Raw genomic sequence first — 44,611 nt, forward strand, 5'->3', positions numbered from 1 at the left:
TTCCATGTGATGAATCTGATGTTCATGGAAGTTACGGAGCGGGAAGGAGGTCTTGTTTTTCGATTCCTTCGCTTCAAAATCAATATACTTTCCCCGGTATACGCCGTTGTAATCTGTCGTGGAAGCGAGTTTAAAATAAGCTTCTTTTATGACCGCTGCCGAACGTTTTGGATATTCAACATTGACAATCTGAACAGGGGTCGGTTTTTTATGGATGACGGCTCTGCCGGTTTCCAGATAATACTCATTGCTTTTATTCAAGTCTTCTTCCAGGGTCATGCCTCTGTTGCCGTAGGAAATGGTGCTTTGGGCTTTAGAAACGCCATGCGGCAGGGTAGGCTCCTGCTTTTTTCCATTCGGATAATTGATGGGTGCCATCATTTCACATCCTTATAATGAATACATAAGAAAAACTATGCGAGCGGCAAGTGCTGGCATAGCTTTTTAGAGATAGGCCGTATTTGTTTAATCGATCGCAAGAATGGACTGCAGTTCCTCCTGCTTGAAGCCCATCACAACTTCCTGGGAACCGTCCTTTATAATCACGGTAACAGGAGTCGCACTTGCTCCAAAACCGATGACTTCATTCATATATTGGGGATTCTTCCGGATATCTCTTTCCTCGAATGAAATGTTATTTGATTTTAGCCATTCTTTCTCTGCAAAGCATGGCGGGCAGGTTTCCTGTGTATAGATGATCACCTTTTGCTCCATGTTCATGCCTCCAAACCTTATGTTTATCTTCTTATTTTACCGTTTTTCTATAGAGCTTACAAATATTTTAGGCAGCGCTGTAGAACGATAAGGATAAAAGGAGGGGAAAAGTTGAGCCAGGAACAAAAATGGATAGAATCAGAGCTGACCCGAGAGATTCAGCTAAAAACAGAAAAAGGGAACCGAGATAATATTTCACGTACCGTATTTTATCAGCAGTTTTATGAAAAACACCCAGAGATCAAATGGTCTTTTCTGGCTTCCATCGTATCAAGAAATGCTGGTTACAACATGTGTGACCTTGAGGGGGAATGGATGAGGAGATCCATTCCCCAAAAATACCGCCATCTGCTTTTTTTTACGTATGAGCGGGCGAACTGGCTGATTTTCTCGGATGCCTATCCGCAGCTCCTTCTTTATGAAAAAAGCAAAGAGGCCGGCCGTCCGTTGTTCTCACTGCTTCCGATGCTCAATGTTTCTAAGTATATGCAGAGAGAGTGGCTTCGGTTTTGGTCTGTGGGAGACGAAGAGAGGCTATGGACATCGTTGATCATCAATGAACAGCATCTGATCCAGCGCCCGGTCATCGATCATCCTGTTTATCGCCGGAGAGTTTTTCTTTCCATGCCGTATCGGCTCCAGAATTGGCTCCATTTCAGTACAGTTTTGTTACCGACATTAGAGGGAGATGTGTTCGGCTTTTCTGTACACGGTTTCCGTACGATTAAAAATCGCATTCTGCTCGGAAGAAGGCTTGCATGGCTGCTGTTTCAATCTCCCTACCAGACATTGTTTTTTGATTTTGCACAGATGACTCCCCATACAGGCTCACGCCACGATTATGAACAGTACGTCTATCCGAACCGCGAAAGGCTGCCGCAGCTGCTCCGGCTGATCTATCCGCTCGTTGATCACGGCCGGCCGTCCCTGCCGGACTGGAGTAAACGAGTAAAGAACATAGATACCTATTATCGAGAATTTTCAATTCCTCGGCAAATCAACCTGACGGAGTGGTACCACAAAAAAGAGCTGGAGCTGCAGATCGGGATCCTATTGGGAGAACTGCTGTTTAAAGATAGGAATTTGAAATAAAAAAAGGTGATCTGGCTTCCGCTGTTAAAGCGGGCAGGATCACCTTTTTTGCTTTTATTAAGGATTGATAGCCGAAAGTCTGAACGAGTGGTTCAGCCTTTTAATCCAGCTTCAACGGCCAGACTCTCGAGTCGCTTCGCTCTTGAGCAGAAAACAAAATGCGTTTTATGCTCAAGAACTCCAGCGCTTGCGGGGTCTGTACGGCCGTTTCAGCATTTCGTATTATGTAGCCGGATAGTTGGGGCCTTCCAGCTTTTTGTCGCCGTGTCCTGTTTCTTTTTCCTGTTCAGGTGCGTTTGTCATTTTTTCCTGCTCCTGCTCCAGGCTGTTTTCGTGTTTTTCCATAATCGTTCACCTCCTGATTGTAGTGTTAGGCAGGAGGACCTGTTTCATACGGAGTGAACAGTGTCGAAAGGAGGATATTTTTAAGGAATATCACTTTCTTTGCCGAATCGCTTCTAGTTTTGTCACCTATGAAGGGAATCAAAAAAAGGTACGGAATTACTACCATATAAGAAAACGGGGAGGGAATTAGAAATGGAAATGGTGTTTAAAACAAAAACGGTTTCGGAAGAACTTGGTGTCAACCCCACTACCATTCAGCGCTGGGTCAAACATTTCAATCTTACTTGCCAAAAAAATGACCATGGTCATTATCTGTTCTCTGAGCAAGACATAGAAGATTTGCGTGAGATAAAAAAGCAGCTGGACGCCGGGCTTCTCATGAACGATATCCAGATCGCAGCTCAGGTGAAATCTCCAGTGGCTCCGGTGAAGGCCGAGAGGTTTGATGAACGGTTCGAGAGTCTGATGGCACAGATCGAAAAGCTGGAAAAAAAGATCGAAGAAAAGGCAGACGACGTATTGTCCTATCAAGTTCTTCAGCATGCTACAGAGATGGATGACATGATGAAGCGTCTGATCAAAATTGAAGAGAAGATTGAAGATATCGAAGTGAAGCTGCTGAAGATGCCGCAGGGCACAGAAGAGACCGCTGGATATAAAAAACCCCGGAGGAATTGGCTCGTCAGTCTTTTTACCCTTTAACTTTAATGAACCTCGTGCATTCTATTCTTTATTTTGGTAGGATAGAAGAGTCAGGGGTGAATTATGGATCGCTTAAATCAATTAACAAGAGAGCTTTTAGATGCCAATCGGGAAGCTTTTGATCAATATATCGAAAAAACAAAAAAAGAAGGCTATGAAGTAGACTTTTATGGAGAGGTCAAGCCTTTTACCGACCGGATCCGCGCGATGGCGGAAGAGTGGAAGAACCTTTCCTTGCCATGGGTAGCGGCTAACCAGCCCAAATATATTCACGTTAACCAGATTAATGACACGTTTGATAACTTACAGTTTATTGCGGTATTTGCATTTCAGCCGGATACGAGGGAGAAACGGTTCACCGAGATGGTCAAATCCATCGATTACGTCCTGAGTACCATGCTGGATCGGCTGCATTCGTAAAAGACGGAAAACTAAGCCGTCTTTTTTATTTTGTCTGTTTCAAAAAAGAGAAAGAGTAGCGTACGGAGATGTATGAAGGTAAAATGAATGTATTCATCCAGAGCCAAATATAATTTCACGTACCGTATTTTAAGACTATAAAACAAAGAAGGTACTTACATGATTGATCCCACGATCTATGAAAATTTAAAAATTATACTGGAAGGGATGGTCTATGACCTTGATTTTGACGGGCGCTTAAAGGTTACGAACCGCCGTGATCTGGTCGATCTTGCATCTCTCAGCAGAAAATACAATTTAGAAGTATTTATAAAAGAAAAAACAGGACAGGGAATAAAGGTAAAAATTGAACTTGCAGCAGGTTTAGAAGACCTTGCAGATGAAATAATGGAAAGAGAGACAGCGAATACTGGATGCCGGTTTTCTGTGACCTATTATTTAACGGTGCAGGATATTGAAGCAGAGTGTTCAGAGCTCGGTGAAACCTTAAGAAGGATATGGAAGCCTTACGGTGAAGTCTCTCAAAGGGTTTCATATATCTATGGGTTGCCAAGAGGCAGCTACCATAATGAAATTTTAATAAACATAGACAGCAAATTGCATGAAGAAAACAGCGAACAGCTGGAGGATTACTTGGAACGCATGATGGCTTCATGTAAACAAATTTTTCATAAAGGGGAAAATAAATGAGTATGACTACACAATTAAAGGAGTTGCATCCTTTCCTGCAAGAGAACTGGGAAAATGCGGCGTTTGAAACACTTACTCCAGTACAGGAGCAGATGCTGCCGAGTATGCTTGGAAGAAAAGACTTAATCGTTGAATCTCCGACTGGAACAGGCAAGACACTGGCTTACTGTCTGCCGGTATTGCAAAACATAGACAGCAGTTCATCTTCTTTACAGGCAGTGGTCATTGCGCCAACAAAAGAATTGGTCATGCAGATTCATACCGTTTTTCAGGAATATGCTCAAGGAAGCAGAATCTCAGGAACAACACTGATCGGCGGAGTAAACGTACAGCGGCAGATCGATAAGCTAAAGAAGAAGCCACAGTACATCATCGGGACACCGGGAAGGATTCTTGAGCTTTACAAAAATAAAAAGCTCAAGCTTCATGAGGTGAAGACGATTGTAGTGGATGAAGCAGATGTCGTTTATGATATGGAATTAATGGACGAGGTTCAGAATATTGTTAAAGGGACGATGAAAGACCGCCAGCTTGTTTTTGTGTCAGCGACCATTTCAAAAAAATCAGAAGAGCTCGCAAAGGAATGGATGAATGAGCCTCTTTTCATAAAGGTTGAAAGGGATTCATCTGCCGCAAAAAAAGTACAGAATCTTTACCTGATTTCTGAAAGACGTGATAAAATAGATAATCTCAGGCGCATTATTCGACACCATTCGAACATGAAGGCTATCGTGTTTTTTGGTGATAGCATGCATCTTGAAGAGATTGCTGCAAAAATGGCTTACAGAGGTATAACCGTAGGGGTGATCTCTGGACAAGCGTCCAAACAAGAGCGGCAAAAAGTGATGAGAGAATTCCGTGCAAGTGATCATGCATTGCTTCTTTCAACAGATCTAGCTGCGCGCGGACTGGATATTAGCGGACTTACACACGTCATACATTTTGACCTAGCAGATTCAGAAAAACAATACATTCACCGTTCAGGAAGAACAGGCAGGATGGGCCAAGAGGGAACCATCATTTCTCTAGTGACCGAAAGAGAAGAGAACGTGCTCGTAAAATGGGCGAAGAAGATGAACACCCACCCTCAAAAAATGGTCTTTAAAAGAGATCAGCTCGTCCCGCAGTCGCATAGTACACAGCAAAAAACGGACAAAAAAAGGCCGCCCAAAAAGTCAGCACCACAGCGAACTCATAATTTTACAAAAAAGAAGGGGAAATAATTGCTGGAGAATGAAAAACTAATTTATAAAATCAATAAAATGGTGGAACGTTTTAACTTATCAGTTGATGTTCAGATCGAGGCCAAATATCCACTCGACCGAAATATCGGCGGGAAATATAATGCCGGAGATCATTCGATAACATTGTATCTGGAAGAAATTCAATCTCAGTGTCAGTGGATGTTTCCTGAACAGGATGTCATGCTGGAGTATGCCCTGGTCATCTTTGCTCATGAAGCGGGCCATGCTACAGATCCCTATTTGCAAAAGCTAGTGGAACTGTACGATGATACAGAAGATGAACTGAAAAAAAGAAAGATTGAACTGATAGTTGAAGTTCAGGCCTGGAAGATTGCGAAGGCCCTCGTCAGGGATGTGCCAGATGGACTCTTCAACAAAATAAAAAGGATTTCCTTGGAACATCATTATAAAGCGGTTTCTGTTCGCATGGATGATGCGGGTGTCGCTTAAAGCTCATATATAAAAGGTCCAGTGCTGATCAAACAGTACTGGACTTTTTTTGTGAGAATCTAACGTTTTTTATCGAATGAACATTTGGACCCAGGCACCATTGTAGTACCCGACGCCAATCTGGCTATACTTGCTGCTTAAAATGTTTTCACGGTGACCTGTACTGTTCATCCAGTCCTGCATCACCTGCTGGGGAGAACGTTGCCCTTCAGCGATGTTCTCACCGGCGGCTGTATATGAGATGCCGAATGTTTTCATCATGTCAAAAGGCGAGCCGTAAGTTGGTGAGGTGTGGGAGAAATAATTCCGTTCCACCATATCTTTTGCTTTGATCTGGGCGACATTGCTTAGTTTCTGGCTGAGAGTAAGCGGAGTGAGCCCTTGTTTGTTTCGTTCCTGGTTAACGAGGCTGGCCACTTCTTTGGCGTTAGCGCTTACATTAACATGCTGGCTTGGAGCCGACTGGCTGACAGTCTGACTTTCTGTTTTGTTGCTTGCTGGAAGCTCAATCGTTTGCCCGGGATATAGCAAGCTGGGATTCTTGACTTGCGGATTTTCCAGAATCAAAGATTGGATGCTTTGTCCATATTTTTTTGAGATGGTATAGAGAGTGTCTCCGAAGCGGACGGTATATAATGCTGAATGATCAGGAATATAAATGACTTGTCCAGGATAGATCATCGTTTGGTGCAATAGATTCATATTCATTATAGTTTTAACGCTTGTCTGATGGGTTTGAGCAATTTTATAGATGGAGTCTCCCGGCTTTGCAGTATATGGACTTGCTGCAAAAGCGGCAGTCGTCATACTCAGAAAAGCGGTAAGACTTAATGCGGCCGTTTTAAAAAACATAGTTCCTCCTTATTAAATGATTCTCACAATTCAAATATTCACACATCCAGTAAATGAAAACAACTGGGAATCAAAGGGAAATCGTTTTCATGATACAATCTGCCTTTTTGCAGTAAAATTTGTTATGATAGTTGAGTTGAAACTAAGCTAATGGAGTGAAAATTAATGAGTTACCAAGTGTTGCTGTTTTATAAATACATCACGATTCAAGATCCAGAGCAATTCGCTGCTGAGCATCTTGAATTCTGTAAATCGATAGGATTAATGGGAAGGATCCTTGTCGCAAATGAAGGGATCAACGGAACGGTATCTGGAACGACCGATCAAACGGGCTTATATATAGAGCATATGAAAAATGACAGCCGGTTTCACGATATCGTATTTAAGATCGAGCACTCTGAAACCCACGCATTTAAAAAGATGAAAGTTAAATTGAAAAGAGAGATTGTAAACCTAAACTTGGATGACGATGTTAACCCGAATGAGCTGACAGGCTATCATCTTGCGCCAAAAGATTTTTATGCAGCAATGCAGCAGGAGGATGTGGTTATACTCGATGCCAGAAACACCTATGAATATGACCTTGGTCATTTTAAAGGCGCCATCCGGCCTGATGTTGAAACGTTCAGAGATTTGCCAGACTGGATCAGGCGAAATTTCAGCCAGTACAAGGACAAGAAAGTGCTGACGTACTGTACGGGAGGCATACGGTGTGAAAAGTTTTCGGGCTTCTTATTAAAAGAAGGGTTTCAGGATGTCTCCCAATTAGAGGGCGGAATCATTTCCTATGGCTATGATGAAGAAGTGAAGGGAGACCTTTGGGACGGAAAATGCTATGTCTTTGATGAGCGCATATCAGTACCGGTCAACAGAGCAGGAACAGAAAAGGTAGTAGGCACATGCTATCATTGCGGCAAGCCCGAGGAACGCTATGTGAAGTGCGGCAATCCGGAATGCAACAAACACCTGCTCATGTGTGAAGAATGTGAGCACGAGCATAAGCGGGCATGCAGCACTCATTGCCGGGACCATAAGGACAACCGCTATGTAAAAGAAAACCGTTCGATTGAAGCCTAATTGAGTACCGGGTACCCTTTAATTTAGAGAGGGTACTTTTTTTTATACTGGAAGGCGTTTTCAATAGGTGTATAATATAGGCAGAGACATCAAGAAAGGTGTGTATTCAATGATTGATGTGGAATTCCCGGAAAATAAGCTTGAACTTCTGCCAGCTGTCTTCATCTTCATCATTTTTGTGATTCTGGCGTGGATGACGGTTAAATTTCTTAAACAGTTACATACAAAGGAACTGAAAAAAGCTGAAGCAGTAGAAGCTAGAATGAAAGAATTTGAACTTCAAAATAAGCATTAGTACGCATTAAAAACAGGCAGCCTGCCGGCTGCCTGTTTTTAATGCGTATTTACATGTTTTATTCAGCTGCCATATTCACAAGTTTTTTAGAAAGGCTTAGGAGTATAAGACCAAGGAAGATGGTAACTCCCCCGATGATCATGAATACTTCAAAGTATCCTAATGATTCTGTAGTAGAAGCCAATTGTCCGGCAAGGATGTTGGCAAAACCTGATCCAGCAAGCCAGACACCCATCATAAGGGAAGCCAATTTAACTGGAGCGAGTTTACTGGTCATGGACAAACCAACCGGCTGTAAGCAAAGCTCACCGATCGTATGGAGGAAATAAGTCAATACCATGAAGATCATGTTTGCTTTAACTGCTGAAGAATCGCCGGTTCCTGTTTGAATAAGAGCAGGAACAAGAACAGCAAAACCAGCACCAAGCAGCATCATACCAATTGCCATTTTCGTAGGAGTTGGCAGGTCTCCGCGTTTTGATTTTGATAATTTAACCCATAAGATAGAGATGATTGGAGCAAAGATTACGATAAACAATGGGTTAAGTGACTGGAACCAAGAAGTCGGAACCGTCCATCCAAATACTGAGCGGTCAATGAACTTGTCCGTATAAAGGGTTAACGAGCTTCCGGCTTGTTCAAAACCTGCCATGAAGAAGATAACAAAGAACGTCAGAATTACGATAACTTTCACTCTGTTTTTCTCTACTTTAGTAAGAGGTTTCTTTTTCACATTATCGCTGACAGTATTTTGAGCAGCTCCAACCGGCTTTTTGCCGATGTCGCCTAAGAATTTGTTTCCAAGAAAGTTGAATAGGAGCTGGCCGATAATCATTCCGATGGCCGCCGCTAAGAATCCAAATTTAAATCCGAAATGCTCAACACCATTAACTGTTGTTTTAAAGAAATCTTCAGCAAGAAATCCAACAATGAGTGGAGAGAAGAATGCACCAATGTTGATTCCCATATAGAAAATAGTGAACGCAGCATCTTTACGGGCATCTTTTTTAGAGTATAGATCACCAACAAGCGTAGAAATGTTTGGTTTAAAGAAGCCGTTTCCGATGATCAACAATGCAAGTCCAGCGAAGAATGCAGGTTTACTCTGATTGGCAAACAATACAAGGTTACCAAGCGCCATTGTGACACCGCCTATGGTAATCGCAAGTCTTTTGCCCAGGAATCGGTCTGTTATATATCCGCCTATCATTGGTGTGAAGTATACAGCACCGGTGAAGAATCCATAAATACTCATGGCCACGCTATCACTCATGCCTAGACCGCCGCTGATCAGCGATTTAGTCAAGTAAAGGACCAGAATGGCTCTCATGCCATAATAGCTGAACCTCTCCCACATTTCAGTGAAGAAGAGCAAGTATAATCCAGGTGGATGTTTCTTTTTTGTATGGAGCTGAATGTCCTGCTCCACTTTTACAGTTGCTTCCATCATGATGCCTCCAATTTGTTTAATCTATAAATATTTTAATTTACTAAATATTTAGTAGTCAATAACAATTAAATGGAAAAGCTATTATAATTCAATTGTGAAAATAATGAATATTTTCACAAAAAAGCGCTTTCCTTGATATCACTAAGGATTACGGCCTATGAAAAAATAACCAAGTGTGAAAAAGAAGGAGAAATTTTTTATGAAAATTGTCGTGATAGCTGACACCCATATGCCCAAAAAGTCCAAAAAGCTGCCTGAAAGGCTCCTGTGTGACCTGGAAACTGCCGACCTCATTATCCATGCTGGCGACTGGCATACGTTAGATTTATACAATGAGCTGCAATCCTATGCACCTGTCAAAGGAGTGACAGGAAATGTGGATGGACTGGAAATGAAAGAACTTCTAAGTGAGAAACTCATCCTTGAAATCAATGGATACAAAATAGGCATCGTTCATGGACATGGAAAGAAACAGACGACTGAGAAAAGAGCGATCACTGCTTTTCAGGATGAAAAAGTGGACTGCATCATTTTTGGCCACTCTCATATTCCTAAGAACTATATGTTCAATGAGATTCTTATGTTCAACCCAGGTTCACCAACTGATAAACGTAGAGAAAAATATTTTTCTCACGGCATCCTTACAATTGATCAGGAACTAAAAGCTAAGCATATCTTTTATAAAGATAAAATTTAACATCGTTAACTAATAAGCAGTTTATTCCTATTCTCGCCGAAATTCAAATATTGGGATTGAACGCCTAGAACTGAACCATAAAACCTTAAAATAGTTCCGATCATATAAAAAAGCCAACATTAAATGTTGGCACCTTTTCCGCTCAAGAGGGTTAACGGAAAAGCCTTAACATTAGTAGGGATTAAGAGAATTCGATAGTCTCTAAATAAAATGTTTGAATTTTTAATATACAGGTGTTGATAGCTGCCTGAAAATTTGTTAGTATAAAACAAATTAAAAGGCTATGTGTAACTGGCGAAACGCGGATAACCGCGAGGGAGCACATAGTGTCGCAGCCGTTCGCCTGGGCAGAGGTAAGGAGATTTTTTCCCTTACCTCTTTTCTGTTTATTTGAGGAAGTATAGGGTAATTCGTAAGTTTCCTGCTTTACTTTTGGTAATTTGATTAAAGAGGAAACCATCATAAAAAAGAGGAGAGAACAAAATGACGACAATCACGTTAGAAAAAGGAAAAACCATCAAAACCTTAAATAATATAGCGGAAAGCGGTCTGAAGGTATTCAACAAAGGTAACTATATTATAGACAACGACAGTGACAATCCTGAAGCGATCGTTGTTCGCAGCTTTAACATGCACTCTTTAACATTTGGAGATGAACTCAAAGCCATTGCGCGGGCTGGGGCGGGAGTTAATAATATTCCGGTTGAACTATGTACTGAGCAAGGAATTGTTGTTTTTAACACTCCTGGAGCTAATGCGAACGCGGTAAAAGAAATGGTACTGACATCATTAATGGCTTCATCCAGGAACCTTTTTGCCGGTGTAGAATGGACAAAGACTTTGGAAGGTGAAGGTGAACAAATACCAAAACTTGTAGAAGCAGGAAAGAAACAATTTCTTGGAAAAGAAATCAAGGGAAAAACGTTGGGTGTAATAGGTTTAGGTGCAATCGGTGCACTTGTAGCGAATGATGCGCTTGATTTAGACATGGATGTAATTGGGTTTGATCCGTTCATCTCCGTGGATACAGCCTGGAACCTGTCCCGCAATGTACAGCGCGCGATGACGCTTGAACAGTTATTTGCCGAATCAGATTATCTTACAGTACATGTTCCTTTAACGCCTGATACAAAAGAGATGTTTAATCAGAAAGCGTTCAATGTTATGAAACCGGGAGTCCATATATTAAATTTCTCTCGCGGAGAGCTTGTGAACGAAAAGGATATGGAAATCGCACTCGAAAATGGAATCGTCGGCCAATATATTACTGACTTTCCGAATGAAAATGTGCTGAAAATGAAAAATACTGTTCCGGTCCCACACCTTGGAGCTTCCACGAAAGAATCAGAGGAAAATTGTGCCATTATGGCGACCCGCCAGGTGAAGGAATTTTTAGAAACCGGAAACATCAGAAACTCCGTAAACTTTCCAAACGCTTCCCTTCCTTATACAGGAAAGCTGCGAGTGGCAGCTTTCCACGAAAACGTACCGAATATGGTGGGCCAGATCACACTGGCTGTATCAAGCTATAATTTGAACATCGCTGACATGGTTAACAGAAGCCGAGGAGGATACGCCTATACGATGATTGACATTGACAATAAGGTAAACGGCGAGGTAATCCCTGGTTTAGAAGATAAGATCAAAGAAATTGACGGCATCATTACAACGCGTGTGATCTAATAACAAATAAAATTGTAAAGAAAGCCTCAATTCCTTTAAGGAATTGAGGCTTTCTTTATATAGGTTCGCTATGAGCTTTATGAGAAGCCAATAAATAACGGTGCGTAAAAAATTCGAGGATTCCCAGAAAGACACTTGTTAAAAGAGCGCCAAACCAAGTAACAGAAGCTTCCCATTGAAAGTTTGAGGCATAATAGAGAATGATACAGGATACCGCCACATCAATGAATACACTGATCCAAAGAGCTCCTTTGCGAAGGACAAAGTATTCGACTGCGACTCCAAGAATTGCAAGCGTCATTCCCACCACAATGATTTGCCAATAACTCTCGAAATGTACACCTGGAAAGAAAAAAGCAGCGACGAATAAAACAATGGGAATCGTAATAAGTTTTATGATCAAACTGGTCATATTTAACCTCCTGTCTGCTGATATTGTAACCACGATCTTTTGTCTCAATTCAGCAAAAATGAAGCATACTAAACATCAGCTGAAAAAAGACAGGAGTGGAGGACATGCCAGAACTTCCAGAGATGGAGAATTACAGGATGGCGTTATCCCGCCAGTTGAAAGCAAAGCCAATTACACAGGTGGAGATCAACCGTAAAAAATCCATTAATAAAAAATCGGAGATCTTTGCAGCAGAATTGCAGGGAGCGGTGGTTACTGATATAAGAAGGCGGGCTAAGTATCTGATTTTTCAATTGAGCACCGGGAACGCACTGCTGCTCCATCTCATGCTCGGCGGGTGGATGTATATTGGAAATGATCAAGATAACCCTGATCGAACAAAGCAAGTCATTTTATCCTTCGGCGATAAAAGGCTTTATTTTATTGGGTTACGGTTAGGTTATCTTCATTTGCTGAAGTGGATTGAACTTAAAGAAAAATTGGAAGAGCTGGGTCCAGAGCCTCTTAATCCCGATTTTACCCTTGAAACGTTACAGGAACGCCTAGGTACGAAGAGAGGGACATTGAAATCCATCTTGATTGATCAAAAATTTATGGCAGGAATTGGTAATTGTTATTCAGACGAAATATGCTGGCAGGCCAGACTGCAGCCGGAAAGAAAAGCCAGCGAACTTAATGCAGACCAAGTTATTGAACTGTATCAAGCGATTGGGCCGGTTTTGCAAAATGGAATTCAATTTGGAGGATATATGGAAAATCCGCTGTATGCTGGCGATTCGAAAACAGGAGGATATAACAACCATTTGCTTGTCTATGAACGGGAGCATCAACCGTGTCTCCGATGCGGAACAGAAATCAGGAAAATGGAAATTTCTTCGCGAAAATCGTTCTTCTGCCCTAACTGTCAGGTTTAGAATCAAGGCAATCCTTAAAATATTGAGAATTAGAAGTGTACGACTGAGAGGCAGAGATGTCTCTTTTTTATTTCTTTTCTGAAGGCGGTTCAATTACACCCCCTCATAAATCAACAACATTGACTAACAGAACTTTTATTAGATATATCAAATAATATATTGACATATATCAGGTATATCAATTAAGTTAATAGTGTAACCAATTTACTGAAAATTCAGAAAGGAGATTTTTTTTAGCTTTTATTGAAAGCACTGTTATCTTTACCTCTAAGATCCTACATACGAATATTTTTAAAAATTAGAGGAGGGTGTTGAAAATGAAAGTAAAAAGCTACAAAAAGCTGGCCGCAATTTCGGTTATTACTGGGAGTGTTCTTTTTAGCTCGGCTTGTTCAGATGCCAATTCTACTTCGGGGAATAAAAAGTCGGGAGACAGCAACACGATTAGCATTACGTTCCGAGATGGGGGAGGAACGAACAAAGGACTGACCGATTGGCTAAACAATGACATTATTCCAGAGTTTAAAAAAGAGCATCCAAAAGCGAATATCAAGCTCTCTCCAATCAGCGCATCGGAAGGCGATTATTTTGCCAAAGTTGCTCTAATGCTCAAGTCTGATCAGTCAGCGCCAGATATCGTCACGGAAGATACTTTTATGGTGAATTCGGATGCGAGTGCGGGCTATCTTGAACCGCTGGACGATAAGCTGAAAGGCTGGGATGAGTGGAATCAATATATCGACAATGTTAAGAATGGTGTTAAAGCCCAGGACGGCAAAACGTATGGTGTCCCTTTTAATACAGATTCGCGAGGCCTGTGGTACAACAAAGAACTTTTTAAGAAAGCAGGGCTGCCGGTACCATGGGAACCAAAATCATGGGAAGATATCTTAACGGCTGCTAGAACCATTAAGAAGAAAGATCCAGGTGTTATTCCATTGTGGATGAACTCTGGCAAAGCCACGGGTGAAGGCACTTCCATGCAAACGTTCGAGATGCTGCTGTATGGTACAAAAGATCCGTTATACGATGAGGACAAGGGAAAATGGATCGTGAATAGTCAGGGACTGCTTGATACGTATACATTCATCGATACCATTTATAAAGAAAAACTGGGTCCAAACTTGTCACAAGTACTAAACGGCCAGGGAGGCACCATTGCCTATACTCAATTGATGCCAAAAGGAAAGCTTGCGATAGGTTTAGACGGGATATGGCAGGCAGGAAACTACCGAAAAGACGGACCTGCACCATGGCCGGATGCATTTAAAACACTGGGTTATGCAGCCATGCCAACCCAAAATGGTGAAGAGCCTGGACAAACCTCAATGTCAGGAGGATGGGCGTTTTCCATTCCAAAAAAATCAGATAACAAAGATCTATCTTGGGAATTTATTAAATTCATTTCTACTAAAGAAAATAATCTCAAATTATTGTTAAAAGAAAACAACCTTTCTCCGCGGAAAGACGTATCAAAAGAATCGGAATACTTAAATCTGCCGATGTTTAAAGAGGCTTCTGAATTTCTGGAACATACCCATTTCAGACCGTCTGTCGATAAGTATCCTTCTGTTTCCACAGTTATCCAATCTACGGTGGAAGATGTGGTTACCGGAAAATCATCGCCAAAACAGGCAGTTGAAAACTATCAGAAAAATGTAACACGTGTTGTAGGCAAAGACAAAGTGATCGAAAGGTAACGTCTTTTTATGAAAAGGAGTGTTTTCTTTGGATGCAAACCCTGTGGTTTCTCCTTCAACATCTGTTGGAAGAACATCATCACCTCATAAAAGCAACCATAAAAAGTTAGTAACATCGCTTCTTTTTTTACTTCCTTCCTGGATCCTGCTGCTCATCTTTTTTATCGGGCCGATCCTTTTAACCTTTTATTTTGCCTTCACCAACCTGTCTCTGACAGGGAGTGAGGCGCAAGCGACCCAATTCGTGGGCTTCAGTAACTTTGTGAACATGTTTCAGGATCCTAACTTTCGGATCAGCGTGATCAAAACGATTGTGTATTTATTGTTCTCAGCCATCATGGGCCAGCAAGTTCTTGGATTTATTCTGGCACTGCTCATGAAAGAGAAAAATCCGACATTCCGCCGGGTGATAGGTATTATAGTAATTGCCGGCTGGGTGACTCCTGAAATTGTCGTGGCTTTCTGCTGGGTAGCGTTTCTAAATGACAGCGGGACGTTAAACATGATTCTGCAGCAAATTGGTTTGAAACCGGTTGCCTGGCTTTTTACCTTTCCGATGACGAGTGTGATCATCGCTAACATTTGGCACGGCACCGCGTTTTCCATGCTTGTTTTTCAGGCCGCACTGGATGATGTGCCAAAAAGTATTGAAGAGGCAGCGGTCGTGGATGGTGCTTCACGGTTCCAGGTTCTTTATAAGATCGTCCTGCCGATGATCAAAGGCTCTGTTGTTACAAACATGATCCTAGTTACGCTTCAAACCTTAGGCGTATTCACATTAATTTATGCAATGACGGGCGGAGGGCCGGGCACATCAACACAAACATTGCCGATCTTTATGTACAATCAAGCCTTTGTCAACTATCAGCTTGGTTACGGTACTGCCATTTCACTTATTCTTTTATTAATCGGTGTGCTGGTAAGCCTTCTGTATTTAAAATCGATGAAAGTCAAAGTTTAGGAGGGAGATCGATGAAAAGAAAATTCATAAAGCTGGAAAGAACGTTGCCATACGTCATTTTAACGGTCATAGGTGTTCTGTTTCTCCTTCCGCTTCTTTGGGTGCTTATCGCATCCGTCGATCCCAATGCCAACTCCTCCATTAAGGTTCCAACTGCCTTTACGGTGGATAATTTTAAAAGCATCCTAACCGATCCGGTAAACATTCGGGCCTTTATCATTGGATTGCTTCTTTCTTTGGGGCAAGGCCTGCTCGTGGTGCTGGTGGCAGGGCTGGCTGCTTATCCACTTTCTCGTTATCAGATGAAATATAAAAAGCATTTTATGTTTACGATTCTCTTTATGACTTCGCTGCCGATTACGGCTGTTATGGTGCCAGTATATCAGTTGTTTATTTATATGAAACTTCAAGACTCGCTATGGGGGACGATGTTCTTTTTAACAGCGGCCGGACTCCCTTATGCAATCTGGATGCTGAAAAACTTCATGGATGCCGTTCCACTGGAGCTTGAGGAATCCGCTTGGATTGATGGTGCCTCGGTATGGCAGGGACTGAAAAGAATTGTCGCGCCATTGATGATTCCAGGTATCTGTACGGTCGGCATTTTTACCTTTTCAGGCAGCTGGGGCAATTTCTTTGTACCGTATATTCTCATTCAGTCTCCAGAGAAGCTTCCTGCTTCAGTTACCATTTATCAGTTTTTTGGTAACTTTGGAATGGTAGAGTACGGTAAACTCGCCGCATTTTCCATTCTGTATACCTTCCCGGCGATTGTTTTGTACATCTTTTCGCAGCGCTTTATGTCTCAAGGCTTCAGCCTGGGCGGGGCTTCCAAAGGGTGAATGTGAGTGGAAGCAGGCCGGCTCGAAGAAGGAGTTAACTGTTAGAATTGTCAGACCTTTCAGGTATAATCAATATGTATACACTGTTTTCCAGATATAGTATGCATATTTCTGTTTTTGGAGTGGTAACATGGAACCTTTATACAAGCAAGTTTATCAATCAATCAAAAAAAATATTATCAATGGCCAGTATGCAGCAGGAGATCGGGTACCTTCTGAAAAAGAACTATCAGACTCCTTTCAAGTTAGCCGTATAACCAGCAAGAAGGCGTTGGAGTTACTAGTCAGTGAAGGCCTCGTGTTTCGCCAGCGCGGAAAAGGGACCTTCGTGTCTGAAGATTCAACAGACAACCCAGAAAATGACGTAAAAGAAACCAACAAGTTTTTAGTCGGATTGATTGTGCCTGACTTGGATGACAGTTATGTTTCAAAAGTGGTTGCCAGTATTGAAGAAGCAGCCAATCATCGCTGTTTCGTGATATTAAAGCGTACAAATGGATCAATCGATAAAGAGGCAGATGCTATCAGACAGCTGATCGACTTTGGAGTAGACGGGTTAATCCTTTATCCTGCACACGCTGAACATTATGGATCTGAGATTCTTAAAATGGTGATCACAGAATATCCGTTTGTGCTGATTGACCGAACCTTTAAGGGAGTGGCCGCGGCGTTCGTTTCGACTGACAATATTAAGGCTGCTCAACAGGGAATAAACTATTTGTTCGAATTGGGACATGAATACGTCGGTGTTCTGGGACCAGCCACTGCAGAAACGACGACCGTCGTAGACCGTTTTAACGGTATACTGCGCGCGTATGAAGAAAAGAACCGAATCGTTAACCGGCAGTTATGGTGTTCTGATCTGAAAAAATCTTTGCCTTCCTCTATCAGCAAAGATATTAAACCAGAACATGATGTCGAGATCATCAAGAAACACCTTCAAAAGCACCCAGAGATCACAGCTATATTTGCCCTGGAATACAACATTGCGGTTCTTGCCAAACGTGCAGCCGAAGAGTTGGGTCTTCGTGTTCCTGGAAATCTCTCAATCTTATGTTTTGATGCGTACGACAACAATTTAAGCGGCTGGGAGTTTACTCACCTTCGCCAAAACGAAAAAGAGATGGGAAGGCTTGCTCTTAACCGATTGCTGGAGATGATGAACGGCAGTTCTTCTATTAAAAAAGAATTTTTGGACGTGGAATTAATAGAAGGAGATTCTACCCGTCCACTCCATTGAAAACCTTTTCAAAAATTTAAGAATTTCATGATAAAGAGGAGGAGTGATGAAAAGTGGTTTCCGTAGCGTTATTAAGCAAATGGCATGTTCATGCTGATGATTATGCGAGAGAGGCAAAAAGCAATCCATCCCTTTCTATTCAACGAGTTTGGGATGAAGATCCTTCGAGGGGAGAAAAATGGGCCCAAGAACTGGGAGTACGTTTTGAAAAAGAACTTGAAGCAGTGCTGCAAGACCCTGGAATTGATGCGGTTATCGTCAACACACCCACGAATTTGCACAAAGAAGTGATCATGGCAGCCGTCGCACACAAAAAACATGTTTTTACAGAGAAGGTCCTTGCGTTAACAACAGCTGACTGTGAAGAAATCTATGAGGCTGTGGCAAAAGCAGGTGTTAAGTTAACCGTCTCCTTGCCGAGGCTGACAACCAATTACTATTTGTATGCACAGCACGCGTTAGATCAGGGGTGGCTAGGGGAGCTGACATCGATTCGCTGCCGGCTGGCACATAATGGTGCTGTTCCTGAGAGCGGCAATGTAAATGGCTGGCTTCCTCCACATTTTTATAACAAAGAACAATGCGGAGGTGGAGCGTTAATCGACCTTGGCGCCCATCCCATCTATTTAACCAACCGGCTGGCAGGGCCTGCAAAAGCGGTAACGTCTATTTTTCAACAAAGTAATGAAAGAAATGTGGAGGAGAGTGCGATGGTCCTTGTCGAATATGAATCAGGTGCGCTCGGAACGGTGGAAACCGGATTTTTATCGTATGGAAGTCCTTTTCAGTTAGAGGTTTACGGTACAAAAGGAGCCTTACTGATTGAAGAAAACGAAATTCGTCTAACTAGCAGACAGCTTGATCAAGAGGGCTGGGCCACACCACAGCAGTTGCCCGAAGCACTTCCGATGCCGATGGAACAATGGGCGGAGTCCATACTGAATGGAGGAGAAACGACGATTACGAAAGAAGATGTTTGCAGTCTTACCTTAATCAACGAAGCAGCAGCACGATCAAACGCTGAAGGAAGAAAGGTTTCAATTTCTGAAGTAAAAGAAGTTCTCTTAAATCAATAATCAAGGAGGAAGCTATCGTGTCTAAGAAAATACGGATCGGAATTATTGGATGCGGCGGAATCGCCAACGGAAAGCATATGCCAAGCCTTTCAAAGATTGACGAAGCAGAATTGGTTGCCTTTTGTGACCTGGAAGAAGAAAAAGCAAGAAAAGCGGCTCAGGAGTTTGGAACCGAGGATGCCAAAGTGTATCTCGATTACAAAGAACTTCTTGAGGATGAACGCGTTGACGTCGTTCATGTTTGTACACCGAACCATTCCCATGCAGAAATCACGATCGATTCTCTTGAAGCAGACAAACATGTAATGTGCGAAAAACCAATGGCCAAAACAGCAGCTGATGCCCGCCGAATGGTCGAGGCCGCCAAACGAACAGGGAAAAAACTGACCATCGGCTATCAATATCGCTTCCGTGCAGACAGCTGGCATTTACATAAGCTGTGTGAGCGCGGAGATTTTGGAGATATCTATTATGCGAAAGCACACGCGGTCCGCCGTCGTGCTGTACCAACATGGGGCGTGTTCCTGGATGAAGAAAAGCAGGGTGGGGGGTCACTGATCGATATCGGTACACATTCACTCGATATGACCCTATGGATGATGAACAATTACGAACCGAAGGCAGTACTCGGAACGACCTATCACAAACTCGGCAAAAAGAAAGACGCAGCAAATGCCTGGGGTTCCTGGGATCCTGAAAAGTTTACCGTAGAAGATTCAGCCTTTGGCATGATCACCATGAAAAACGGAGCAACCATCTCGCTGGAAACGAGCTGGGCACTGAATACCTTACAGACAGGTGAAGCCATGTGTACCCTATGTGGAACAGAAGGCGGAGCCGACATGATGGACGGACTAAGGATAAACGGAGAAGACTTCGGCAAGCTATACACGAATGAGGTTCAGGTTGATGGAAAAGGAGTCGCATTTTATGATGCGGATGAAGAAAGCGATGCCGAGCATGAAGCAAGACTGTGGATCGACGCTATTCTGAACGACAAGGAGCCGGTAGTTAAACCGGAACAGGCTTTGGTGGTTACGGAGATTCTTGAAGCAATCTACGAATCTGCCAAATCTGGCAAGGCGGTTTATTTCGACGAAGAAGAGAAAGATCTAGACAAGTCTGTCAAAACAAATAAAATACTTCAATAAATTATACCGAAAAAGGCTGCAGGGGTATCTGCAGCTTTTTTGGCGGTATCAAAGGAGATTGAACGGATGGGTGCAATGCTTACCGGCCAGTTACTCTATTTACGTTCTTCTTTCTCTGTATTCCGATCATCCTTCATTAATGTCTTCATATCAATTTTGAGCATCCGATCCCTTGGATAGGTCCCGGTATACCGATATTTGTTCGCTCCTGATTCAAAGGAGACATAGAGGTCACTTTTTACTAGCACTGCTCCTTCATTCATGGGAATCGCGGTGATACTTTCTATCGGTTTGGCGGTTTGTCCATCAAGGAACCAAAGTGGGACTTGCTTTTCCCCGATCGTAACGTATTGATTAGGCTCCTCTTTTAGCGGATCTTCGTATCGATAGAGAACACTATCGTTTGCCCGTCCATAGGAAGTAACTAAAGAGATCCCCTTCTTTTGAACAATGGCGCCCTGAACCTTTCCGATGGTGGAAAAGACATAATCCGGAGTTGCAGGTTCATTCGATGTTTGATTCCATTGTTCACTTGTCAGCATGTCTGTACTTGGTGTGAGCTTATAACCGACCATCCAGGCATATTGCATTTCTCCGGCACGGTTCACCTGGTGGTGTGCTGGATCCGTCGGGTAGCTGCTTGGCTCATAAAATTCACCAACCCATAGAATTTTTTTATCATCGTCATAGACATCATAAGCCGCTTCTACGGGAACAGGAATCTGGTTCGTGAACGTAAGCTCATCATTATTTTGCGCCGCAACGATATCACTGATATTTAACGTATAGAGAAATTGTTCGGAAGAGATCCAAACATGGTCCATGCTTACGGTAACGCCTCCCGCGTGGCCGGTGTATGGTGTGCCGTCTTGGTTATACAATACAATGGATTTCACCAGTTTTTCAGTTGTGGCATCAATCACGGATAGCGTTCCGGGCCTTCCATTATCCAAATAATTAATGGTAAATAACCAATCTTTTTTCTTGTAATAACCGAGTCCTTGCGGGACAAGATCCTGTACTAATCCAGGGATGATCGGGCCATCCTTGCTGATATCCCACAGTGTTTGATATTTTGGGTTTCTGTCATTGGATGATCTTTCTACCTGTGTAATGAGCTGATGTCCGGGTCTAACCGTTAGGGGGGCTGATTTCGCCGATTCATTTCCTGAAGTATCAACGGCAGTCATTTGCACGGTATAATCAAGATTGCCAATCAGCGAAGATATCGTAAATTCATGCTTGGATGGAGAGACGAAAAACTCTAAATTTCCATTCTTGTATATATTATAGCGATAGAGGTCGGAATCCGGATTTGAATCCCAGATTAGCTGCACTTCACCGTTTCCTGCCTCTCCTTTGATATTGGCAGGAATGGAAGGTGCCGCATCGTCTTGTTTTGGTCTTGGAGGAGCTTGTGCCGATTCGACCCAGCCAGGTGTCGGATTTTGATTGCCGGATAACGTTTTCATCGTGATGCTTCCATTGGTTGGATAACCGAACATAATGGACTTATTTGCGGCTACTTGGTCACCGGTGTAATTCGCTTTAACGACTTCCTTTCCGCTCGGATCAAAAACGGATACCGTCTGGTTTTTGCTATTCACCAGGCCGCCAACATCTTCTATTCTTTGCAAGTGATCTTTCTCAATGTATTTACTAGAATAAGACGAAAAATAAAAGTGATTGAAGCCTTCCAATGTCATCGGCTGAGTTTCCTGCCTTCTCGTCCAGAACAGCATCGTATCCCACGGGCCGATTTTGGCTGCGTTATCAATTGTCTTGTTCCAGCCTCCTGTTTGAATGTGATAGTCTTGCAGATTGATCTCCAGATTGCTGTTATTATAGATTTCGATATACTCAAACGCATCATAACCCGCATAGTTATCCGTATCTGGAATGACCTCTGTAATCAATAGATTGGGTACTGCATTTTCAGCAGCATTTGCTTTAAACGCATGCAGTCCCCAATCATTTCCCATTGCCAGAACAAGCGTTGCAACATAGATGAGCCACTTCCTATACTTCAAACCTTTCATTCTTTCCCCTCCCCGGTCATATTTTGTTGATCCTATTCTTTCCAGATAACATTTAGAGAGGATAAACACACAAAAAAACCCCATGACATAGCATGTGCGGCAATAAATGCCGTACGAATGCATGTTCACAGGGTTCTCCGTATCTCTACCCGAAACACTAACTAGTTTAAGTTATCTGATTATTTTTAATTATACATAAATTAGAAGAGATAGCAACATAAACCGGGACGATCCAGAATAGTTTATATTAACCTGCTAAATGGTTCATCAATATTTTCAGTCGGTCATCTATAGTACATGATCAAAAGCTGTTTTCGTAAGCTCTGTTGGTTGATTTCCGTTACAGGATGCTCGCTTTCCGCGGGGCGTGTGCTGAGCCCGTCGGCGCTAGCGCCTTCATGGTCTCACTTGTCACGCTCGTCCCGCAGGACAAGGAAGGCTTCGTCAGCGGTGCATCGCACGAAGAAAATGTGTAGTTCATTTTCGAGGAGTCTCGCACCTTGCACTACAATCAACTTGTCAATGAAGTTTCTTTACAACAATGTTCCCAAAGCAACAATCTTTTAGAAAAGAGCATTTCCAAATAATAGTTGACAGACTCATTTGAATATTGTATAAATTGTTTAGCAAATAAAAAAATAATGCATTGTGTAGATTTATGGCCGGAGATGAAGAGAAGCCATAGTCATTAAAAACATGTTACATGTTTTTTTGACTATGGCTTTTATTTTTCTTCTTCTATAATTTTACATAATGAAAAAGGGAAGGGGTCAGATTATGAGTTTTGAGCATTTGGATTCTCCTAAATTAAAGCGCTTTCAAAGAAAAGTCACCCTCTTATCAGCTGCCGGTACTTTTCTTGATGGCTTTGATTTAACGGTTATTGCTGTTGCCATGCCGTTAATTTTAAGCCAGTGGGAAATTACTCCCGGGATTCAGGCTTTGATCACATCTTCGGCTGTTATTGGTTCATTGATCGGTGCGTTGTGGCTTGGTAACTTAACCGATAAATTCGGCCGAAAAGCGATGTATGTTGTTGATTTAATGGCTTTTGTTGTGTTTGCCGCCTTAACCGCATTCGCACAGGCTCCATGGGAGCTCATTTTATTCCGTTTCTTGTTAGGAATTGGAATCGGTGCAGACTATCCGATTTCTGCTACACTTGTATCGGAATTCAGTTCAACCAAAAGCCGGGGAAAACATAGTACATCTCTGGGGGCCATGTGGTTTGTAGGCGCTGTTACGGCCTATCTCGTCGGGATCTTGTTAGTGCCGGCGGGGCCGAGTGCCTGGAGATACATGCTTCTGGTAGGAGCTGTTTTTGCATTAATCGTTTTCTTTTTTAGAGTCACCCTTCCGGAATCTCCTAGATGGCTGGCTTCAAGAGGACGGGAGAAAGAAGCAGAGGAAATCATGCTGAAAATCACAGGGCAAAAAGTCATCATTCCAGCGGATTCTACTCCGAAAACAAAAGTCAGCCATTTATTTTCAAAGACTCTTTTTAAACGTACGTTCTTTGTTTGCGGATTTTGGTTCTGCTATGCTGTCGCCTATTATGGAATTTCCATGTATACACCAACGATATTAAAACCCTTTACCAATGGTTCACAAATGATGGTTTATATGGGATCCGGAACGGTTAGTTTATTAGGTTTATTGGGAGCCATTGTCGGAATGAATCTTGTAGAAAGGATTGGAAGAAGGCCTCTTATTATTACTTCGTTCATCGGTTTATCGATAGCACTGATTATTCTGGCTCTTAATCCAAGTCCTACGTTTGCATTTCTGGTCATTCTGTTCAGTTTGGCTGTGCTGTTTGCCAATATGGGTGGAGGAATCCTTAACTTTGTCTATCCGACAGAATTATTCCCAACAAGTATCCGAGCGAGTGCTTCCGGTTTGGCCACGGGATTCAGCCGAATTGGTTCCATTATGGGGATATTGGTATTTCCTAATTTGATTGCGGCGTGGGGAAGCAGCAAAGCCCTCTGGTTCTTTGCCGTTATCAGTTTATTAGGCTTAATTGTATCGGTATTATTAGCCCCTGAAACTAAAGGCAAAAAATTAGAAGAACTGAATAACGACCGAACCTCTAATTTTAATTCAACAAACGGAGAAAATCATGGAAAAATGGCTTAATAGCTGGTCCTTGGGGCTAAATGCAAATGTAAATGACTTTACCAGGATTAAAAAAGCAGGGTTCGAAGGCATTGAAATACTGGCAGAACAGAACAATGCTCATCACTATTTAAAGTTTGCCAGTGATTTAGGTTTTAAAGTTGGATTGCATTTGCCTTTCCACGATCTCAATCTGGCTACTCCTGATTCGATTGTATACGAAAGAACATTTAATGTTTTATCACAATGGCTGGCAAAGCTTGCTGAATATGGAGGGAAGCATGCGACCTTCCATGGAGGATATGCCTGGTTTTCTGAAGAACGAAATGAGTCCTTAATAAGGGTAAAAGAGCGAATTTTAAAGCTAAATGAAGTCGCCATGCAGCATGGGGTAGAATTACTGTTGGAAAACCTCATTCCGGATAAATTAAACTATTGCCATCAAATTGCTTCTAATGTAGAAGAATGGATCGATTTAATCACTGCTGCAAATGTAAAGGCGTGCTTGGATATCGGCCATTTGGATTTGATGGGGGATGCTTTGGAAACAACGATTGATCAGCTGGCTGGATCATTAGGCGGCATCCATTTATCAGAGAATGATGGGAAATCGGATCTTCATCTGCTTCCTGGGGAGGGAAATCATTTCACGGAGGGGCTGGAGGGCTTTTTAGAGAAGCAATTCTTTGATGGACCGGTTATCTATGAAATTAATCCGTATCAATACTCGATCCAGGATATTATCAATCATGTATCAAACGTTAATTCTATCGTACGATAACAGACATCTCTGAAACTTACAACTGAATAACAGCGGGAAGAGAATAAGAGAAACCCCTAGCTATTTTAGCCTTTGCTTATAAGGCTTCTATAGCTGGGGGTTTTATTCATTTTAGTGCAGTTTAAATGGAGGTATTCATATGGCAAAAGGTTTTATATTTGATTTGGATGGAACCGTATATGTAGAAAACCAGATGATTGAGGGGGGGAAGGAAGCGATAGAATATTTGCGGAATGGCGGGCACAAGGTCGTCTTTTTCACGAATAAATCCATCTCGACGCGTCATGACTATGTAAAGAAGCTGAAGGGACTGGGAATCGAGGCGTCAATAGATGAAGTTATCAACTCCAATTACATTACAGCCAAGTTTTTAAAACAACATATGAATCGCAGCGATGCTGTTTATGTCATCGGGGAGGACGCTTTATTCGAAGAGTTGATCCATGAAGGAATAAGAATTACAGAGGATCCTGACCAAGCTACCTATGTCGTTTTAGGCTGGGATCGCCAATTTAATTATCAAAAACTGAACTATGCCTACCAAGCATGGGCGAAAAACGGGGCGGTGATTCTGGCAACCAACCCGGATCGCACGTGTCCGGTTGTGGATGGTGAGATTCCTGATTGTGGATCCATTATTGGGGCAATGGAAGGAACGATTGGCAAGCCCATTGATTATATCATGGGGAAACCTTCGAAATTCGCGGCGGATATTGTCATAAGGGATGTTTTACATTTAAAGCCTGAAGAATGCTATATCATCGGAGACCGTTTAGAGACGGATATTCGAATGGGAAATGATAATGGGATCCAAACCGTGCTCGTGCTGTCTGGAATTACAACAAAAGAAATGGTAAAGGATTCTGTACTAAAACCTTCCTATATCCTTCAAAGCATTAAAGATATCCACCAGTTGCCATTGCACCGCTCTTTGCCAATAACGAGTCATTAGGATAAGGAGGTCGATAGGATTGAAGGAATTGGCAGCAAACTTTGATGCAGAGATGCTGGTGAAACTATTCATTTCTGCCATATTGGGGCTGGCTATCGGTTTAGAAAGACAATTAAAGAGGAAACCATTGGGGCTAAAAACAAGCTTGGTTATATCTATTATTAGCTGTCTGTTAACCATTGTTTCCATACAATCTTCCTATTCCTTTCCGTCATCTGCTCTCGTAAAAATACAAATGGATCCGCTTCGATTAGCGGCGCAGATTGTTTCGGGAATTGGGTTTTTAGGAGCGGGAGTGATTTTAAGAAAAGAGGACGATACCATCACGGGTTTAACGACGGCTGCCATGATATGGGGAGCGGCTGGGATTGGTATCGCAACCGGTGCGGGTTTTTTTATCGAAGCTGTTGCAGGTGTCATCCTGCTTATGATAAGTGTTGAGATTCTTCCTCTTTTTATTAATAAACTCGGTTTTTGGCGAAAGATTCAAGCAAAAGAAATCTCCCTTAAACTTAACTTGAAATACAGGGATGAAATGGGTGAGGTGATTGCTGAAGTACAGAAGCAAGGGCTTAGAATCGACCATGTTCATATCCAGGATATGGAAGATCATTCACTTCTTCTGGAGTTAAAAGTAGCGGTATTAAACAAAAATACCATTTATGACATTTACAGAGGCATAACAGAGATTAACAAAGTTCATCGGACAGATATCAGCGGTTAATCAGGCACATAAAAAGGGAACAATTCTCTCTAGTTCCCATTTTGTGTGCTTTTTAGATATCAAAATTCCATAGGGAGGAATCTCCGGTAGACATGGCCAGAGCACCCGCTTCCAGTCCTTTGATGATATCTTCTTTTGAACTGATTAAGCCTCCCGCAATGATGGGCAGGTTAACTTGTCTTGTCAGATGATCGATCACGTTTGGCATAAGTCCTGGCAGCACCTCAATGGCATCCGGATGATACGTCTCGCATATGCTGATTCCCTTTGAAATGGCACTATGGTCAATAAGAAACATTCGTTGAATGACCATTAACCCTTCTTCTTTGGCAAATTTAATCAAGGTGCTTTTTGTTGTAATGATGCCTAAGGGCTTCCATTTTTGAGCAATATATTTTATGGCGCTCTTCGTATTGGAAAGGCCTTCTATAAAATCGATATGAATAAAGATACTCTTTTGAGCTTCTTTTAATCGATCAAGATATTCTGTTATATTCAACAAGTTTCCTGTTAAGAGAAATACAATATTTGCATTGCTTGTTATCGCTTTTTCGATTTCTTCTTCATTTTTAATAGCAGCAATGACTTGTGACTGAACGAGATCTACGATATTCATACGGTGCAACTCCTTAGCCAAGGTTTGAAATTTTGTTAAAATATAGGGTTTTATCAGGTATTCTATATCTGAAATCATTTCTCCTTCCGACAAAGGCAGAGTGAACTATTTTTTCACTCAGTTACGATGATCGTATTCAATTTAAATATAACGATCCTGTTGCGTATGTTCACCAACCTGCATAACCTGATGAGATAAAGTGATCAAAGAGGTGATCAGTTTGAAACGCGACGATTGTTTTAGACCATTTATCAGTCCCAATCCAATTACTTCATTTAATCCCGTTCAAATCTCCCCCAAAATTGACAAAAGATCATTCATTAGTCCTTTCTCCAGTGTAATTGGTGATGTAGTCATAAGAAAAAATGTTTATGTAGCACCTAATGTTAGTATACGTGCAGATGAAGGGACCCCATTTTATATAGGGTCCAATACAAATCTCAGGATGGAGTCATTTTACATGGTTTATTAAATAAACTCATATCTGTAGGTGGAAAGGGGTATTCCATCTTCATAAGCAAGGAAGTCACCATTGCTCATGGAGCTCTCGTTCATGGCCAAGCCGACGGTTTTCGTCTGCGAAAAATTCAGCTGTCGTCAGCCGACCACCGATCTAGAACAAGTTTTACAAAATCTTTAATAATAGGAACAGCAAGCCTGCGGGTTTGCTGTTTTTTTGTTGTGTGGTGCCTGGCACCGCGAGCAGTTCGATAATAAAAGTGTGCGTTTCGATAATAAAATTAGAATTTCGATAATATATCTGGATTTTCGATAATAAAAAATTTTTTTCGATAATAAAGCCTGCGTACAGCTCCTAAAAGATAAAATCAAAGTCCATTCCCCCCTAAATTTTAAACTTTCTTTCTTCTTAAGCCGTTTTAAGCAGGTAATTAGAGGTATTTATACTCTTACAGACTCTTTCATCTGATTTTGAAAGGGATTTTAAGTTGATTTGTCTATTTTCCCTGTTCCGTCGCAACAATTTACATACACCAATCCCCGCTAAATGAGATATTAGTTTTCTTACGAACGTTTATTCGATAAAATAGAGGATGAGGTGACGATATGGAAATGAAAAAAACGATGCAGGAGCTGCTTGCATTATTAAGAACGGAGCGTTCCATTAATGAACAGATTGTTCACTGGGAAATAATAGAAGAAAAAGAAGCGGTGACAGGGCAAATACCTGAAACACTTCATCCACATATAAAACAAGCGTTACAAAACAGGGGAGTAACTTCACTATATTCCCACCAGCTGACCGCCTTTCAAACTGCACAGAGCGGCAAGAGTTTTGTCGCGGTCACGCCGACAGCTTCGGGGAAAACCTTATGCTATAATTTGCCGGTCCTGCAAGAAATCGCGGGGAACCCGGACAGCAGAGCCTTGTACTTATTTCCGACCAAAGCGCTCGCACAGGATCAAAAGGCTGAGATCAACGAGTTTATTGATGCGATCGGTCTTGATATCAAGAGCTATACGTATGATGGCGATACACCGGCCAACATCCGGCAGGTGGTAAGAAAAGCCGGAAATGTCGTTATGACAAATCCGGACATGCTTCATTCAGCGATTCTGCCTCATCATACGAAGTGGGTCTCACTGTTTGAGAACCTGAAGTATATCGTCATCGACGAGCTCCATACATACAGAGGGGTTTTTGGCAGCCATGTCGCAAATGTCATCCGCCGTTTGAAGAGAATTTGCTCATTCTATGGAAGCGATCCGATCTTCATCTGTACTTCAGCTACGATTGCCAATCCGAAAGAACTTGCGGAAAATCTCACGGGAACAGGAATGGAACTCATCAACAACAACGGCGCGCCGAGCGGTAAGAAACACTTCATCTTCTATAACCCGCCGATTGTGAACAAGCCGCTGAATGTTCGGAAATCAGCCACACTGGAGGCGAGAGATCTTGCAGGCCAGTTTCTTAAAAACAAGATCCAAACGATCGTTTTTGCCAGAAGCCGCGTGAGAGTGGAAATTCTGCTGACGTACCTTCAGGAACTAGCCAAAAAGGAATTCGGCATGAAGTCCATTCAAGGGTATCGAGGCGGCTATCTTCCGACCCAGCGGAGGGCCATCGAGAAGGGCTTGCGAAACGGGGAGATCATGGGTGTCGTCAGTACAAACGCCCTTGAGCTTGGTGTCGATATCGGACAGCTCCACGCTTGTATTTTAACAGGGTATCCCGGGTCGATCGCCAGTGCGTGGCAGCAGGCAGGAAGAGCGGGCCGCCGTCAGGATGAATCTGTCGTGATCATGGTCGCTAGCTCCAGTCCGATGGATCAGTATATCATTCAGCAGCCGGAATACTTTTTTGACCGGTCGCCTGAATCTGCCCGTATCAACCCGGAAAATCTGATCATCCTTGTGGATCATGTCAAATGTGCGGCATATGAGCTTCCCTTTAAAGAAGGGGATGCATTTGGGGGAGTAGAGATTGAAGAGATACTTGAGTTTTTAACGGAAGAACAAGTCCTTCATCATCAGGGAAAACGATACTTCTGGATGAACGATTCCTTTCCGGCCCACAACATTTCGTTACGGTCCGCCTCTCAGGAAAATGTGGTGATCGTGGATCAAAGTGATGTAGCAAACGTAAGAATCATCGGGGAGATGGACCGTTTCAGCTCAATGACTCTTTTGCATGAAGAAGCCATTTATCTTCATCAGGGTGTTCAATATCAGGTTGAAAAACTGGATTATGAAGAAAAGAAAGCATTCGTCCGGGAAGTAGATGTTGATTATTTTACAGATGCCAATCTTGCCGTTTCCTTAAAAGTGCTCGAAATCGACAAGAATACGAAGCTGAAAGATCAGGAGAGAGCATTTGGGGAAGTAACCGTGAATGCGATGGCTACCATTTTTAAGAAAATAAAATTTGAAACCCATGAGAATATCGGATCTGGCCCCATCCATCTTCCGGAAGAGGAGCTTCACACGTCAGCTACCTGGCTTGAATTTGAGCGGGATCAGCTTCAAAATATACGTGAAAGCTCCATCGAACAGGGGCTGATCGGGATTGCAAATGTGTTCCGGCATGTAGCTCCTCTTTTTGTTATGTGCGATCCGAGCGATCTGCATGTTGTTCCGCAGATCAAAGCGGTTCATTCCGGAAAGCCGACTATTTTCCTTTATGACCGGTATCCAGGCGGAATCGGGTTGAGTGAGAATGTATATAAGATATGGGATACGGTGATACACGAAGCTCACCAGGTTATCCAAACATGCCCTTGTGAAGCAGGATGCCCTTCTTGTACGGGAACAATGCTTGAAGGGGAAAATGCGAAAGTTCTGGCACTGAAGCTGCTGGATGCAGTCAGGAGAGATGAAAATGTCGATGCAGTCGAAACTGAATCGTTTTAAGAAGCACCTCGTCTCTGAGAAGAAGGAAGCCCGGACGAGCATCCAGACGCCGCCTTCTCAGCCAGTCATTCAGCATCATGAAGCTTGGAACAGTTTTCAAACGACGCCTTATTTTTATGAAGAAGAGTATTGCCTCGTCAGGGAAGTCAGCTATCCATTGGATCAGCGCTGGGGAAATTATTCATTCGAAGAACTGGAAGAAGTGATGGAAGACTGGAGGAAGGCTGGTGCCGTTCATCCGCTATCTTCTCATGACCTATATCCATCCGATCTTGTTTTCTTTGATACGGAAACGACTGGACTAAGCGGTGGAGCAGGAAATACCATCTTTCTCCTCGGCTACAGCCAAGTGGAAGAAGATCAGGTAAAAGTGAAACAATTTTTCCTTCCAGGCCCTGGATCGGAAATTGCGATGTACCATCTTTTTTTAACTCAAATCAAGGAACTGAAAAACTTGGTTACGTACAATGGGAAATCCTTTGACTGGCCTCAAGTTAAAACGAGACATACACTGATTCGGGATTTTGTACCTTCTCTGCCGGCGTTTGGACATTTTGATCTTCTCCATGGATCCAGAAGGCTTTGGAAACAGAGCCTTGAATCCGTAAGGCTCTCTGTTGTTGAAAAGGAGATCCTCGGTGTGAAGCGGGAGCATGACACTCCAGGTTATCTGGCGCCCATGCTCTATTTTCAATATTTAAAAGAAAACGATCCCGAACTTGTAAAAGGGGTCATGACCCATAATGAATGGGATGTTTTATCGCTGATTTCCCTCTATATCCATATCTCCAAACTCCTGCAGGGCGGATCTGCAGTGACGAGCATTGAACAGTATGAATCGGCAAGGTGGTACGAATCTGCCGGCCAGTTTGGCATTGCTCTGCAAAAATATACGGAGATGATGAACGGGGAAGGAAGCCAAAGTAAAATGGCCAAAAAGGCAGCAGCGGCTCTTTATAAAAAAACAAAGCAAGATCATCTGGCAGTTCCGCTCTGGCAGGAACTTTGCACCAATGGTTCGCTGGGAAATGATGAAGAACCGTATGTCGAATTGGCGAAATGGCATGAACATCAGGGAAAAGACTATGAAAAAGCGCTCTATTATGCAGAAGCTGCGTACGGGATCTGGAAGAGCAAAAAGAGGTTGTTAAAACGGACGGAACAGAAAGAAAAAGCCGCTTTTGACAACAGAATTCAGAGATTAAGAAAAAAATGTGAAAACTCCTAAAAAAATATAAATTTTGGCCGATAAATGTATTTAAATTTGGACACTTTTTGTGTAGAATAAAAAAAGAGATTTTTCATAGGAAAATAATAATTATTCCCCAGGCAAGCGCAAAATGTGCGCCGCTTTGACGATAATCGCTAAAACGTTACACGTGATGTAGAAATTTGGGGAATCGGCCATTTTCCTGTAAAAATATGCTAGTATATTAAGCGATGGAGAGATGGATCCGTGAGGCAATGGGTAGTATTTGCATTTTTTCTTGTTTTGGGACTGACGTTTTTTATTGCAAATGAATTTAGTCATGTTACGTGAGGGAACTGATCATTTTGATTGGTTCCTTTTTTCAAAGTAAATGAAGTGCTGGGAGAGAAGTTCATGGTGAAAAACTTGCTGATAACTGGATATAAATCCCATGAACTCGGGATTTTTAAAGAGAAAGATCCGGGGGTACACTATATAAAAAAAGCCATTGAGAAACAACTGACAGTGCTCTTGGAAGAAGGACTGGAATGGGTGATCATCAGCGGCCAGCCGGGTGTTGAAATATGGGCGGGGGAAGTCGCTGTTGAGCTTCGTGATCAAAGATTTCCGGATCTCAAACTTGCAGTGCTTACCCCATTCCTGGATCAGGAAGCGAATTGGAACGAAGCCCGGCAGGAGCAGTATCATGAACTGCTGGCGCAGGCGGATTTTGTAGAATCGATCTCCAATAAACCGTACTTCAGTCCGAAGCAGCTGGCCGCAAAAAATGGGTTTCTTGTGCAGAAAACCGATGGGATGCTCATTTTATATGATGAAGATACTCCGGGAACACCGCGTTTTTATCTTGAACCTGCCAGACGGAGGCAAGAAAAAGATCCGGCATACGAAGTACTATATATCACACCGTCTGACCTTGAACTGATCTATCAGGATGAACAGGACGCCAAAGGGGAATTTTGGGAATGATTTTGGATAGAAATTGACTTTTTCTATTGAATTTGAAAAAATATAGGCTAGATTTAATAAAAAGTCATCATGTATAAATAAAGAACGGTGTATTTGTTTGAATTATGCTGCGAACGCAGGAAAAATGAAGTTAAACATTGAGGTGAGCCCGATGAATGGAGAAAAACGATTGAATCTGACTGCAAAAGAAATTCTCGAAAAAGATTTTAAACAGGGTTTTCGAGGTTATGATCAAGATGAAGTAGATAAATTTCTTGATTTGATCATAAAAGACTATGAGAACTTCCAAAAGGAATTTGACAAAGTCATTCAGGAAAACAACAGGCTTCGCAAAGAAGTGCAAAATACATCTGAACAGACAAGAAGAGTTCCAACATCATCCATGAACATTAATTCCGACATTCTTCAGCGTCTGTCAAATCTGGAAAAGCACGTATTTGGAAGCAAACTTTACGATTGATTCAGTAATTATTATCCATTTGATTTTTAAACAGCTTCCTGCTATACTAAATTTTGCTTTGACAATTTAAAACTAATAACGTTCGGGTAATCGCGGCATCTTTTTAAAGATGTTGAGGAAAGTCCATGCTCGCACGGTCTGCGATGGCCGTAGTGTTCGTGCCTGGCGAAAAGATAAGCCAGGGTATTCTGGTTTCGACTGGATTAACGGCAGGGAACTCACCTAAGTCTTCGGATATGGTGACACTACCTTTAAAGTGCCACAGTGACGTAGTCTTTCCGGAAACGGCAAGAGTGGAACGCGGTAAACCCCACGAGCGAGAAACCCAAATTATGGTAGGGGAGTTTTCTGAGCGGAATTGAACGCGAAGAAGAACAGATGACTATTCGTCTGGAGATAGATGATTACCACCGGAGTACGAGGCGGAAGCCGAATGCAGTACGATGGAACAGAACATGGCTTACAGAACGTTATTAGTGACACTTGAGAATGTAAGAGGGCCCTAGTGGCCTTTTTTCTTTTTACATAAACAATTTTGGGTATATTAAGACTGGAAAAACAACCATGAGGAGATCTCTAATGAATCTGACTTATATTGCTACCGCAGCCATGGGCCTGGAATCCATTGTTGCACAGGAAATCCGTGACCTTGGGTTTGAGGACGTAAAAGTTGAAAACGGCAAGATTATTTTTAAAGGAGACGAGTCTGCCCTCTGCCGCTCCAATCTATGGCTGAGGACCGCAGACCGTGTTAAGCTTCTTGTCGGAGAATTTAAAGCGGAAACATTCGATGAACTGTTTGAACAGACGAAAGCGTTGCCTTGGTCTGATTTTATCCCTGAGGATGGAGAATTTCCTGTTATCGGAAAGTCCGTTAAATCAAAATTATTCAGTGTTTCTGACTGTCAGGCCATCGTTAAAAAAGCTGTAGTCGATCAAATGAAGAATGCTTATCAAAGAGAAACATGGTTTCCGGAAGATGGCGCTCTTTATCGAATTGAAGTCGCACTATTAAAAGACGTGGCTACTCTTACGATTGATACGAGCGGGACGGGCCTCCATAAACGGGGTTACCGAGCCCTTCACAGTGAAGCGCCGCTAAAAGAGACAATGGCTTCAGCTCTCATCAAATTAACGAACTGGACGCCGGACAAGCCGTTTGTAGACCCATTCTGCGGATCAGGAACCATCCCGATCGAGGCAGCCATGATCGGGCAGAATGTGGCGCCAGGGCTTAATCGAGAATTTGCTTCTGAAAATTGGAATTGGATTGATAAAAAAGTATGGTATCGTGCGGTTGAAGAAGCGCATGATCTCGCCAAGTATGATACACCGCTTGATATTCAAGGATCGGATATCGACCATAAAATGATCGACCTCTCGATCAATAACGCTGAAGAAGCTGGGTTTGGCGATTTCATTACGTTTAAACAGATGCAGGTCAGAGATTTTACGACAAGAAAAGAGTGCGGATATGTGATCAGCAACCCGCCTTATGGGGAACGTCTGGGTGAGAAGGAAGAAGTGAAACAGCTTTATAGAGACATGGGTGAGGTCTTCCGTCCACTTGAAACTTGGTCGGTTTATGTCATTACCTCCAATGAGCAGTTTGAGCAGCTCTATGGCAAAGCAGCTACGAAAAAGAGAAAATTATATAATGGGCATATTAAGACCGATTATTACCAGTACTTCGGAAAAAGACCACCCCGCAGCTAACAGAAACGATCTCCTTCAGGGAGATCTTTTTTGTTGGATGAGTAATGCTTAACACAGGAACCGGCCATACTGTAATCAGAGGTGATGGGCATTGGAACAGAATGCGGAATATATCCTGCAGCTGAAGCAAGCGTATGAAACGATAAAAGGATTAAAAGAACAATACGGTGATCAATATCATCAGGCTTTTATAGAAGCTGATCATGCATTAAAACAGGCGTTATCTTACGAATTTGGCATCAGAGGAGAACATGGAACCTCCTCATTTTTAGAACGTTTACATTAATTATGTTTCCAAGACAGCCTTGAAAAGGCATAGGTGTGATGTCTGGCTCCAGCGCCCAGGGCTGAAAACGAATTTCAGTTTTCAGCTTAAGTCCTCGGTGGGCGAATTGATAAATCACAATTCGTCTTAGGTCCACTCTTACCCCACAACACAGGTGCTTTTGCTTTTCTTTCTTGCAGGAGTTTTATGTTTTCTGCCGAATGGTTAGATGTATGGTTAATTTACTTAAGTTTAGAGAGGAAGAACATAATGTCACAGACCTTGCAATCGGTAGAAAAGGAATTTCTTAATTACGTAAAAAAAATGACGCATATGAATGAAGCCATTGGTTTGATGTACTGGGATCTGCGTACAGGTGCGCCCAAAAAAGGAGTCAGCCAGCGTTCTGAAGTCATAGGTACGCTTTCTGCGGATGTATTTGCTATGTCCACATCAGATGAAATGAAAAAATACATAGAAGAACTTTCTGTAAGCTCCGTTTATGATTCGCTCTCGGAAGTAACAAAAAAAACGCTGGATGAGGTCAAAAAAGATTATGGCCGCAATACAAAAATTCCCGCAGATGAGTTTAAGGAATATGTGATTCTGCAGTCAAAAGCAGAAAGCATTTGGGAAGAAGCGAGGGCCAAGTCTGATTTTGCTATGTTCCAGCCTTATTTGGAAAAGCTTGTTGAATTTAATAAACGCTTTATCGGATATTGGGGCTATGAAGGCAATAAGTACAATACCCTTTTGGATATGTATGAGCCTGGTGTCACTGTAGAAATTTTGGATGAGACGTTTGCTAAACTGCGCGACCGCATCGTTCCGCTCTTGCAGAAGGTGACCAAAGCTGGGAAGCCTGAGACGTCTTTCTTGTTTGAGGCATTCCCTAAAGAGAAACAAAAGGAATTCAGTCTTCACGTCCTAAAAGAGATGGGATACGATTTTGAATCAGGACGTCTGGATGAAACGGTCCATCCGTTTGCTATTGGATTGAACCCTGGAGATGTCCGTGTAACGACCCGCTATGTGGAAAAAGATTTCCGTACAGCGATTTTTGGTACGATTCATGAAGGCGGACATGCCCTATATGAGCAAAACCTATCAGAAGCACTCGTAGGAACACCGCTCAGCACGGGTACATCCATGGGTATCCATGAGTCACAGTCGCTGTTCTGGGAAAACTTCGTTGGCCGCCATCAAGGGTTCTGGAATCATCATTATGCTTCGCTCAAGCAATATGCAGGAAGCCAGTTCGATAATGTAAATCTGGAGAGTTTTTATAAAGCGATAAATGTAGTAGAACCTTCACTGATTCGTATTGAAGCAGATGAGATGACTTATCCTCTTCATGTCATTGTTCGGTATGAGATTGAAAAAGGTTTATTTAACGATGAAATTGAAGTGAAAGATCTTCCTCGTATCTGGAATGAAAAAATGCAGGAATATCTCGGAGTGAAGCCCGAGAATGACAGTGAGGGTGTCCTTCAGGATGTTCATTGGTCAGGAGGCAGCTTTGGCTATTTCCCTTCTTACGCATTGGGCTATATCTATGCAGCACAATTAAAAGAAGCCCTAATCCGTGATCTCCCTGACTTTGATCAGCTTGTTGAAAAAGGGGATCTTAAACCAGTTCAGGAGTGGCTGAGCAAAAATATCCACCAATACGGGAAAATGAAAAAACCGATGGAAATCCTTCAAGATGTTACAGGTGAGGGCTTAAATCCTGACTATTTGATCCGATATTTTGAAGAGAAGTATTCCTCGATCTATCAGCTGAATTAGTCTTAAAACGTGCCAGCCCCATAACGGCTGGCATTTTCATGTGTTTGAAAATCGGATTTTAGGTTCATATATAGAGTATTAGTCGAAATCTTAAGGGGGAAACGGTATGCATTTTAAAAATCCGGCTGATCATGAAATCAGGGATATTCTCACATCAAAAAAGAGGATCGCTGTTGTAGGCCTTTCGGACAATCCCATGAAAACTTCTTACATGGTATCTTCGGTCATGCAGGATGCCGGCTATGAAATCATTCCGGTAAATCCGGCAGTTGATGAAGTACTTGGGGTAAAAGCGGTAAAAACATTGCAGGAGATTGAAGGTCATGTTGATATCGTGAATGTTTTCCGCAGAAGTGAATACCTGCTTGAGGTTGCGAAGGATGCCGTTGCCATCGGGGCAGATGTTTTTTGGGCACAGCTAGGACTTGCGAACGATGAAGCATATGACTATTTGAAGGAACATCAAACGGTTTCCATCATGGATAAATGCATCAAAATCGAGTACGCCAGATTAGTCAGATAAGCTTGAACCACCCGATTTGATGGGGTGGTTTTTTGTGTAAGCTCAAAAGGTTTTTGCACGATTGAAGCAGAAAAGTTAAAATAGAAAGCGGTCTATCATTTTTTAAGATGCAGGAAAATATAAAATTAGCTGGCAGAGAAGGGATGTCTGGCTTCAGTTTAGGTCCTCGGAAGACGAAATATAAACACATTTCGTCCCAGGTCGCTTCACTCTTCCCCCACAACACAAAAAACGTGTTGCTTGGTAAGAGTTCCAGCGCTTGTCGGACCCAAGCAGGTAGCTTACGCTTTTCTTATCTGGAATAGAAACAAATGTTCTGGTATGATTAGTTATACTGCAAGTTTTTTGAAGGGAGAAAGTGTTTTGGCTAGTAAACCACATTTAGAATATAACGATGATGCCATACAGGTATTAGAAGGCCTTGAAGCGGTCAGAAAACGTCCTGGTATGTATATCGGGAGCACCGATAGCCGAGGATTGCATCATCTTGTTTATGAAATCGTAGATAATGCCGTCGATGAAGCACTAGCGGGGCACGGCAATAATATATATGTCACGATACATAAAGACAACAGTGTAAGCGTCAGAGACGAAGGACGGGGTATGCCGACTGGTATGCATAGAATGGGCAAGCCGACACCGGAAGTAATCCTGACCATTCTGCATGCAGGGGGTAAATTTGGCCAGGGCGGATACAAAACGTCCGGCGGTCTCCATGGTGTAGGCGCCTCAGTCGTTAACGCTTTGTCTGAATGGCTCGAAGTGACGATTCACAGGAACGGTACGATTTTTCAGCAGCGATTTGAATTCGGCGGCAAGCCGGTTACAACGCTCGAAGAAATCGGTACGACAAGAAAGACGGGGACGATCATTCATTTTAAACCGGATGCCTCGATCTTCAGCACGACCAATTATAACTATGAAACGCTTAGTGAGCGGTTAAGAGAAGCGGCATTCTTATTGAAAGGCGTAAAGATTGAACTGACGGACAAACGGACCGGACAGAGTGATACGTATCAGTATGAGTCAGGCATTGAAGCCTTCGTCACGTACTTGAACGAGGATAAAGATGTGCTGCACCCTGTAGTCAGTTTCGAAGGGTCTCAAAATGACATCGAAGTCGACTTTGCGTTTCAGTTTAATGACGGGTACGCAGAAAACGTCCTTTCGTTCGTTAACAACGTTCGCACGAAGGACGGAGGAACGCACGAATCAGGTGCTAGAACCGCTATCACACGGATCATGAATGATTACGCCCGAAAGGTATCTCTTTTAAAAGAACGCGATAAGAACCTGGACGGATCCGACATTCGTGAAGGCTTGACCGCTATTATCTCGGTCCGCATTCCGGAAGAAAAGCTTCAATTTGAAGGCCAAACGAAGAGCAAGCTTGGCAGCAGTGATGCCAGATCAAGCGTCGACAGCGTCGTTTCAGGCAATCTTTCGTACTTCCTTGAGGAAAACCCTCAGATCAGTGAAATGCTGATCAGGAAAGCCGTTAAAGCCGCCCAGGCACGGGAAGCAGCACGCAAGGCGAGAGAAGATGCGCGTAACGGCAAGAAGAACAAACGGAAAGACACGATGCTAAGCGGAAAACTGACTCCGGCAACCTCAAAGAACCCTGCCAAGAACGAACTGTATCTCGTAGAGGGTGATTCTGCCGGAGGTTCAGCCAAGCAGGGGCGTGACCGGCGTTTTCAAGCGATTCTGCCTCTAAGGGGTAAGGTCATCAATACAGAAAAAGCAAAACTTGCGGATATCTTTAAGAATGAAGAAATCAATACGATCATCCATGCACTTGGAGCAGGAGTAGGTTCTGATTTTACAGTGAAAGACCTTAATTATGAAAAAGTCATCATCATGACCGATGCGGATACGGATGGCGCACATATCCAAGTCCTGCTGCTGACTTTCTTTTACCGTTATATGAAACCGCTGATCGAGAACGGAAAGGTATACATCGCTCTGCCGCCGCTATACAAGGTGAGCAAAGGAAGCGGAAAAAAAGAAATCATCGAATATGCATGGGATGATGATGAGTTAAAAACGGCGATAAAAAAGGTCGGAAAAGGCTATATCATTCAACGATATAAAGGACTTGGTGAGATGAACGCTGATCAGCTCTGGGAAACAACGATGGATCCTGAAACGAGAACATTGATCCGTGTGAAGATCGACGATGCTGCCAGAGCTGAAAAAAGGGTTTCCGTACTGATGGGAGACAAGGTAGAGCCGCGAAGAAAATGGATTGAAGAACATGTTCAGTTCGGGTTAAACGAGGATACCAACATTCTGGATAATGAAAACATATCAGATCAGCAGTATCCTGAGGAGGTTTAGATTTTGTCATTAGTAGAACGATTTATGGATTTACCGCTCGAAGAGGTCATCGGAGACCGTTTTGGGAGGTACAGTAAATACATTATTCAGGACCGTGCATTGCCTGATGCCAGGGATGGCCTGAAGCCAGTACAGCGACGTATTCTGTACGCGATGTTTCAGGAAGGCAACACCGCCGATAAACCGTACCGAAAATCAGCAAAAACTGTCGGTAACGTAATCGGGAACTATCATCCCCATGGAGATTCTTCCGTATATGAGGCGATGGTACGGATGAGCCAGGACTGGAAAGTTAGAAACGTGCTGATCCAAATGCATGGCAACAACGGAAGTGTTGACGGAGACCCGGCAGCGGCCATGCGTTATACCGAAGCAAGACTCGCTTCAATCTCTTCGGAACTGTTAAGGGATATTGAAAAAAACACGGTGGAATTCGCACCAAACTTTGATGATACGATTGATGAGCCTGTCGTACTTCCTGCAAGATATCCGAACTTGCTTGTCAACGGATCAACCGGTATATCTGCTGGATATGCTACAGACATTCCGCCACATCATCTTGGAGAAGTTATTGACGCTGTAACGATGCAGATCGCTAATCCCGACGTAACTCTCGATGAGCTGATGACGGTGATCAAAGGGCCAGATTTTCCTACAGGTGGAATCGCACAAGGAAAAGAAGGCATAAGAAAAGCGTTTGAAACAGGTAAAGGCCGTGTGATCGTACGCGCGAAGACTCGGATTGAAGATCTAAAGGTCGGAAGGCAGCAGATCGTTATTACCGAGATTCCTTTTGAAGTAAACAAAGCCAACCTGGTAAAACGGATTGACGAGCTACGGCTGGACAAGAAGGTTGAGGGAATTTCCGAAGTAAGGGATGAAACCGACCGTACTGGAATGCGTATCGTTATTGAACTGAAAAAAGACGGTAATGCTGAAGGCGTACTAGCTTTTCTGTTTAAGAATACGGACCTTCAGATCTCGTTCAACTACAACATGGTCGCCATCCATAATAAGACGCCGAAGTTGATGGGGCTCAAACAAATCATTTCAGCTTATATCGAGCACCAGAAAGAAGTTGTTACTAAGCGCTCCCATTATGATCTTAACAAAGCGAAAGAACGCCAGCATGTCGTTGAAGGCTTGATTAAAGCGATTTCAATTCTTGATGAAGTCATCGCGATCATCCGCGGTTCAAAAGATAAGCGGAATGCGAAAGACAATCTTATTCAAAAATATTCCTTCACAGAGGCTCAGGCTGAAGCGATCGTTACATTACAGCTTTACAGACTGACGAATACGGACGTAACAACCCTTGAAAATGAAGCTTCAGAACTTGAAAAGAAAATTGCTTATTTAACAGGCATCTTAAACAGTGAAGCTAAATTGTTCAATGTAATCAAAAAAGAATTGGCTGAAATCAAAAAGAAATATAGTGATGAACGCCGAACGAAGATTGAAGATGAAATTGAAGAAATCAAAATCAATATGGAGGTCATGATTCCTTCAGAAGAAGTGATGGTCACCGTAACGAAAGACGGCTACTCCAAGCGTTCGTCCCTTCGTTCTTATTCCGCTTCAAACGGAGAAGCGCCTGGGATGAAAGAGACTGACCGGCTTCTGATGGCTTCTCAGCTGAACACAACCGATACTATATTGATTTTCACAAGCAAAGGAAATTACATTTTTATGCCGGTCTATGAGCTTCCGGAAGCACGATGGAAGGATACAGGCCAGCATTTGGCCAACATGGTTGGATTCGACCGTGATGAACAGCTGATTAAAGTCATACCTGTCAAGGAATTTCAGGAGAATCAATTCCTGGTCTTCTTCACGAAAGAAGGGATGGCAAAGAAAACAGACTTAATGCAGTATAAGGCACAGCGGTATAACAAGATGTTGATGGCTCTCAAGCTTAAAGGCGACGATGAATTGATCGATGTACACCTGACGAACGGCAGTGAGGATGTCTTTATTGCTACACATTATGGATACGGTCTCTGGTTTGGTGAGGAAGAGATCAATGTGGTCGGACAGCGGGCTGCTGGAGTCAAAGGAATAAACCTTAAAGATGGCGATTTTGTTGTGAGCGGAAAAGCGCTGCCTGAAAAAGAAGCCAGCCAGCTTGTCTTAATTACACATCGCGGATCTGTTAAAAAAATGAAGATTACGGAATTTGATAAATCATCAAGAGCAAAACGCGGGCTTGTCATGCTGCGGGAACTGAAAAGCAATCCACACCGTGTCATCGGTCTGGAGCTGGCAAATGCAAATGCCAGTTATGAAGTAAAAACAAAGAACAACAGTATCGTACTGGTTGAACCGGCAAAACTTAAAAATGCAGATCGGTATAATAACGGTTCATATGTCGTGGATATCAGTGATTCAGGTGAAGTGACAGAAGTATGGGAGCATGTCCGTACGGAAGAAAACAAAGAGTAGCAATTGCTGCTCTTTTGTTATTTCTCTCTACTAGTTAACCTGCATAGGATTATGTAAACTAACAACAAGAAAAAAGGTGAACGATGAAAGGGAACACACATTTAATGGGAGGTTTGGCAGCGGCAGCACTTGTAAACGAATGGATAGATGGACCAGCTTCCTTAGACCATCAGCTTGTCTTTTATGGAGCAGGGCTTCTCGGCAGTCTGCTTCCAGACCTATGCCATCCTAATTCATGGGCTGGGCGAAAAACAAAGCTATTTTCAAAGTTTGTCAGCAAAACGTTTGGTCATCGAACGATTACACATAGCTGGCTGTTCATTGCAGCAGTCATCCTGCTTGCTGATGACCTCCATTCAACCTATAGTCTGAATCTGAAATATGGGTTACTCGCTGGTGTGATCAGCCATCTCATTCTGGATGCCTGCACATCCAGAGGCATTCAATTTTTGTATCCGATTCCTTTACGGTTTCGGTCTCCGCTATATACCAAGACGGGCTCCAATACGGAAGCAGCTGTTTCAGGAATCTTAATGATTGCTGCACTTATTCTACTAGCAAAACAGCATATATTAAACGTATAACAAAAAAGCAGCGTTCCATATATTCAGGAACGCTGCTTTTTTAATGGCTGGATGATCTGCGGTATTGATACTGCTGCCATTGAAAACGGATAAAGCACCCGATGCAAAATCCGAGGATCGCGATAAAAGCGGCAAAGAAAACCATAATCGTAAATACATAGGCAGCGATCGTGTAATGAAGGATATAAGAAAGATAAGCAAAGAAAAGGCATGCCACTGCAATCTTCTGGTTAAACTGCTGCTGATTCCATTCTTCCGGAACATAGGAAGAAGGTGGTTTTTGCAGAAACAGCTTTCCAAACTGCATGACCGGATTAAACCGGAACAAAAGTCCAGAGACACCTGCAGCGAGCGGGAGAAGAAGGACCCATTCAAAGCCTGTCAACCAAACTGTCGCAACAGAAAGGACAATAAACCACTGATTAAGCCGTACTAAGGGTCGTGGAATAGAGACTGGAGGCTGGCGCATTTTAATATCCGACCTTTCTGATTGGAATATACACATTATAGCCGAAGCCAATGAGGGTGTTAATTAAAATGTGCTGAAAGTAAGAATATACGAATAACTTTTCCTCCGAATGTCTATTATGGTTATAAAGGAGGCCGCAATGAAAAGATTAATAGATTTTGTTTGGGAGGGGCTAACGCTTCAGCATATGCCCTTAAGCCGGTTCATGATCCTTTATATTGTGCATTATGTTTTGCTCTTTCTTTTTTCAGTGACCTTATTTATTTTGTCCTTTGGTGCACTGCTTTTATATAAATCGCTTCACACCATTCCTCCCTTTGGAGTTTGGGCAGGTATCATGGTGTCGGCTATTGCGGTTTTCTGTATTTTTATCATAGGCATCGCTACAGTAAAAAGAATGAAAAAACAAGTTACCACGTGAAAATTTTGTCCTTTTATGGTAATATTTAACTGGTTATTAATGAAGTAAAATAATAAAACAGACCGTCAGCTACATGTTTGAAGTTTCAAATGAGGTGCGCTTATAAGAGAGGGGGAATCTGTTGTTAGGGGCAAGAATATACATAAAGCCGTTCGCGTTGGAAGATGCGGAGGCGCTGCTTGAATTGCAAAAGAAAAATCGTTGTTTTTTTGAGCGATTTTCCATGGGACGTCCCGACGATTTTTACAGTATAGAAGGCCAGCGGAAAAGGATAAAAGAATATGAACAATCTCAAAAAAATGATTCGGATTATCAGTTTGGTATATTTACAAAGAACAAGCATGCACTAATTGGCACGATCAATCTTTTTCAAGTACTGCGCGGCTCCCTTCAGAGTGCGTTCATCGGATATTTCCTGGATCAGGAGCATAATGGTAAAGGGTACACGACAGAAGCAGCCAAGCTTATCGTACAGTATGCATTTGAAGAACTGAAACTTCACCGCATTGAAGCGGGAGTTATGCCTCATAACATAGGATCGATAAGAGTTTTGGAGAAGGCAGGTTTTCATAAAGAAGGCCTGGCCATTAAGAATGTAAAGATCAATGGTAAATGGGAGGATCACCAAGTCCTGGCCATCATTAATCCATATGATGAATAAACGAAGGGGCTGTCCAGAAAGTCAAAAATTGACCTTCAGGCAGCCCCTTTTTGGCTTGAAAAAAATCTTCAATGAAAAGTTAATTGAAGTGGAAGATGCGAGACTCCTGCGGGACTAGCGTGACAGGTGAGACTCCCGCCGGTGCTAGCACCAAGAG

At 42.6% G+C, this 44,611-nt stretch carries 43 protein-coding genes, 1 other RNA gene and 1 riboswitch (1 of these 45 only partly in view); of the genes, 35 read left to right on the forward strand and 9 right to left on the reverse strand.

Features of this window, described 5'->3' with window-relative positions:
- Together recU and P4361_RS11215 are read right to left on the reverse strand one after the other, a co-directional pair.
- Positions 1–378: the 5' portion of a Holliday junction resolvase RecU gene (gene recU, locus P4361_RS11210; RefSeq protein WP_425590252.1), read on the reverse strand. It extends 231 nt beyond the left edge of the window; only the first 378 of its 609 coding nucleotides appear in the window; its start codon is at positions 376–378; the stop codon falls past the left edge of the window.
- An 87-nt stretch (positions 379–465) separates the two neighbouring features.
- The gene (locus P4361_RS11215; RefSeq protein ID WP_062235455.1) at positions 466–714 is read right to left on the reverse strand and encodes a glutaredoxin family protein; all 249 of its coding nucleotides are present in this window, start codon (positions 712–714) and stop codon (positions 466–468) included.
- A gap of 111 nt (positions 715–825) precedes the next feature.
- Between P4361_RS11215 and P4361_RS11220 the strand changes: the two genes are divergently transcribed.
- Positions 826–1,806 carry a DUF2515 family protein gene (locus tag P4361_RS11220; protein WP_328089427.1) on the forward strand — a complete coding sequence of 327 codons (981 nt, stop codon included), beginning with the start codon at positions 826–828 and terminating at the stop codon, positions 1,804–1,806.
- Between the two features lie 222 nt (positions 1,807–2,028).
- Here the strand turns inward: P4361_RS11220 and P4361_RS11225 are convergent, their stop codons facing one another.
- On the reverse strand, positions 2,029–2,151 hold the full coding sequence (locus tag P4361_RS11225) for a hypothetical protein (protein ID WP_255357569.1): 123 nt from the start codon (positions 2,149–2,151) through the stop codon (positions 2,029–2,031).
- Between the two features lie 192 nt (positions 2,152–2,343).
- On the opposite strand from P4361_RS11225, the gene P4361_RS11230 reads away from it, so the two are divergent.
- The 5 genes from P4361_RS11230 (at position 2,344) to P4361_RS11250 (ending at position 5,657) form a co-directional block, all read left to right on the forward strand.
- Positions 2,344–2,853: a MerR family transcriptional regulator gene (locus tag P4361_RS11230; RefSeq protein WP_091004945.1), complete on the forward strand. Its 510-nt coding sequence runs from the start codon at positions 2,344–2,346 to the stop codon at positions 2,851–2,853.
- A gap of 63 nt (positions 2,854–2,916) precedes the next feature.
- Positions 2,917–3,273, forward strand: a complete 357-nt coding sequence (locus P4361_RS11235; RefSeq protein ID WP_062235461.1) for a YppE family protein — start codon at positions 2,917–2,919, stop codon at positions 3,271–3,273.
- 159 nt (positions 3,274–3,432) lie between these two features.
- Positions 3,433–3,963, forward strand: coding sequence for a hypothetical protein (locus tag P4361_RS11240; RefSeq protein ID WP_328089428.1), 531 nt, complete (start codon positions 3,433–3,435; stop codon positions 3,961–3,963).
- 2 nt (positions 3,964–3,965) lie between these two features.
- A complete protein-coding gene (locus P4361_RS11245; RefSeq protein WP_425590253.1) occupies positions 3,966–5,186 on the forward strand; it encodes a DEAD/DEAH box helicase in 1,221 nt (406 codons plus the stop codon).
- Positions 5,187–5,657, forward strand: a complete 471-nt coding sequence (locus tag P4361_RS11250) for a hypothetical protein (protein ID WP_062235467.1) — start codon at positions 5,187–5,189, stop codon at positions 5,655–5,657.
- 69 nt (positions 5,658–5,726) lie between these two features.
- On the opposite strand, the gene P4361_RS11255 is transcribed toward P4361_RS11250, so the two are convergent.
- Positions 5,727–6,509, reverse strand: coding sequence for a LysM peptidoglycan-binding domain-containing protein (locus P4361_RS11255; RefSeq protein ID WP_328089430.1), 783 nt, complete (start codon positions 6,507–6,509; stop codon positions 5,727–5,729).
- 165 nt (positions 6,510–6,674) lie between these two features.
- Between P4361_RS11255 and P4361_RS11260 the strand changes: the two genes are divergently transcribed.
- The gene (locus P4361_RS11260) at positions 6,675–7,586 is read left to right on the forward strand and encodes a rhodanese-related sulfurtransferase (protein ID WP_328089431.1); all 912 of its coding nucleotides are present in this window, start codon (positions 6,675–6,677) and stop codon (positions 7,584–7,586) included.
- A 109-nt stretch (positions 7,587–7,695) separates the two neighbouring features.
- The gene (locus P4361_RS11265; RefSeq protein ID WP_328089432.1) at positions 7,696–7,881 is read left to right on the forward strand and encodes a hypothetical protein; all 186 of its coding nucleotides are present in this window, start codon (positions 7,696–7,698) and stop codon (positions 7,879–7,881) included.
- A 58-nt stretch (positions 7,882–7,939) separates the two neighbouring features.
- Here P4361_RS11265 and P4361_RS11270 read toward each other — a convergent pair whose 3' ends face one another.
- Positions 7,940–9,328, reverse strand: a complete 1,389-nt coding sequence (locus P4361_RS11270; protein WP_328089464.1) for a peptide MFS transporter — start codon at positions 9,326–9,328, stop codon at positions 7,940–7,942.
- 202 nt (positions 9,329–9,530) lie between these two features.
- Here P4361_RS11270 and P4361_RS11275 point away from each other — a divergent pair, with 202 nt between their 5' ends.
- Positions 9,531–10,028: a metallophosphoesterase family protein gene (locus tag P4361_RS11275; protein WP_328089433.1), complete on the forward strand. Its 498-nt coding sequence runs from the start codon at positions 9,531–9,533 to the stop codon at positions 10,026–10,028.
- A gap of 277 nt (positions 10,029–10,305) precedes the next feature.
- Positions 10,306–10,384, forward strand: a riboswitch (ZMP/ZTP riboswitch).
- A gap of 127 nt (positions 10,385–10,511) precedes the next feature.
- Positions 10,512–11,711, forward strand: a complete 1,200-nt coding sequence (locus P4361_RS11280; RefSeq protein ID WP_062235486.1) for a phosphoglycerate dehydrogenase — start codon at positions 10,512–10,514, stop codon at positions 11,709–11,711.
- A 55-nt stretch (positions 11,712–11,766) separates the two neighbouring features.
- Here the strand turns inward: P4361_RS11280 and P4361_RS11285 are convergent, their stop codons facing one another.
- Entirely contained in the window at positions 11,767–12,123 is a 357-nt protein-coding gene (locus P4361_RS11285; protein WP_328089434.1) for a DUF2512 family protein, read from the reverse strand.
- Positions 12,124–12,227: 104 nt separating this feature from the next.
- Here P4361_RS11285 and mutM point away from each other — a divergent pair, with 104 nt between their 5' ends.
- The 7 genes from mutM to P4361_RS11320 all read left to right on the forward strand — a co-directional run bounded on the left by mutM (position 12,228) and on the right by P4361_RS11320 (position 20,007).
- Entirely contained in the window at positions 12,228–13,037 is an 810-nt protein-coding gene (gene mutM / locus P4361_RS11290; protein ID WP_328089435.1) for a bifunctional DNA-formamidopyrimidine glycosylase/DNA-(apurinic or apyrimidinic site) lyase, read from the forward strand.
- A gap of 317 nt (positions 13,038–13,354) precedes the next feature.
- Positions 13,355–14,737 carry an extracellular solute-binding protein gene (locus P4361_RS11295; protein WP_328089436.1) on the forward strand — a complete coding sequence of 461 codons (1,383 nt, stop codon included), beginning with the start codon at positions 13,355–13,357 and terminating at the stop codon, positions 14,735–14,737.
- 43 nt (positions 14,738–14,780) lie between these two features.
- The gene (locus P4361_RS11300) at positions 14,781–15,698 is read left to right on the forward strand and encodes a sugar ABC transporter permease (RefSeq protein WP_328089466.1); all 918 of its coding nucleotides are present in this window, start codon (positions 14,781–14,783) and stop codon (positions 15,696–15,698) included.
- A gap of 11 nt (positions 15,699–15,709) precedes the next feature.
- The gene (locus P4361_RS11305) at positions 15,710–16,540 is read left to right on the forward strand and encodes a carbohydrate ABC transporter permease (protein ID WP_062235497.1); all 831 of its coding nucleotides are present in this window, start codon (positions 15,710–15,712) and stop codon (positions 16,538–16,540) included.
- Positions 16,541–16,670: 130 nt separating this feature from the next.
- Positions 16,671–17,780 (forward strand): GntR family transcriptional regulator, encoded by a 1,110-nt coding sequence (locus P4361_RS11310; RefSeq protein ID WP_062235500.1) that lies wholly within the window; start codon positions 16,671–16,673, stop codon positions 17,778–17,780.
- 53 nt (positions 17,781–17,833) lie between these two features.
- Positions 17,834–18,856, forward strand: a complete 1,023-nt coding sequence (locus tag P4361_RS11315) for a Gfo/Idh/MocA family protein (RefSeq protein WP_062235503.1) — start codon at positions 17,834–17,836, stop codon at positions 18,854–18,856.
- A gap of 17 nt (positions 18,857–18,873) precedes the next feature.
- A complete protein-coding gene (locus P4361_RS11320) occupies positions 18,874–20,007 on the forward strand; it encodes a Gfo/Idh/MocA family oxidoreductase (RefSeq protein ID WP_328089438.1) in 1,134 nt (377 codons plus the stop codon).
- Positions 20,008–20,102: 95 nt separating this feature from the next.
- On the opposite strand, the gene P4361_RS11325 is transcribed toward P4361_RS11320, so the two are convergent.
- The gene (locus P4361_RS11325) at positions 20,103–22,046 is read right to left on the reverse strand and encodes a lamin tail domain-containing protein (protein WP_328089439.1); all 1,944 of its coding nucleotides are present in this window, start codon (positions 22,044–22,046) and stop codon (positions 20,103–20,105) included.
- A gap of 777 nt (positions 22,047–22,823) precedes the next feature.
- Between P4361_RS11325 and P4361_RS11330 the strand changes: the two genes are divergently transcribed.
- The 4 genes from P4361_RS11330 to P4361_RS11345 all read left to right on the forward strand — a co-directional run bounded on the left by P4361_RS11330 (position 22,824) and on the right by P4361_RS11345 (position 26,621).
- Entirely contained in the window at positions 22,824–24,185 is a 1,362-nt protein-coding gene (locus P4361_RS11330; RefSeq protein WP_062235514.1) for an MFS transporter, read from the forward strand.
- The gene (locus P4361_RS11335; RefSeq protein ID WP_062235517.1) at positions 24,169–24,945 is read left to right on the forward strand and encodes a sugar phosphate isomerase/epimerase family protein; all 777 of its coding nucleotides are present in this window, start codon (positions 24,169–24,171) and stop codon (positions 24,943–24,945) included. Before P4361_RS11330 ends, P4361_RS11335 begins: the two co-directional genes overlap by 17 nt.
- A 139-nt stretch (positions 24,946–25,084) precedes the next feature.
- Entirely contained in the window at positions 25,085–25,897 is an 813-nt protein-coding gene (locus tag P4361_RS11340) for an HAD-IIA family hydrolase (RefSeq protein WP_328089441.1), read from the forward strand.
- Between the two features lie 52 nt (positions 25,898–25,949).
- Positions 25,950–26,621 (forward strand): MgtC/SapB family protein, encoded by a 672-nt coding sequence (locus P4361_RS11345; protein WP_328089467.1) that lies wholly within the window; start codon positions 25,950–25,952, stop codon positions 26,619–26,621.
- 52 nt (positions 26,622–26,673) lie between these two features.
- Here P4361_RS11345 and P4361_RS11350 read toward each other — a convergent pair whose 3' ends face one another.
- On the reverse strand, positions 26,674–27,237 hold the full coding sequence (locus P4361_RS11350) for a glycerol-3-phosphate responsive antiterminator (protein WP_062235523.1): 564 nt from the start codon (positions 27,235–27,237) through the stop codon (positions 26,674–26,676).
- A gap of 1,065 nt (positions 27,238–28,302) precedes the next feature.
- Here P4361_RS11350 and P4361_RS11360 point away from each other — a divergent pair.
- From P4361_RS11360 to P4361_RS11415, 12 genes are all read left to right on the forward strand, one after another.
- Positions 28,303–30,609: a DEAD/DEAH box helicase gene (locus P4361_RS11360; protein WP_328089442.1), complete on the forward strand. Its 2,307-nt coding sequence runs from the start codon at positions 28,303–28,305 to the stop codon at positions 30,607–30,609.
- Positions 30,578–31,837: a ribonuclease H-like domain-containing protein gene (locus P4361_RS11365; protein ID WP_328089443.1), complete on the forward strand. Its 1,260-nt coding sequence runs from the start codon at positions 30,578–30,580 to the stop codon at positions 31,835–31,837. Before P4361_RS11360 ends, P4361_RS11365 begins: the two co-directional genes overlap by 32 nt.
- Before the next feature lie 375 nt (positions 31,838–32,212).
- Positions 32,213–32,785 carry a DUF1273 domain-containing protein gene (locus P4361_RS11370; protein ID WP_272885609.1) on the forward strand — a complete coding sequence of 191 codons (573 nt, stop codon included), beginning with the start codon at positions 32,213–32,215 and terminating at the stop codon, positions 32,783–32,785.
- Between the two features lie 151 nt (positions 32,786–32,936).
- The gene (gpsB, locus tag P4361_RS11375) at positions 32,937–33,245 is read left to right on the forward strand and encodes a cell division regulator GpsB (protein WP_053358547.1); all 309 of its coding nucleotides are present in this window, start codon (positions 32,937–32,939) and stop codon (positions 33,243–33,245) included.
- 78 nt (positions 33,246–33,323) lie between these two features.
- Positions 33,324–33,713: RNase P RNA component class B (rnpB, locus tag P4361_RS11380), an RNA gene on the forward strand.
- A gap of 111 nt (positions 33,714–33,824) precedes the next feature.
- On the forward strand, positions 33,825–34,961 hold the full coding sequence (locus P4361_RS11385) for a THUMP domain-containing class I SAM-dependent RNA methyltransferase (RefSeq protein WP_425590246.1): 1,137 nt from the start codon (positions 33,825–33,827) through the stop codon (positions 34,959–34,961).
- Positions 34,962–35,052: 91 nt separating this feature from the next.
- Complete coding sequence (locus P4361_RS11390) at positions 35,053–35,247, forward strand: hypothetical protein (protein WP_328089445.1); 195 nt, start codon at positions 35,053–35,055, stop codon at positions 35,245–35,247.
- A 249-nt stretch (positions 35,248–35,496) separates the two neighbouring features.
- The gene (locus tag P4361_RS11395; protein WP_328089446.1) at positions 35,497–37,014 is read left to right on the forward strand and encodes a carboxypeptidase M32; all 1,518 of its coding nucleotides are present in this window, start codon (positions 35,497–35,499) and stop codon (positions 37,012–37,014) included.
- 106 nt (positions 37,015–37,120) lie between these two features.
- Positions 37,121–37,537: a CoA-binding protein gene (locus tag P4361_RS11400; RefSeq protein WP_256225907.1), complete on the forward strand. Its 417-nt coding sequence runs from the start codon at positions 37,121–37,123 to the stop codon at positions 37,535–37,537.
- 363 nt (positions 37,538–37,900) lie between these two features.
- Positions 37,901–39,877, forward strand: a complete 1,977-nt coding sequence (gene parE / locus P4361_RS11405) for a DNA topoisomerase IV subunit B (protein WP_256225906.1) — start codon at positions 37,901–37,903, stop codon at positions 39,875–39,877.
- Between the two features lie 3 nt (positions 39,878–39,880).
- Positions 39,881–42,319, forward strand: coding sequence for a DNA topoisomerase IV subunit A (parC, locus tag P4361_RS11410; RefSeq protein ID WP_328089447.1), 2,439 nt, complete (start codon positions 39,881–39,883; stop codon positions 42,317–42,319).
- Positions 42,320–42,402: 83 nt separating this feature from the next.
- Positions 42,403–42,903: a metal-dependent hydrolase gene (locus P4361_RS11415; RefSeq protein WP_053358185.1), complete on the forward strand. Its 501-nt coding sequence runs from the start codon at positions 42,403–42,405 to the stop codon at positions 42,901–42,903.
- Between the two features lie 40 nt (positions 42,904–42,943).
- Here P4361_RS11415 and P4361_RS11420 read toward each other — a convergent pair whose 3' ends face one another.
- Entirely contained in the window at positions 42,944–43,408 is a 465-nt protein-coding gene (locus P4361_RS11420) for a DUF4395 domain-containing protein (protein ID WP_328089448.1), read from the reverse strand.
- Between the two features lie 103 nt (positions 43,409–43,511).
- Between P4361_RS11420 and P4361_RS11425 the strand changes: the two genes are divergently transcribed.
- Both P4361_RS11425 and P4361_RS11430 read left to right on the forward strand, forming a co-directional pair.
- The gene (locus tag P4361_RS11425) at positions 43,512–43,793 is read left to right on the forward strand and encodes a hypothetical protein (protein WP_062235547.1); all 282 of its coding nucleotides are present in this window, start codon (positions 43,512–43,514) and stop codon (positions 43,791–43,793) included.
- 118 nt (positions 43,794–43,911) lie between these two features.
- Complete coding sequence (locus tag P4361_RS11430) at positions 43,912–44,454, forward strand: GNAT family protein (protein WP_328089469.1); 543 nt, start codon at positions 43,912–43,914, stop codon at positions 44,452–44,454.
- Positions 44,455–44,611: the final 157 nt, after the last annotated feature.

The organism is Fictibacillus sp. B-59209, assembly GCF_036216745.1.
GTDB lineage: Bacteria > Bacillota > Bacilli > Bacillales > Fictibacillaceae > Fictibacillus_C > Fictibacillus_C marinisediminis.

Excerpts from the sequence above, each read along its gene's own strand:
- P4361_RS11425 (WP_062235547.1), top strand. The coding sequence starts at position 43,512 with ATGAAAAGATTAATAGATTTTGTTTGGGAGGGGCTAACGCTTCAGCAT.
- P4361_RS11235 (WP_062235461.1), top strand. The coding sequence starts at position 2,917 with ATGGATCGCTTAAATCAATTAACAAGAGAGCTTTTAGATGCCAATCGG.
- P4361_RS11260 (WP_328089431.1), top strand. The coding sequence starts at position 6,675 with ATGAGTTACCAAGTGTTGCTGTTTTATAAATACATCACGATTCAAGAT.
- P4361_RS11215 (WP_062235455.1), bottom strand. The coding sequence starts at position 714 with ATGGAGCAAAAGGTGATCATCTATACACAGGAAACCTGCCCGCCATGC.
- P4361_RS11385 (WP_425590246.1), top strand. The coding sequence starts at position 33,825 with ATGAATCTGACTTATATTGCTACCGCAGCCATGGGCCTGGAATCCATT.
- P4361_RS11285 (WP_328089434.1), bottom strand. The coding sequence starts at position 12,123 with ATGACCAGTTTGATCATAAAACTTATTACGATTCCCATTGTTTTATTC.
- P4361_RS11335 (WP_062235517.1), top strand. The coding sequence starts at position 24,169 with ATGGAAAAATGGCTTAATAGCTGGTCCTTGGGGCTAAATGCAAATGTA.
- P4361_RS11280 (WP_062235486.1), top strand. The coding sequence starts at position 10,512 with ATGACGACAATCACGTTAGAAAAAGGAAAAACCATCAAAACCTTAAAT.
- P4361_RS11340 (WP_328089441.1), top strand. The coding sequence starts at position 25,085 with ATGGCAAAAGGTTTTATATTTGATTTGGATGGAACCGTATATGTAGAA.
- P4361_RS11255 (WP_328089430.1), bottom strand. The coding sequence starts at position 6,509 with ATGTTTTTTAAAACGGCCGCATTAAGTCTTACCGCTTTTCTGAGTATG.
- P4361_RS11270 (WP_328089464.1), bottom strand. The coding sequence starts at position 9,328 with ATGGAAGCAACTGTAAAAGTGGAGCAGGACATTCAGCTCCATACAAAA.
- P4361_RS11330 (WP_062235514.1), top strand. The coding sequence starts at position 22,824 with ATGAGTTTTGAGCATTTGGATTCTCCTAAATTAAAGCGCTTTCAAAGA.
- P4361_RS11365 (WP_328089443.1), top strand. The coding sequence starts at position 30,578 with ATGTCGATGCAGTCGAAACTGAATCGTTTTAAGAAGCACCTCGTCTCT.
- P4361_RS11305 (WP_062235497.1), top strand. The coding sequence starts at position 15,710 with ATGAAAAGAAAATTCATAAAGCTGGAAAGAACGTTGCCATACGTCATT.
- P4361_RS11415 (WP_053358185.1), top strand. The coding sequence starts at position 42,403 with ATGAAAGGGAACACACATTTAATGGGAGGTTTGGCAGCGGCAGCACTT.
- P4361_RS11240 (WP_328089428.1), top strand. The coding sequence starts at position 3,433 with ATGATTGATCCCACGATCTATGAAAATTTAAAAATTATACTGGAAGGG.
- P4361_RS11230 (WP_091004945.1), top strand. The coding sequence starts at position 2,344 with ATGGAAATGGTGTTTAAAACAAAAACGGTTTCGGAAGAACTTGGTGTC.
- mutM (WP_328089435.1), top strand. The coding sequence starts at position 12,228 with ATGCCAGAACTTCCAGAGATGGAGAATTACAGGATGGCGTTATCCCGC.
- gpsB (WP_053358547.1), top strand. The coding sequence starts at position 32,937 with ATGAATGGAGAAAAACGATTGAATCTGACTGCAAAAGAAATTCTCGAA.
- P4361_RS11245 (WP_425590253.1), top strand. The coding sequence starts at position 3,966 with ATGACTACACAATTAAAGGAGTTGCATCCTTTCCTGCAAGAGAACTGG.
- P4361_RS11360 (WP_328089442.1), top strand. The coding sequence starts at position 28,303 with ATGGAAATGAAAAAAACGATGCAGGAGCTGCTTGCATTATTAAGAACG.
- P4361_RS11295 (WP_328089436.1), top strand. The coding sequence starts at position 13,355 with ATGAAAGTAAAAAGCTACAAAAAGCTGGCCGCAATTTCGGTTATTACT.
- P4361_RS11225 (WP_255357569.1), bottom strand. The coding sequence starts at position 2,151 with ATGGAAAAACACGAAAACAGCCTGGAGCAGGAGCAGGAAAAAATGACA.
- P4361_RS11345 (WP_328089467.1), top strand. The coding sequence starts at position 25,950 with ATGCTGGTGAAACTATTCATTTCTGCCATATTGGGGCTGGCTATCGGT.
- P4361_RS11310 (WP_062235500.1), top strand. The coding sequence starts at position 16,671 with ATGGAACCTTTATACAAGCAAGTTTATCAATCAATCAAAAAAAATATT.
- P4361_RS11395 (WP_328089446.1), top strand. The coding sequence starts at position 35,497 with ATGTCACAGACCTTGCAATCGGTAGAAAAGGAATTTCTTAATTACGTA.
- P4361_RS11265 (WP_328089432.1), top strand. The coding sequence starts at position 7,696 with ATGATTGATGTGGAATTCCCGGAAAATAAGCTTGAACTTCTGCCAGCT.
- P4361_RS11420 (WP_328089448.1), bottom strand. The coding sequence starts at position 43,408 with ATGTGTATATTCCAATCAGAAAGGTCGGATATTAAAATGCGCCAGCCT.
- P4361_RS11370 (WP_272885609.1), top strand. The coding sequence starts at position 32,213 with ATGGTGAAAAACTTGCTGATAACTGGATATAAATCCCATGAACTCGGG.
- P4361_RS11325 (WP_328089439.1), bottom strand. The coding sequence starts at position 22,046 with ATGAAAGGTTTGAAGTATAGGAAGTGGCTCATCTATGTTGCAACGCTT.
- P4361_RS11400 (WP_256225907.1), top strand. The coding sequence starts at position 37,121 with ATGCATTTTAAAAATCCGGCTGATCATGAAATCAGGGATATTCTCACA.
- P4361_RS11350 (WP_062235523.1), bottom strand. The coding sequence starts at position 27,237 with ATGAATATCGTAGATCTCGTTCAGTCACAAGTCATTGCTGCTATTAAA.
- P4361_RS11275 (WP_328089433.1), top strand. The coding sequence starts at position 9,531 with ATGAAAATTGTCGTGATAGCTGACACCCATATGCCCAAAAAGTCCAAA.